Source organism: Desertibaculum subflavum, from assembly GCA_003576705.1.
In the GTDB taxonomy this organism is placed as follows: Bacteria; Pseudomonadota; Alphaproteobacteria; order Ferrovibrionales; family Ferrovibrionaceae; genus Desertibaculum; species Desertibaculum subflavum.
On sequence record QOZS01000049.1, the window covers coordinates 1 to 43,298 of the forward strand.

The window sequence follows — 43,298 nt, forward strand, 5'->3', positions numbered from 1 at the left end:
GCATCGCCGGCTGCGGCTGCGGCGCCGGATGCCGCGGCGCCTGCGCCACCGGCGGCAGAGCCCGCGGCTCCGCCGGCACCAGCACCTCCGCCAGCGCCTGCCCCACCGGCACCGCTCGCTCCACCGGCACCGCCAGCGCCCGCTCCACCGGCACCGCCGCCACCGCCACCGCCACCGCCACCGCGGATCTCAATCGCGAGCTGCGCCGGTTGGGCTTCCTTCAGTCCAAGAGAGAGGGCCTGTGCGGGGCTGTTGTCGGCATGCGCCATCGCCAAGAAAAGCAGGGCGCCCGCCAGGAGACAGGTCCGGTGGGCGTCGAGGTGGGGTGGGAGGGCGGTTTGCTGCATTGGAACCCCTTTCCTGGCCCCGTTCGGTTGCGCTGCCGCACGGGGCCGTCTGCCGAATGCGCGGGTAGGGCTCGGTGTTCCAGAACCCGCGGCACATCACTGGAATTTTTTTGGCGACCGGGGTCCGCCGCCGGCCGCCGATCCGTGTCGCGACGGAAGCGGGGCGCAAAGTCGGCTCCGTTGGGAACCAATTCCGAAAGAACCGTGTTACTTCGCCGTGACGTGCCTGGGAGGAGGCCCAGGTGCGCGCCAAGGAGGCGTCTATGGCGTTGTCCCGCACCCGGCTGGGCGTTGCCGTGACGATCAACGGATTTGCTTTCGCCTTTCTGGCCGCGACGCTGCTCGGCGATGGCGGCGACCTCCAGGCCACCGCGAGCCGGGTCTATCTCGTGCTGATGATGATTGCGCCGATGGCGCTTTGCGTGCTGTTGGCACTGCCGCCGCTGCATCGGGACACGGCGCTGAAAGGTGCCGCGGTCGTCACCTTTGCCGCCTTGCTGGCGGCCGGGTTCGATGTCGCCGGCGATTCCGGTGCCGTGCTTCCGGCAGCCAAACCGCCGCCGCAATCGAGCCAGGTCGCGGGTTATTGAGCCGCCGAATCGTCGTCGCCGCGCTCGCACCAAGCCAGCACGCGGTGGCGCAACGGCGGGATATCGAGTGCAATCAGCGCCAGGCCGGCAGGGATCATCCAGAAGCCCAGAACCGGCAGGAAGCCGACGAAGCCGCCGCCGACCAGCAGCAGACCGGCCACGGAGCGCAACCCGGCGGGAATGTGATACTCGCCCCACAGCACCACGCGCCGCGCCATGCGCAGGATTTTCTTCCAGAGCGATTTCACGGGTGCCGGCGAAGCCGCTCAGCCCTTTCCTGAATCCTCTTTCTTCTTTTTCTGCGGCCGTTCGGTGATCCAGCCGGGCGGGTCGCTGGCAGGAAAGGAATCGACCGAGGCGACTTCCACCGGATCGTCCAGGTCAACCGGCGGCGCCTTGGCCGGATCGCCGCGCGGTGCCTCATCCTTCTTGCGCTTGTCGGTCATATGCAACTCCTCCTGCCGACCAAACGCCGCTGGGACCAGCGCGGTTCCGGCGCGGGAACTTCCCTCCACGGCTTTCGTTTGCGGGGCAGCGGCAAATCGGACCGCGACGCGAGGTCGAACCATGCCAGAGATCCGAACCGACCGACAGCCGGTCACCCAGATCACCGTGGTGGAACACGAGCCGGGCAAGCAGGCCGAGGCGCTGGCCGTGATGCGGGAGCGAGCCCGTTTCATGGCGAGGCAGCCGGGCTTCCTGTCGATCAGCCTGCACAAGAGCCTGGATGGCCGGCGCATCGTCAACTACGTGCAATGGCAGGATCGGGAACAGCTGAAGGCGGCACATCACTCACCTGAATTCCGCAAGGAATGGGGGCATTTCGATTCGCTGACCGCCGAGATCGACCCGCATCTCTACGAAGTGACCGACGTGCTGGACGGACGCGGCTGAGCGCCGGTCACAGCGTTCTTTCCTTGGCCGGATCGCGCCGGCGCGCCGTGCCTTCGGCCCGCCGGCTGCCATAGGTGAAGGCATAGGCGCGGGTGAACTCCGCGCCGAGCAGGAAGACCTGGGTCGAGTAGTAGACCCAGACCAGCACGATCACCAACGCGCCGGCTGCGCCGTAGCTCGACGCGACATTGCTGAAGCCCAGATAGATCGAGATCAGATATTTGCCGATATGGAACAGGATTGCGGTGATGCCGGCGCCGATGCCGACATCGCGCCAGGAGATGCGCACGTCCGGCAGGATCTTGTAGATCGCGGCGAACAACGTGGCGGTGATCAGCAGCGACAGACCGAGATGGGCGGCCTCGAACAGCAGGCCGAGCTCCAGGATGCCGCTCCCGAGATGCCGGCTCAGCGCGGTGATCAAGGTGCTCACCGTCAGCGACACCAGCAGGATGAAGCCGAAGGCGATGATGAGGGAGAAACTGAGCAGGCGCGTGCGCAGCCAGGACCACAGGCCAGATCGCTTCGCCGGCGGCGCGTTCCACAAGTGGTTCAGCGCGTCCTGCAGCTCGGCGAATACGGTCGTTGCGCCGAGGACCAGCAGCCCGATGCTGACCGCCGTCGCAATCACGCCGGCATCGCGATCGGCCGCGCTTTCGATCATCGCCTCGACCGCCCGTGCGCCGGCCGGGCCGGTGAGCGCGCGCAACTGCTCCACCACCGCGCCCTGGGTGGCTTCCTGGCCCCAGACCAGCCCGGCGATCGAGATCACCAGGAGCAGGAGCGGGGCCAGCGAGAAGGTCGTGTAATAGGCGATGGCGGCGCCCCGGCTGGTGGCGCGGTCCTCGATCCAATCCGTAACCGCGGTCTTCGCCAATAAGTAGGCCGCGGCCAGTCCTGTCGGGCGCTCGAGCATCTGAATCCGGCTAGGCGCGCACCGCGTCCAGGGCATTCGCCGCGCGCTCGCCCCCGGTCTCGCCGCCCGATGCGACGGCACCGAAATCGCCGCGCAGAGCCTTCAGGGCGTAGCGCTCCTCCGCGATCTCGCCCGCGGTGCGGAAGCCGAGGCGCCGCAGCAGCGGCAGCGGCGGACACCAGCCCTGGCTCGCATGCTGAAGCAGAAATCCGGTGACCAGCACCGGCAGGACCAGCCAACGACGGCTAAGGCCCACGCCCAGCACGGTACCGGCGAGGGCGAGACCAGCCGCGTTCGCCTGCAGCGCGCGCTCTATGTCCCACTCGTGGTCCAGCTCCCGCAGCCGCAGGTCGATGTCCTCAGGGTGCTGGGCGTAATAGGCAATCGTGCGTTCCATCTCCCGGCGGATCCGGCGATTGATGGCGGGCGCCGTATGCAACGGCACCCGGTCCTCGGTTCCTGGCAGCATGGTCGCCCTATCTACATGGTTCTGCCAAGCAAACCGGACGGTCGCCGCTTGGTTCCAGTCGGCGCTCAGTCCGGGCGCGGCCATCCATAGGGGGCAAGCAAGGGATCGCGATGGCCGGTGAGCAGCTCCGCGGCGGCGAAGCGGCCGACGGCCGGTGCCAGGGTGATGCCGGAATGCATGACGGCGAGGTAGAGGCCGGGCGCGCTCGCCGGCACGCCCACGACGGGAAAGCGGTCGGCCGGCAGCGGCCGCCAGCCGACGGTGTGGAAATCAAGTGCAAGGCCGCTCGCGTCGCGCAGCAGCGAGGCGGCCTTGGCCAGCACCGCGGCGGCGACAGCGCCGGGATCGGGGCCCGGATCGCTACCGCCGAACTCGGCCGCAGCGATGACGCGACCCTCCGCCGTCTGGCGCATGTGCAGGCCCGGCGCCATGACGAGGCCGCGCAGGAGCCGCCGCCGGATCGGCCGGGAATGAGCGATCAGGCCGGGCGATGTGAGCAAAGGCAGATCAAGGCCGATGCCGGCGGCCAGCGCCGGGCTGCCGGTGCCGGCGGCGAGCACCACGTGATCGGCCGCTATCGTGTTGTCGGCCGTCGCGATGCCGGTGACCCGGCCGCCCACCGTCGCGATCCTCCGGACGGGCGCGCGGACGAGCAGCTTCGCTCCGCGCTGTACCGCATCTTCGAGCAGCGCCAGGGCTGTCGCGCGCGGCTCGGCCACGCCCTCCTCGGCGACATGCACCGCGGTATCCGGCGGTTCGGCAAGGGCGGGTTCGAGCCGGGCCGCCTCGGCGCGGTCGACCGCACGCACGCCATAGCCCCAGGCCAGATGCTGGCGCAGAAAGGCCGCGCGCTCGCTGGCCGCGAAGTCCCATTTCAATCCGCCGCACCAGGCGAGCGGTATGCCGGGCACGGCGTCGGCGAGCCGCCGCCACTCCGCCATCGACCGCAGGCGCAGGCGGAAATAGGGCTCCGGGTTGCCGAAGCTCGCATTGATCCAGGCGAAGGAGCAGGGCGTGGCCACGCCGCCCGGCTCGCCTGCCTCCACCACGGTGACGCGTGCCCCGGCGGCGGCGAGATGCCAGGCGATCGACGCGCCGACGATGCCGGCGCCGATGACGACGATGTGCTGTGGCTCCGCCATGCGCTCCGATCCTGTCCCGCCGATCGCTATGCGGCCCATGCAGCATAGCCGGCGCAACCCGGTCGGGCATCGTTGCTAGGAAGCAAGGCGACAGTTAGGGTTTTGCGCCGTTGTCGCTTCGGACGACGGCCAATGGCCGAGACGGGAGGGAGCGATGACGACCGAGGTCCTGCGCGCCGCGCGCGACTTCATGGTTGCTCAGCGCAGCGACTATGCCGCCGCCTATCGCGATTTCCGCTGGCCCAAGCTCGACAAGTTCAACTGGGCGCTGGACTGGTTCGACGCCGAGCTCGCCCGCGGCGACAACGCCGGGCGCACCGCGCTCTGGATCACCGGCGCGGGCGAGGCGAAGCTCAGCTTCGGCGAGCTCTCGGAACGGTCGAACCGGGTTGCCAACGGTCTCCGCAAGCTCGGCGCCAGGCGCGGCGACCGCATCCTGCTCATGCTCGGCAATGTCGCGCCGCTCTGGGAGGTCATGCTGGCGGCGATGAAGCTCGGCGCTGTCGTGGTGCCGGCGACAACGCTGCTGACGCCCGCCGACCTGGCCGAGCGCGTCGCCCGCGCCCGTGTGCGCTTCGTCGTCACGGCGGCCGAGGATGCGGCCCGTCTCACCATGCTCGACGCGAAGGTGCCTCGCATCGCCGTGGGCGGCGCGCCGGCCGGCACGATCGACTACGCCTCCTTCCTCGCCGAGCCGGCGAGTTTCACGCCCGACGGACCGACCGATGCGGACGATCCGCTGCTGCTCTACTTCACCTCGGGCACGACGTCGAAGCCGAAGCTCGTGCTGCACAGCCACAGATCCTATGCCACCGGACACCTGACGACGGTCTACTGGCTGGGCCTGATGCCGGGCGACGTGCATCTGAACATCTCCTCGCCGGGCTGGGCCAAGCATGCCTGGTCCTGCTTCTTCGCGCCGTGGATGGCGAGCGCGACGATCTTCATCGCCAACCAGCCGCGCTTCAACGCGCGCGCCCTGCTGGACAGCCTGGTGGCGCACAAGGTGACCTCGATCTGCGCGCCGCCGACGGTCTGGCGCATGGTGATCCAGGAGGACATGAAGTCGTTCCCCGTGGCTCTGCGCGAGATCTGCAGCGCGGGCGAGCCGCTCAACCCGGAAGTGATCGACCAGGTGAAGGCCGCCTGGGGCATCACCATCCGCGACGGCTATGGCCAGACCGAGACGACCCTGCAGGTCGCCAACCCGCCCGGGCAGAAGGTGAAGCCCGGCTCGATGGGGCGGCCGATGCCGGGCTATCGGGTCGTGCTGCTCGATACCTCCGGCAACGAGGCGGAGGAGGGCGAGATCTGCCTGCCACTCGCCGATCGCCCGGCGGGCCTGATGCGCGGCTATCAGCAGGACGACGGCACCATCCAGCCGATCGAAGGCCGGCACTATCGCACCGGCGATGTCGCCAGCCGAGACGCAGAGGGGTATCTCACCTATGTCGGCCGCGCCGACGACGTGTTCAAGGCGTCCGACTATCGCATCTCGCCCTTCGAGCTCGAAAGCGTGCTGATCGAGCATCCCGCCGTGGCCGAGGCCGCCGTGGTGCCGGCGCCGGACCCGATCCGTCTCGCCGTGCCGAAGGCCTATATCTCGCTTGCCGCCGGGGCGAACGGCTCGCCGGAGACAGCGCTCTCGATCTTCCAGCACTTGCGGGAGCGACTGGCACCCTACAAGCGCATCCGGCGGATCGAGTTCGGCGAACTGCCGAAGACGATCTCCGGCAAGATCCGGCGGGTCGAGCTGCGCGAGGCGGAGCAGAAGCGGCGGGAGCGCAGCGCCGGGGAGTATCGCGAGGACGATTTCCCGGAACTGGCGAAGGGTTAGCCGATACGCCCGCCGATCACAGATTCGGCATGACCGTTCGGCGCCGTCTCGGTTACAGTTTGCCGGGAGACAAAACAATCGACACGTCTGGGTTCGGGTGGAAGCGGTTTCGGAAGCCGGGTTGAGGCCTCAGACGGCATCGGCATGCCTGCTCGATGTCGCGGATCTGCACGTCCATTTCGAGACGTCGCGCGGCATCGTGCGCGCGGTCGAGGGGCTGAGCTTCCAGGTCCGTCGCGGCGAGGTGGTCGCCATCGTCGGCGAGAGCGGCTCCGGCAAGTCAGTCTCTGCGCTCGCCGTCATGCGGCTGCTGCCGCGGCTCACCGGCCGCACGCGGGGCCGCATCCTGTTCGACGGCAAGAGTCTGCTCGACCTCGACGACGAGGCGATGCGCCAGATCCGCGGCCGCGACATCTCGATGATCTTCCAGGAGCCGATGACCTCGCTCAACCCGCTGCTCACCGTCGGGTTGCAGATCACCGAGCCGCTGACCATCCATCTCGGCATGTCGGACGAGGCGGCGCGGGCGCGGGCGGTGGAGCTGCTGCAGCTGGTCGGCATTCCGGATGCCGAGAGCCGGCTGGACCAGTACCCGCACCAATTCTCCGGCGGCATGCGCCAGCGGGTGATGATCGCCATCGGGCTGGCCTGCAATCCCAAGCTGATCATCGCCGACGAGCCGACCACGGCGCTCGACGTCACCATCCAGGCGCAGATCCTGGAGCTGATGAAGGAGCTGTCGCGCAAGCTCGACATCGCGCTGATCGTCATCACCCACAATCTCGGCGTGGTGGCGCGCTATGCCGATCGCGTCATCGTCATGTATGCCGCACGCATGGTGGAGGAAGGCGCGGCGGAAGCGGTGTTCCACCGCCCGCGGCATCCCTATTCCATGGGCCTGCTGCACTCGGTGCCGAGGCTCGACCATCCTCGCGGCGCGCGGCTGGAGACCATCGAAGGCCTGGTGCCCAACCTCGCCAATGCGCCGCCGGGCTGCCGCTTCGGCCCACGCTGCCCGTTCCGCATCGAGGCCTGCGCCGAGGAGCCTGAGCTGCTGCCGACGGATACCGGCGCGCAGGCGCGCTGCCACCGCGTGGCGGAGATCGCCGAGGGCCGGATCACCTGGGCCGGCAGCGGCGTCGCGGGCACAGCGCAGACCGCGCGCGACGGTGGCGCGCTGCTCTCGGTGCGCCACCTCACCAAGCATTTTCCGGTCAGGGGCCGTTTCGGGTCCAGCGGCGGCCGCGTGGTGCGGGCGGTGGAGGATGTCAGCTTCGATATCGCGCCGGGCGAGACGCTCGGCCTGGTCGGCGAAAGCGGCTGCGGCAAGACCACGGTCGGGCGGCTGATCCTGCGCCTGGAACAGCCGACGGGCGGCGAGATCAGTTTCGCCGGCGCCGACATGCTGACCGCCTCGGCCGCCGAGCTGCAGGCGATCCGGCGCAAGATCCAGGTGATCTTCCAGGATCCCTATTCCTCGCTGAACCCGCGCATGACGGTGGGCCAGATCGTCGGCGAGCCGCTGCATGTCTACAAGCTCAGCCCCGATGCCAAAGCGGCGCAAGCGCGCGTCGCCGAACTGCTCAGCCAGGTTGGACTTCGGCCGGAGCTTGGCGAGCGCTATCCGCACCAGCTCTCCGGCGGCCAGCGCCAGCGCGTCGGCATCGCCCGGGCGCTGGCGCTGGAACCCTCCTTCATCGTCTGCGACGAGGCGGTCTCGGCGCTCGACGTGTCGATCCAGGGCCAGATCATCAACCTGCTGGAGGATCTGCAGCGCCGCCTCGGCCTGGCCTATCTCTTCATCGCGCACGACCTTGCCGTGGTGCGACACATCTCCATGCGCGTCGTCGTCATGTATTTCGGCCGCGTGATGGAGGTCGCGGACCGCGACGCGATCTACGCCGATGCGCTGCACCCCTATACCAAGGTCCTGCTGGACGCGGCGCCGGTGCCGGACCCTACGATCGAGAAGGCGCGCGCCCCGCGGCTTATCCAGGGCGAGCTGCCGAGCCATGCGGCGCCGCCCACGGGCTGTGTCTTCAACACGCGCTGCCCGATGGCGAGCGCGGAATGCCGGGCGACGGTGCCGCCGCTGGAAGAGAAGCGACCCGGACATTTCGCCGCGTGTATCAAGGTCTGATAACAGAGGAGGAGGCTGCAATGAGATCGACATGGATGGCCCTGACCCTGCTTGGGTCGGCGCTCGCCTTCGGGGCGGGCGGAGCGGTAGCTCAAACGCCGAAGAAGGGTGGCACGCTCAACTTCGCGATCAGCGCCGAGACGGCGCATTACGACTGCCACGCGAGCGACACCTACGCGACGCTCCACTTCTCGTCGCCGTTCTATTCGACCTTGCTCCGCTTCAATCTCGCGAAGTTCCCCGAGGTCGAGGGCGATCTGGCGAAATCCTGGACCGTGGCGCCGGACCTGATGAGCTATACCTTCAAGCTGCAGGAGGGCGTCAAGTTCCACGACGGCACGGCGCTCACCTCGGAGGACGTCAAGGCCACCTACGACCGCCTGCGCAACCCGCCGCAGGGCGTGGTCTCGACCCGCAAGGCGACCTTCGCCGATATCGGCACGATCGAGACGCCGGATCCGCTGACCGTCGTGTTCAAGATGAAGGCGGTGAACGCGGCGATGCTGGAGCATTTCGCCTCGCCCTGGAACTGCATCTACGCGGCGAAGGACCTGGCGGCCAATCCGGCGATACCGCGCACCAAGATCAACGGCACCGGGCCGTTCACCTTCGTCGAGCACGTGAAGGGCAGCCACGTCTCGGGCAAGCGCAACACGGGCTACTTCAAGAAGGGCCTGCCCTATCTCGACGACTACAAGGGCATTTTCACCCTGCAGGCGGCGGCGATGCTGAACGCGCTGCAGGGCGGGCAGGTGCTGGCCGAGTTCCGCGGCATCTCGCCGGCGGAGCGCGACCGGCTGGTCGCCGCCATGGGCGACAAGATCCGCATCGAGGAGCAGAGCTGGACGCTCAACCTCTTGATCGCCTTCAACACAGAGAAGAAGCCGTTCGACGACGTGCGCGTCCGCAAGGCGCTGCTGATGGCGATCGACCGCTGGGGCGGCAGCCAGGGCCTCTCGAAGATCTCGACGCTCCGCTCGGTCGGCGGCGTGATCCGGCCGGGCTCGCCGTTTGCGACGCCGGAAGCGGAACTGGTCAAGCTCCCCGGCTTCTCCAAGGACATCAAGAAGTCGCGCGAGGAGGCCAAGCGGCTGCTCAAGGAGGCCGGCGTGCCCGACCTCAAGTTCACCTTGTGGAACCGCAACCTCGCAATGCCGTACACGCCGGCCGGCGTGTTCCTGATCGACCAGTGGCGGCAGATCGGGGTGACGGTGGAGCACAAGCAATCCGATACCGGCACCTATCTCGCGACCATGAATGCCGGCAACCACGAGGTGGCGATCGATTTCTCCAACCTGTTCATGGACGATTCGAGCCTCGGCCTTGCCAAGTATCTCTCGGTCACGCGGGCGCCGGAGAACCGCTCGCGCTCCAAGGATGCGGAGCTCGACAAGCTCTATGACGACCACATGCGCGAGCGCGACCCGGCGAAGCGCAAGGCGCTGATCCGCGCCTTCGAGAAGCGGCTGTTCGAGCAGGCCTACCAGCAACCGCTGCTCTGGTGGCACCGCATCGTGCCGACCCACAAGGTCGTCATGGGATGGGAGATGTCGCCCAGCCACAATCTCGGCCAGGACCTGGCCGAGGTCTGGCTGAACCAGTAGGGAAAGGGCGACCGCCGCCGGACCTCGACCGGCGGCGGCCGCATCGCCGATGCTCCGCTACACCGTCAACCGCATCCTCCTGATGATCCCGACCTTGCTTGGGGTCGCGGTACTAATCTTCTTCATGCTGCGCGTGGTGCCGGGCGACATCGTCGAGGTGAAGCTCCGGGGCGATGGCGGCTCCGTCACCCAGGAGACGATCGAGGCGGAGCGCAAGCGCCTCGGACTCGACAAGCCCTGGCACGAGCAGTTCGTCGGCTGGATGGTCGGCGTGGCGACGCTCGATCTCGGCATCTCGATGTGGACCGAACGGCCGGTGGTGGAGGAGATGGCGCTCAGGCTCGAGCTGTCGCTCGAAGTCGCCATCCTCGCCACCATCTTCGCCGTGCTGATCGCGGTGCCGCTCGGCACGCTGGCGGCCTTGTTCCGCGATACCTGGATCGACTATCTGATGCGCATCATGACCATCGGGGGGATCTCGATCCCGTCCTTCTGGTTCGGCATGATCATCATGTTGAGCCTGCTGGCGCTGTTCAACTGGCTGCCGCCGATCACCTTCACCTCGATCTACGAAGATCCGATCGCCAACCTGACGCAGCTGATCTGGCCGGCGCTCGCCGTCGGCTACCGCTACTGCGCCGTGGCGGCGCGCATGATCCGCTCCTCGCTGCTGGAAGTGCTGAACGAGGACTATATCCGCACCGCCCGCGCCAAGGGCGTGTTCGAGCGCCTCGTCATCTCGCGCCACGCGCTGCGCAACGCGCTGCTGCCGGCGATCACCGTGATCGGCCTCGAGTTCACCTTCCTGATCGGCGGTTTGGTGGTGACCGAGCAGGTGTTCAACCTGAACGGCATCGGCCAGCTCTTCGTGCAGAGCGTGGCGCGCAACGACTTCACCCTGATCCAGGGCATGGTGATGCTGATCGCCGGCTTCTACGTGCTGGTCAATCTGGGGATCGACCTGCTCTATGCGGTGTTCGACCCGCGCATCCGCTACGAGTGAGGCGATGACGATCGCAGCCCCCGCCGAAGCCGCGCCGCGTGTTCCGAACGCCGCGATGGAATTCGCCCGTCGCCAGCCGCTCGGCGCCATCAGCTTCGTCATCATCTGCGTGATGATGACGGCCGGCATCTTCTGCGAATGGGTGGCGCCTTACGACCCGCTGGCGATCGATTTCGTGCAGCTGCTGGGGGCGCCGTCGCTGGAGCACTGGTGCGGCACCGATGCCTATGGCCGCGACATCTGCTCGCGGCTGATCTACGGCGCGCGCACGGCGCTGGTCATCGGCTTCACCTCGTCGTTCGTCGGCTCGACGCTCGGCGCCATCCTAGGTGTCGCGTCGGCCTATTTCGGCGGCCGCATCGACAACTGGATCCAGCGCGTGGTCGATATCCTGCTCGCCTTCCCGATCATCGTACTGGCGCTGGTGGTGGTGGCGGCATTCGGACGGTTCGCCGTGGCTGGGATCGACGTCAACCTGATCCTGGCGATCGCCATCCCGATCGTGCCCCGCGTCGCCCGCGTGGTGCGGGCCGCGGCGCTGTCGGTGCGCGTCATGCCCTATGTCGACGCCGCGCGGGCCGCGGGCTACAGCCATACGCGCATCATCTTCCGCCACATGGCGCCGAACGTGGTGGCGCCCTATCTGATCATGCTGACCGCATTCATCGCCCAGGCGATCCTGGCCGAGGCCTCGCTGTCCTTCCTCGGCCTCGGCGTGCAGGAGCCGACCGCGGCCTGGGGCCTGATGCTGTCCGGAAACGCAGCCGATTTCTACCGCCAGGCGCCATGGATGATCCTGTTTCCCGGGGTCGCCATCAGCCTCGCGGTCTTCGCCTTCAACCTGTTCGGCGACAGCCTGCGCGACTATCTCGACCCGCGCTTCAAGGTTTAGCGCTGCAGACGTCGTGGCCGGGCTTGACCCGGCCATTCACGCCAATGGGCAGTGCCGCGGAGAGCCGTGGATGCCGGGGTCAAGCCCGGGCAAGACGAATGCGAGGAAAACCTGCCTGCTTACCCTCGTGTCGCAAGGCTGCGGTTCTCCAGCCGGCTCAAGAGCCGCACCAGCGGCCAGAGCAGCAGAAAATAGACGATTGCCGCCAGCACGATCGGCGTCGGGTTGTAGGTCAGGCTTTGCGCCTGCCGGGCCTGGAACAGCAGCTCCGGCATGGCGACGACACTGCCGAGCGAGGTGAGCTTCACCACCTCCAGCGTATTCGACATCAGATCCGGCAGGACGTTCCGCACCGCCTGCGGCAGCACGATGTAGAGCTCGGTCTGCAGGCGCGAGAGCCCGGTCGAGCGCGCCGCCTCGCTCTGGCCGGCCGGCACGCTCTCGATGCCGGCGCGCAGGATCTCGCCGTAATAGGCGCCGGTATTGAGGAAGAAGGCGATGGCGACGCAGCCGAAGCCGCCGAGCTCGATCCCGGCGAACGGGAGGCCGGCATAGAGGAAGATCAGCAGCACGAGCGGCGGGAAGGCGCGGAAGAAGTCGACCCAGGCCATCAAGGGCCAGCGCACCAGCGGGTGGCGCACGCCGGCGAGCAGTGCCAGCACAGTGCCGCCGGCGAGGCCGAGCGGCACCACGACCAGCGACAGCAGGATGGTGTTCCACAGGCCGGCGAGCAGGATCGGCCAGGCGGCGGCGATGATCGCAGGATTGAGGAAGGTCTCGATCATCGGCGCCTCACCGCTTCCAGGCGAAGCGCGTCTCGACCCAGCGGCCGAGCACGACGACGGGCAGGAACATGATGATGTAGGCGGCGGCGCCGAGCATCAGCGGCGAGGGGTTGTAGCTGTTGGACACGGCCGAGGAGGCCTGACCCAGGATCTCGGTCACCGCGACGACCGAGCCCAGCGCCGTGCCCTTGGTGATGGCGATGGTGCGGTTGGTCAGCGGCGGGATGGTCAGGCGGATCGCCTGCGGCAGCACCACGTTGATCAGGGTCTGGCCGAAGGTCAGGCCGGTGGAGCGTGCCGCTTCCCACTGGCCCTTGGCGACCGCGGTGATGCCGGCCCAGAAGATCTCCTCCGAGAAGGCCATCAGCACGAAGGCCAGGGCGAGCCAGGTGGAGACGAAGCCCGAGGGCGAGACATCGATGCTGGGCAGGCCGAAATAGATCAGCACGATGATGACGAGCGGCGGCAGCGCGCGGAACAGGTCGACCACGAACACGATCGCCCAGTTCACCGGCCGGATGCCGACGCTGCGCAGCAGCGCGAGCGCGAGTCCGGCGCCGATGCCGGTGACCACGACGAGCAAGGCAAGCTCGATGGTGATGAGCGCGCCGTAGGCGATGTCCGGCCAGTACCGCGCCAGCACCTTGCCGTTGAAGAAGGTGTCGAGGAACCGCTCCCAGTTGGTCATGCGGAAACTTCTCCTTCTCCCGGGGGGAGAAGGTGCCCCGGAGGGGCGGATGAGGGGTGCCGCTTCGGCGTTGCGTCGGCTGCGGCAGCGTGCGCGCGGGCGGAGAGGGTGCCCCTCACCCGGCCGCTTCGCGGCCACCCTCTCCCCCAGGGAGAGGGCTTACGCGGTCCTGCTGCCGCTGCCCGCATCAATGTCGCTGGATCTGGCCGATGAAGGCGCGGGTTCGCTCCTCCTTCGGCGCCTCGAAGATCTCGGCCGGCGCGCCCTGCTCGACGATCTGGCCGTGATCCATGAAGACCACGCGATCCGCTGCGGCACGCGCGAAGCCCATCTCGTGGCTGACCACCACCATGGTCATGCCGCTTTCGCGCAAGCTGCGCATGACTTCCAGCACGCTGCCGACCAGTTCGGGGTCGAGCGCGCTGGTCGGCTCGTCGAACAGCATGACGCGCGGCTCCAGCGCGATCGCGCGGGCGATGGCGACGCGCTGCTGCTGGCCGCCCGAGAGCTGGCCGGGCGTATGCTCCGCGCGGTCGGCGAGGCCGACGCGGTCGAGCGCCGCGCGGCCGATCGCCTCCGCCTCGGTGCGCGACTTGCCCGCCACCTTGCGCAACGCCAGCGTGACATTGCCGAGCGCCGTCATGTGCGGATAGAGGTTGAACGACTGGAACACCATGCCGATGCGCTGGCGCGCATGGTTGATGTCGGTCTTCGGGTCCAGCATGTCGATCCCGTCCACCACGACGCTGCCGGAGGAGGGCGCCTCCAGCCGGTTGAGGCAGCGGAGCAGGGTCGACTTGCCGGAGCCCGAGGGACCGATGATGAAGACGAGCTCGCGCTCGGCCACCCGCAGATCGACGCCCTTCAACACGTGAACGGCGCCGAAATGCTTGTGGATGCCCCGCGCCTCGACGATCGGCTTCGAGGACATCACCCGCCGATCAGTTGCACTTCAGCTCGTGCGGGGTCGGGTCGTAGCCCGGCATGCCGGGCACGCCATAGCCCGGCGTGATGACGCGCTCCAGCCCATCCGCCGGCGGCGGCGCGCCGAACCACTTCTCCGACAACTTGGCGATGGTGCCGTCCTTCTTCATGCAGTCGAGCGCGTCCTGCAGCTGGTTGCGCAGCGCGACATTGTCCTTGCGCACCGGCGCCGCCCAATGGGCGCGCGTCTCGGTCAGCTCCTTGTCGGCGACGAATTGCGGGTTCTTGCTGGCGGCGTATTTGATCACCGTGTGGCCGCCGAGCGTGGCATAGGCGCGGCCCGACAGCACCGCCTGGATGGCGTCCGGCTGGGTGTCGTAGACCTGTACGGTGAAGCCGAGCTCCTCGCCCTTCTTCTTGGAGAGCTGCTCGTAGGGCGTGCCCTTGTTGACGGCAACCGCCTTCCCCTTGAGGTCCGCCCAATCCTTGATCGGCGCCGAGCCCTTCTTGATGCCGAACTGGAAGGCGGTCCAGATGTAGCCGGCGGTGAACAGCATGTTCTCCGCCCGCTCCTTGGTCACCGTGGTCGGGGCCGCGATGAAGTCGTAGCGGCCGGCCTGCATGCCGGGAATGAGGCCCGAGAAGCTGGTGCTGTCGATGGTGATCTCGCGCTTCATGCGGCGCGCCACCTCGGTGAACAGGTCGATCTGGAAGCCTTCCACGCCGCCGCCGAGCTTGGGCATCGCGTGCGGCGCGAAGGTGCCATCGACTCCGGTGCGGAGCGGCGGTTGCGATTGGGCCCAGGCCGGGCCGGCGAAAAGCAGTGCAGCGGCTGCCAGGGCCGCGAGACGACGCGTCATTGGATTGGCTCCCCTCGTGGAATGACCGGGACGCTCACGTTGCCGTCCCATCCGGTGCGCGGCAAGCATGCAAATCATCTGCCAGACCCAATTCAGGCCGTGAGGACGGACCCAGGCGGTAGGGGAGTTGCCGGGACGTGGGGCGGCTCAGCCACCATTGGCAGGCAAATGGCGAAGACCGAGCCGATGCCGGGCCTCGAGCGGGCGGTCAGCTCGATCCCGTGATCGGCAGAAAGCTCGCAGGCAATGCCGATGCCGAGTCCGTTGCCCCCGGGCGTTACGTCTCCTGGTTGTGCGCGACCGGTGAGCAGCCGGCGAAGACGATCCGGCTCGATGCCCGGGCCCTGATCGTGCACCTCGACCCTGATTCGGGTGCCGTTGCGGCGACATCCAATCAATACGCGCTCTTGTCGCGCGTACTTGACGGCGTTGGCGACGAAATTGCTGAGGATGCGCATCGCCACCATCGGCACGACAGCGACCTGAGCAGAGCACGGTACGGCGACCACGGTAACGCCTTTCGTCTGGGCCTCAGCCGCGAACATGTCTCTCACGCTGTCGATTACCAACGAGATCGGAATGCCTTCCTCGTGCGAGTTCCTCCATCCGTCTTGCCGCGCGAGCGGGGCGGACTTCCGGTCGGCGGTCTCCTCCAGATATTGACGCACAAGATCGTCGAGATAGCCGAGCGTCTGTCGAATACTCTGGGCGACGCTGGTCTGCTGGTCGGCGATCGAGCGCTGCAACTGCAACCGCAGCGACATCAATGGTTGCTTCAAGTCGTGGCTTGCGGCTGCGAGCCGCTGGCCGCGCGCATCGGCCAGTGCCAGCGCCTCGAACTGCATGCGCTCTGCCGCCAGCTTCCCTTCGTAGGCCCGCATCTCGCGGCGCATGGCGCCGTCGCGCTGGCGCCTGACCTGGTTGAGCTGGTCCATGATGGCGAGAGCGAGCATCGCTGCTTCGATCAAGATGCCGGCGCGCATCACGTCGAAGCTCGCATTGACGGCGATGGGGGCGACGAACCAATGGGCCCAATTTGCGAGCACCGCCGAGGAGACGATGCCGATCCAGCCGAGTACGAAAAAGCGCGAACCGGGGAGGCCCGTCCGCGCCGCCCCCACGGCGCAGCCGAGGAAGACCAGCGAGCAGAGCAGCGTGTAGGGAAACGCGTATTTCTTGAGCGGCACGGCCTCGTCGAGCGGCGATAGCGCAATCGCCGCAGCGGTCAACCCGATGACGGTGAGCAGCACCTTGTCCACCCCGGGATGCCGCGTCCGGGATTGCAAAAAGACGCGGGCAAAGATGGCGGCAAACAGATTCATCCCCAGCCCGAGGGGAAGGGAAGCAAGCGCGTTCCATTCCCCGTGCTCCGGCCACACATACTGAAAAGTGTAGCCGTCCATGTGCATGATGTAGAAGGTGACCCAACCGAAATAAACGGCGTAGGCGACATGCACCTGCCAGCGGTTCACGGTCGTGAAGACGAGGCTGAAGAAGATCATCAGCGCCGCCGCGGTGTAGAAGATCGTGTTCTTGATCGTCTCGTTCGCCCCCCGATCGAGCCAGCTGAGCTCGGTCTCGATGCTGAGCGGCAGTGCGGTAGCACCCCCGGAGGTATATCCGACCAGCAGGGTCACGGCCTCCCCGGGGCCGAGCCCGAACGGCGCCACGAGATGACGGTGGGGCACAGGCCGTGCCGCAAAGGATTCCTCTTCCCGGTTTGTCATCAGCGGCCGGACGCCGGATCCGTCGACCAGATAGGCCTCGACCGTCGTCATGAAACGGACGTTGAAGGCAAGCCGAAGGTCGGCCGCATCGGCCCCGCCGTTTACGAGACGGAAGCGCAACCAGATCTTGTCGTCGGTGAAGCCGAAATTCAGCCTCGGCAGATCGACCGGTTGAAACTGCGCCGCCTTGCCGCGGTCGACGATGTCACGCGCGGTGAGGCCCTGCGTCGCATCGCGCAGGACTTCGGCATGGCGCGCCAGATTTCGATAGGCGCGGCCCGGCTCGATAACGAGGGCCTCGCCTGCCAATGCCGCCGAAGACGCGGCGCAGAGAATGCCCAAGAGAAGAAGCATAGGGCCGCGCCAGCCTTTGATCGGGGACGGCCTTGCGCGCGTGTGCCGACCTGAAGGGGCGCTGATGTCGACGCGGGACGCCCGGGGCCTAACAGCGGTCATTGCCGACGACCATCAGATTGTCCGCAGCGGCCTTCGGGGGATTCTGGAGGGTGAGCTCGGCTTCCACGTGGTGGGCGAGGCTACGAACGGGCTTGAGGCGATCAGCGCCGCGCGCCGGCTGCGCCCGACCCTGCTGCTGCTCGACTATGCCATGCCGCTGGCCCAGGGATACGAAGTCTTCGTCGAAGTGCGTCGCTGGAGCCCGGCGACCAAAGTCATCGTGTTCACCGGCGTGACCGCCCAGGCCACAATGACAAGCCTGGTCTCGCATGGCGTCGACGGCCTGTTTCTGAAGCGCGGCGATGCTGCCGAGCTGGTATCGGCGGTCCCGCGCATCCTCGCCGGCGAGCAGGTGCTGTCGCCGGAAGTGGCTGCGGCGGTTGCGCAGGGCAACGGTGCCGAGCCGCCGACGCGCCGAGAGATGCAAGTCCTCGCCCTGGTCGCCCGCGGGATGACCAACGCGGAAATTGCGGTGCAGCTCGGAATCAGCGCCAAGACCGTCGACAACCATCGCACCAACCTCATGCGCAAACTGGCCGTCCACTCGACCGCGGAACTGCTCGCCTATGCGCTGCGCGAAGGCTATCTCGACACGTCGACCCAGATATGAAGCGGCGCCTCGGCTCGGTTCCCCGATCGCATTCTGCCGGAGAGCGCCGCATCCGCAATCAGGAACATTCCTCCTTCCGGCGTCGACCGCATGCCAGCAAGACCAGGCCGGCACAGAACAGAGACAGCGAAGCCGGTGCAGGCACGGCGACGACGATGGTCGGATCGGCGGAGATGATGAATGACCGTTCCAGCGTCTGATAGCCGGCGAGTGCGAAGGTCTGATCGTACAGGTTCCCGAAATCGGCACCGGTGAGGCGCTCCGTGTCGCTGAACACCGGTCCCAGGTTCAAATTCGCGAAGTTGAACGACTGGACGCCGAAGGGAAAGCCGAAATCGACGCTGCCGTCGAGCGACAGTCCGGCCGAGAGCGCGGCGAGGTCGATGAGGAAATCGAAGCCAAGGCTGGTCTGGTTGCGCAGCGTCGCGCTGATCGTATTGCGTGCGGTCACGCCGATGTCATGGCCCTCGTACAGGATCTGGACTTCGTCCAGGGCGGCGACGGGCAGCTCTGTCACTTCGATCAGGGTTCCGCCGCTCATGATCTTGACCGGTGCATCGAAATAGAGCGTCGTCTGGATGATGGAGGCGAGGTCGAAGGCCTGATTGATGTCGAAGACGGGCCCCATCTCGACATCGACAATGTTGTATCGAGCGGAGAGGCTAAGCTCGGCGGGGCCCGCGGTGATCTTGGCGACATCGAAGGAGTTTTCGAGGGGCGGGATGCTGCCACCGCTTGCCACCGTGGCAATGCCGTCGAGATCGGCCTGGAGGGCGAACAGATCGGTCGAGCCGGAGGAATGTGCACCGCCTGCGTTCGGAGCGGAAGTGGTGTCCAGGTCCGGAATCCAAATGGTAGCTGTCGCCACCTCGACGCCCGCCGCCTTGATCGACTGCTCCTCGCCGAACTGAAATCCGCCGGGCAGGCCGCCGGTGATTGCCGGCAGAATCTTGGCCTGGCCGTTGTCGTTGCGGTTGAACGAGGCAAGCTCGGTAGTCGATTTGAAGCTTGGCGCGACCAGGTTGACGGCGCCGTCGTATCTGACAACGCCGTCCTGTCTTGCTGTCGCCAGCAGGTCAAGATCGATGCCTGCATTCAGGATGGCGTCGGCATAGGCCTGCAGCTCCGGGAAGATCGTGCTGAAGCTGTCCGTCCCCTTGGTGGTCGTGGCTTTCAGCGTGAAGAGCTGCCCCACGGCCAATGCGCCCGCATCGGGGAATTCCAGCCGGGTGGTGACCGGCGTCTGGGCGTTCACCGATCCGCTGTCGAACTTGAACCCGACATCGACGCCGGCTTTGCCGGTGGCCCTGCCGCGGAGCGCAGCGGAAACCGAGACATTCGGCGGTCCAAAGATGCCGCCGCCCACGGAACTGGAGACTCGCGGCGTCGTCACCGTCTTGTCCCAGGTAACGCAGAGGCATTCGTGGAAATTCAGGATGGCCGCACTGCCGGTGCCCCACATGCTTTGGCCGGAGGTCGAGAAGACGTCGCTGAACTCAACGATCGACGCGTTCGCGATACCGCCCGCACAGAGGGTCGCCGCCACGACCACGGCCGGGCCGAAGAGGACCGGCCGACCTGTCTCCAGCCCCGCAAGCCGGGCTGCCATCGCCAGTGATTTCGGTTTGGACATGAAAATCTCCCCGCTTTCCGGCCGCATCTCCCGGGGTGAGCCGGGGAGCCGTGCTGCTTCATGATCCAAACCGGGGCTGAGGCCGCCATAGGGTTGACCCCTCATTTTTGTCCGGGCCCTGGGCGGCAAAGCGGCGCGGCGCCGCCCGATTGATCCACGGCCCTGACAAGCTTGACCGTAGGAACTCCACCCGCGGGAAGCCGTTTCTCCTTGGACTCAATGCAGCAAGGAGTGTCGCCGTGGCGGAAGCGGACCGCAGCGCGAATCGGCCGAAGCGGGGCTTCGCCGCAATGGATCGCGAGACGCAGAAGTCGATCGCCAGCAAGGGTGGCCGCAGCGTACCGGTCGAGAAGCGCAGTTTCTCGCGCAATCGCCAGCTGGCATCCGAGGCCGGCCGCAAGGGCGGCCAGCGCTGATCGGTCAGTAGCCGCCGATGATGGGGAGGATCTCGCCGGTTATGTAGCTCGAACAGCTCGGTGCGGCGAGGAAGACATAGGCCGGCGCGATTTCCTCAGGTTGCGCCGGTCTTTTCATGCGGGTTTGCGCGCCGAATTTGGCGACCGCTTCGGGCGGTCGGTCGGCGGGATTGAGCGGCGTCCAGACCGGGCCCGGGGCGACGGCGTTCACCCGGATGCCACGGGGTGCGAGATGGCCCGACAGCGCCCGTGTGAAGGCGTGGATGCCGCCCTTGGTCATCGAGTAGTCCAGCAGATGGTCGCTGCCCTCGATGCCGGCCACCGAGCCGGTGTTGATGATGGCGCCGCCCTGCGGCAGATGCGGCACCGACGCCCTCGCCATGTAGAAATAGCCGTACAGATTGGTCTTCATCGTCTGGTCGAAATGCTCGTCGGTCAGGTCTTCCAGGCGAGGGACGTGCAGCTGGAAGGCCGCGTTGTTGACCAGGATGTCGATACGGCCATAGGCGGCGAGGGTCTCTGCCACCGCATGCCGGCAGAAGGCCGGATCGCCGACATCGCCGGCCATCAGCAGGCATCGGCCGCCTTCGCGCTCCACGGCCTGCCGCGTCTCTGCCGCGTCCTTGTGTTCGCTCAGATAGGCAATGGCGATATCGGCGCCTTCGCGAGCGTAGAGCACGGCCACGGCGCGGCCGATGCCGGAATCTCCACCGGTGATGAGCGCGACCTTGCCCTGCAGCTTCTGGGAGCCCTTGTAGGCCGGCGCCTCGAACATGGGCTCCGGCTCGATCTCGCCTTCATGGCCGGGCTTCGCGTGGTGCTGCTCCGGCATCGGCGCCGTGGGATAGGTTCGCTGGCCGGTCTGCGGCGGTTCCTTGCCCTTGCCGTCCGTCCGCTGGTCGGCGGCATCGACCTGAGCCTGGATCTGCTGCTGCCGTTCGGCCACCTGCTCGGTCTGGTCGGCGAATTCCCGCTTCGGTCCGGACACCATGGCCAACTCCTCCGCTGTCGGATGTGCTTGCCGAACGCGCGATACCGTCTCGCCGTTCCCAAGTGGGCGAGGCGCTACTTCCCGGCGGCTTCCCGTTCCAGCTTGTCGAAATACGCCACGATGCGGTCGAGGTCGTCGGCGATGGCGTGCGGGGGCGCCTTTTCGCGCGGGCGCGTCGCCGCCGCCATCGCGCGCAGCTCCGGTCGGAAGTCGACGCCGGCGCGGCGCAGGCCGAAGGAGGCGGCCTTCACGCCGCTCGACAGCTCGAAGGCCTCTTCGTAGAGGCGGTCGCGGCTGTCTTCCGCCGCCGGATCGATCGCCTCGGCGATCCGCATCACCTCTGCCGCGCGGGCGCGCACCGCGTCGCCCAGTGCCGCCGGCGGCGGATGCATGGTGCCGACGAGATACATCGCGTCGCGGGCGACGACGGCGTCGCTCGACGCAATCCGCGCCGCCAGCGCGGCAGCAAAGTCCGGCCGGTGCGCCACCGTCTTCAGCGCGCCGTCGCGCACGGGTTCCGGCGCCTCGAGGGTCGTCAGCGCCAGCCATTCCTCGGTCGGCGCTTCCGCGGAAAGCGTGTCGTAGACCGCCTGCAGCCGCTCTGCCTCGGTCGGTGCACGGGGCGCCGGCGGCTCTCGCGGTGGCGGCGGGGGCCGCACGACCACCCGGTAGCGGATTGCGATGGCGGCCTCCGGGGCGGGTGGGGACAGGTTGCCGAGATAGGGCGCAGCGAGCCAATCGCTCCAGGCCTCGTCGATCGCTGCCGGGCGGGCGGGGATGGGCGTATCGAAGAACTGCGTATCCCGGTCGGCAAGCTTGACGCTGAGGACGCGCCGACCCTCCGAAACGTGGATGGGAATCTGCGCCGGCAGGATCCAGCGTCCGCCCTCCTCGCGCGCCTCGCCTGGGCGCAGGTAGTCGAGCCTGCTCTTGCTGCCGCTGCCCGACAGAAGGGCGGCGTAGTCTTTGCCGGAGGCCGTCCCTTCCGGCCGGCTGCTGCCGGCGGGCAAGCGCACCTCGACCGCGACGTCGATCGGTTGGCCGGCAACCAGCGGCTCGCGGTCGGCCGTCGCCCAGGCGAAGGCGCCGAGCGCGGTGATCACCAGGAGCACGGCTGCGAGGGCCGAGGCGAATCCCCGCAGCATGCCCGACCATCCGGGCCCGCCGGCCAGCGCACAAATAACGATTCCGGCGATCAGGCTGCCGCCGAAGGCGAGCAGGATCATGAACACCACGAAGTAGCCGGCACCGCCTTCGAAACTGGAGATCGCGAGCCAGTCGACGGCGAGATCGGCCATGAACCCGCCATAGACGGCGCCGGCCAGACCGGTCAGCAGACCGAAGCAGATGATGGCAAACCAGTGCATGCGGTATCGGCTCCTGCGACCTGCGCGTAACGGCTTGGCCCAGCGTGGAAACCCGCTCGCGCCGTCGGACGTTAGCGATTATAGAGGGGGCCAGGGGCGTGCGGGCATCGTGGTGATGCCGCCGGGCCGGCCGGGCCTGACCCGGCCGATATTCCTGCCGCGCCAGGGCTTTAGCCCGGCGGCGCAGAACGGAGCCTTCTCAATGACAGCAGCGCGTGCGGGCGATGTCGTCCGCGTTCACTATACCGGTACATTCGACGACGGCCGGACCTTTGACAGCTCGGCGGGGCGGGAACCGCTGGAATTCACCCTGGGCGAAGGCGAGGTGGTTTCCGGATTCGATGCCGCGGTGACCGGCATGTCGGTCGGCGAAAAGAAGACCGTGAAGCTGAACCCCGAGCAGGCCTATGGCCACCGCCGCGAGGACCAGGTGATGACGGTGGCGCGCAACATGCTGCCGGCCGAGCTGAAGCCGAAGCCGGGCATGCAGTTGCAGGCCAATGCGCCAAATGGCGGCCAGATCGTGCTGATCGTGGTCGAGGCCAACGACGATTCCGTGACCTTGGACGGCAATCACCCGCTGGCCGGCAAGCGGCTGACCTTCGAGATCGAGCTGATCGGGATCGCCGAGGCCGCCTGATCCGCTGCCGCGTCTCCAGACCGGCGAAGGCCGGGTCCCCCGGGGCGCGCGCACTGCTCACATCCGTGATGCGTGATTGACGCGGCTTGACGATGGCCGTCGCTTGTCCGCAGCCTCACGACATGCTGCCGCATTTCGAGGTGCATGGCCGCGGGCGCGGCCCCTTCCTGCTGCTGGTGCACGGCTTCCTGTCGAGCCGTGCGCAATGGCGGCTGAACCTCGACGCACTGGCGGAGGTGTGCCGGCCGGTGGTGGTCGAGCTGTTCGGGCATGGCCGATCGCCGGCGCCGGCCGATCCGGACGCCTATACGGTCGCCGCGTATCTGGCGGCCTTCGAGGCGATCCGCGCGCAGCTCGACGCCGAGTGCTGGTTCGCCTGCGGACAGTCGTTCGGCGGCGGGCTGGCGATCCGCTATGCGCTGGCGCATCCCGAGCGCCTGCGCGGCCTGATCTTCACCAACTCGGTTTCCGCATTGTCGCGGCTCGATCCGGCGGAGATGGAACGCCGGGCGACCTTGATCGAACAGGGCGGCCGCGCGGGCCTGGAGAGCATGCGAATCCACCCGCGCCATGCGCGGCGCCTACCGGCGGAAGTGAAGGCGGAGCTGGTGGCCGATGCGGCGCTGATCGCGCCGGAAGCCATCGCCCGTTCCATCCGCGTAACGCGCACCGATCTTTATGCCGGCGACGACCTGCATCGGCTTGCCATGCCGGTGCTGCTGGTGAACGGACGGAACGAGGCGGCGTTCCAGCCGCTGCGCGACCGGGCGGCAGCGGCGATTCCCGGCGCCAAGGTCGCCGACCTCGAAGGCGGCCACTCGGTCAATATCGACGCGGCCGAAGGCTTCAACCGGGCGGTGATCGGCTTTCTGGGCGAGGTGGGGGCATGAGCGACGAGATGATCCGGATGACCGCGACCGAGGCGGTTGCGTGCCTCCAGTCGCGCGAGATCTCGCCGCTCGACCTGATCGACGCAGCCGAACGGCGTATCGCCACAGTCGAGCCCGCGGTCAACGCGCTGCCGACGCTCTGCTTCGACCGCGCTCGCGAGCATGCCAGGCGTCTGATGGCCGGAGGGCGGCGCGATGCCGAGACGGAGCCCGGCTGGCTCGGCGGCTTGCCGGTCTCGATCAAGGATCTGATGGACGTGGCCGGGGTGCGCACCACCTATGGCTCGCCGATCCACAAGGACCATGTGCCGACGGCTTCGCATCCGCTGGTCGAGCGGATCGAGCGCAAGGGCGGCATCGTGGTCGCCAAGTCGAACACGCCGGAATTCGGCGCCGGCGGCTCGACCTTCAACGAGGTGTTCGGCAAGACGCGCAATCCGTGGAACACCGCGCTGACCTGCGGCGGCTCCACCGGCGGCGGCGCCGTCTCGGTTGCGACCGGCGAGGTGTGGCTTGCGCATGGCTCTGACCATGCGGGCTCGCTCCGGCGCCCGGCGACCTATTGCTCGGTCGTGGGCCTGCGGCCGTCGCCGGGGCGGGTCAGCCGTGGCACGCCGAACAACCTGTTCTCGCCGCTCTCGGTGGAAGGGCCGATGGCGCGCAACGTGGCCGATATCGCACTGTTCCTCGATACCCTGGCCGGGCTCTGCCCGCACGATCCGCTGACCTTCGAGGCGCCGGCTGTGTCGTTCGTCGAAGCGCTGCAGCGGCCGACGGCGCCGAAGCGCGTCGCCTTCACCGCCGATTACGGTGGCAAGATCACGGTCGAGCGCGAGACCCGTGAGATCTGCGCCGCGGCGGCGCGCCGCTTCGAGGCACTTGGCGCCGTGGTCGAGGAAGCATCACCGGATCTCGCCGAGCTCGAACGCGCCTTCATGATCCTGCGCGGCCAGCATTTCGTCGTCGCGCATGGCGAGCGGCTGAAGACCCATCGCGACCTGATCAAGCCCGATATCATCTGGAACACGGAAGCCGGGCTGAAGCAGAAGCCCGAGGATCTGGCCTGGGCCGAGCGCGAGCGCGCCGCCTTCTTCCGCCGCATGGCGACGTTCTTCCAGACCTACGACCTGCTCGTGACGCCGGGCGCGGCGACGCCGGCCTTCGATGTCGATCTGCGCCATCCGGCAACCATCGACGGCGAGCCGCTCACCAACTACATGGGGGCATCGATGGTCAACGCGGCGATCACGTTGTCGAGTCAGCCGGCGATTGCCGTACCCTGCGGCTTCGACCGCTTCGGCCGCCCGGTCGGCCTGCAGCTGGTGGGCCGGCCGCGCGGCGAAGCCGCGCTGCTGCAGGTGGCCTGGCTGTTCGAGCAGGCGACGCGGATCGACAAGCAGCTGCCGATCGATCCTCGTCCCGGGGCGGTGCCGCCCTCTTGACGCGCCGCCCGCGGGCCAGGCCGGCGGCAGGATCCGCATAGCCGAGCGGGACCCGCCTCCGGTCAGATTTGCGATTTCGCCACCTTCATGCCGGTATGAAGCCCGGCATGATGCGGTTTGTCCCGAAGCTGGCACTGGCAGTGGCGATCATCGGAATGGCGCCACCGGCGGCGCGTGCCGCCGGACAGCTGCCCGGTATTTATGGCCAGGACACGCGCGAGATCGTGGCGCCCGACAAATGGCCATGGACCGCCATCGGCAGGGTCAATCGCGCCGGATACCGCAACCGGGGTCTCTGTACTGGCACCCTGATCGCGCCGCGCCATGTGCTGACGGCGGCGCACTGCCTGTACGACGCCGGTGCGAAGCGCTGGTCCAAGCCCGACGAAGTGTTCTTCCTGCCCGGCTATCGCGGCGGCGAGGCCTTGGCCCAGACCAGGGTGGCGATGATCCACGTTGCACCGGGCTATCGCCCCGATCTCGGCAAGCCGGATTTCGTCAGCGACTGGGCCGTGCTGACCTTGAGCGAGGCGCTCTCGATCCGACCGGTGCCGCTGCGCGCCATGCCGAGCGCCGATCTGGCCGGCGCCGGGCGCTTCGCCGCGGCGGGCTTCGCGCAGGACCGGCCGCACGCGCTCTCGGTGGATTTCGCCTGCCGGCCGGAGCCGGCGCTGGCGCCCTCGCCCTTGATCGGCCACCGCTGCAATGCCACGCGCGGGCAATCGGGCGGCCCCTTGCTGCTGCTGTCCGGCGGCGAGGTGGCCATCGCCGGTATCGTCGTCGGCGGCAGATACCGGCGCGGGGGCGAGGAGATCGAGACGCTGGCCTCCATCTTCCTCGGCACCGCCGCCTTCCTCGACCCGGTCGCGCGCATCACCGGCCGGCGGAATTGAACGACGCTTTCTCTATCGTCTTCGATTGGTGTCGATCGCGCCGGCGATGCCTTGGGCCACTTCGGAACAGCTGGCCCAGCCAATGGCGAAGCTCGAGCCTCGGCTCTGGGCGCTGGCCATCTCCATCGTGCTCACGCGAGAAGGGTGTTCTGCGCCTCCTGTCGCGGCCTCCAGATCGAAAGCCCTTGCCGAAATCTGGGAGCCGAGATCCTTGGAAGTGGGCAAGTCGAGGCACAGCGCGCCGAAGCAAGTCGTGACGTCGCGGTACGCGCCGCCGAGCCGCCCTCCGCCGGCATGGACGATGTAGCGGATCCCGAGCTGCGCCGTGCGCTCGCGTATCACCGGATGATCGAGCAGGGCCGCGAGATCGGAGCTGAAATAGGGTTTCGTGCTCGGCTCCAGCCAAGGATAGAGCCGGTCCCGCAGGACAGACGTCTTGACCATCGGCATGCCATGCAGTGCGTCGCTGAGTGACTCCGCCACGCATTCGGCGATCCGGCCATCGACTTCCAAGCGTTCGGGCAATACGGCAAAAGCGGCGTCGCCGACGCGGCTCGGCGCGGCGTGCAGGGGTGAGGCCGGTTCCGACCCGAACTTCGCGAGCCGCACGAGCAGGCCGGCGGCCGCATCGCGCAGGGCCTGCGGAAACCAGTCCTCTTCCGTTGCGTGGCTCGGGCTTGCACCCGTCGCGCTGATCCGTTGGATCGATGCGCCATCGGGCGCACGTATGTCCAGCGCGTATTCGACTTCGGCGCCGTGCCCGTAGCCGATCCGATGCAGGTCGGGAACCACGACGAGGTCGATATCCGGGATCGCCACGGGGGCGACGGGCCGCGTGGGCAGTTCGACCACGCGTCGGAAGGCCGAGTTGATGACAAGCCGCAACGTTCTGAGATGTGCATCGCCGGCATCGACGTCGTAATTCACGCGCAGATAGTCGTTATCGCCGCGCCGCACCATCCATTCGCCCGTGCTGCGATGGTTCGCCAGATCGGGCGGGTACCAGACGGCGACCGTTTTCGGGAGGGGCTGGAACGCCGGTGCCGGCAAATCCGGCGATGTCGCTTTCAGTGTCGCGGTCCGATGACCGGTGCACCCGGCGAGCACGGTCAGCAGCGCAACCATGGCGACGCGAACGGGTCTGCGCATGCCTGGCGGTCCGGCCCCGTCAGCGCTGCTCGCCGGCGGCAAACGCCTTCGCAATGGCGTTGCCGACCTCCGAGCAGACGCGCGATCCGGTCGGTGCGATGAAGATGATCGGGACAATGCCGACCAGCAGGCCCGCACTGGTGCCGCGCGAGGTTGCATCCCGACCGCCAAGCGCAACACCTTCCCGGAGATCGAGCAAGGTCGCCGACAGTTGGGCACCGACGTTCTGAGAGGTGAAATCGACGCACCCGCCGATGCTGCAGCCTCCGTAGCTGCGCGCCGTCTGGTCGAGCCGACGTCCCCCGATATGCACGACATAGCGGATATCGAGGGATTTCAGGCGCTCCTGCAGCAGGGGCCGTTTCAACAGCGCGAGCAGGTCCTCCTCCATATACGGCTTCGTTCCCGGTTCCAGCCACGGAAACAGGCCGTCACGCAGCTTGTCGAAGGGGAGCTGCCGCGCCGTGGGCGCCGCCTGCGCGATGGCGCGGGCGATGCAATCGACGGCTTTGCCATCCTCTGCCACGTCGATCCGCTCCGGCAGCAAGGCGTAGCCTTCGGCGCCTGCGATTGCCGGGAGGCTGTCGGTCGCACGTTCGGCCGCCGTATTCCCGGAACTGGCCGGGCTGGCGACCACCGGGCCGGTGGCGCGAACCTGGGTTTCCGTCGGGGCAGGACAGCCGCCGAGCAGCAGGAGGACGGAGACAATTGCCGTGCGGCGCGCGCGGGTGGCCGGCATCATGAATTTCTCCGGCGATCGGGTGCCGCGGCCCTGTGGCGCTCAGCGAGCCATTTCTCGAGCTTCTCGTTCGTGGTGAGGCGCACCAGGATCTGCGCGGCGGCATCCCGCATGGCGACTTCCAGCCAGCGTTGCTCGGGCACGCTTTCCGAGGCCGAGCCAGAGACGAAGATATTGGTGAAGTGCTCCCCGTCGGGAAGAATCAGGCTGATTCGATAGCGCACCGTCGCGCCGGCGCCGTATTCGACCCAGGCGACAGTCGGCATCGCGATCAGATCGACGGTCGGATCGTCGATCGGCCCGCCGGGTTCGGACGATAGCGGCTTCACGTGGCGGAACGCCGCGGAGATCATCCTTCGAAGCACGGTCAAGTGAGCGTCGCCACTCTGGACGTCGTAGTGCGTGACGATCTGGTCGCCGTTGGGGCGGCCCTTGGATCTGGTGCCGGTGGCGCGATGCTCGCCAAGCTCCGGCGCGTACCAGACGGCAACCGTGATCGGAAGTGGATCGAACAGCGGCTCCGGCAGTGGCGGCGGCGCTGCTCTCACCGTTGCAGTTCGGGTGGTTGTACAAGCACAGAGCGCCAGGACGGCTGCGATGGCAAGAAGGCGGATGCAAGTCCGCATCGGCGATTGCTTTTTAGAGTTGAGCAGGCAGCACAAAGTGCCACTTCACCAAGGCGAGATCAATCGCAAGCAGGGCGATGCGCGCCGAAGCACCGCCGTGTCGGGACGTATCGTCGGCGGATCAGGCCGCCGGCCGGAACACGTCGAGATCGAGTTCGAGCTTGGCGCCGAGCCAGATGGCGCGGTCGCGGTGGTCGCCCAGGTCGTCGCCGGTATTGGGATGGATGAAGACCACGAGGTCGCCGCGGTTGAGGGCGAGCCAGGGCACGATGGCGGCGAAGATCTCGGGCTTGAACGCGACCTGATAGCTGAAGCGGGGATGCGGGCCGACCAGCTTTTCGTGGAAGCGGCCCATCTCCATCTCGAACCTGGCCTCGATCTCGCGGCGGAGCGCCAGCGCGGCGTCGCGGCTCGGCGCGTCGAAATAGACGTGGGCGTGCCAGTCCTGGATGCTGGCGATGTCTTTCGTTGTCATGGCTCGATCCTCCCTCGCGCCGCGCCGGCGCGCAAGCAGGGCGGGGGACGAGGTGGCCCAGGCGACCCGAGGGGGAGGCGAAGCGATGTTCTACGATGCCCGCGAGCGCAATCACGGCCTGCCGGCCGACCCGTTGAAGAGCCTGATCGTGCCGCGGCCGATCGGCTGGATCTCCACGATCGACCCGCAGGGCCGGGTCAACCTCGCGCCCTACAGCTTCTACAACGGCGTGTCGGAATTCCCGCCGATGGTCTATTTCGCCATCACCGGGAAATACGGCGACACGCCGACCAAGCATTCGCAGATGAACGCGGAGGCCACCGGCGAGTTCGTGGTCAACATGGTGACCGACGAGCTGAAGGAGGCGATGAACGTCACCACCACCATGGTCCCCTATGGCGTCGACGAGATGCGGCTCGCCGGCCTGACCCCGGCACCGAGCCGGCTGGTCAAGCCGCCGCGGGTGGCCGAGTCCCCGGTCGCGCTGGAATGCAAGTACTGGCGCACCCTGGAAATGCCGGTCGACCCGGGCCGCCCGGATATGCAGGCCTACGTCGTCTTCGGCCAGGTGGTCGGCATCCATATCGATGACCGGGTCATCAAGGACGGCCGGGTCGACGTCGCGGCATTCAAGCCGGTGGCGCGGCTCGGCTACAGTGAATACACGACAGTGAACGCGGTCTGGCGCATGCGACGACCGGACGACCCGCGTTAATATTGGCGCCGCTGCGTTAACTACATTTTCCGTCAATGCGCTTTACAATTGCGCCCGACCCGAGCCGCCCGGAAGGATGAACCCTTTGTGACTTCAGTCACTTCGGCAAATGTGACAATTGCGGTACATTTATTGCTTAGTAAGCTGGCGCCGTCAGGATCGCCAGCCGTCCTGCCGGCTGAGCGCCGGTCGGGCCATCGGAGGAGCGTAGGTTATGAGCGAGAGCGACCATCCGACGCCGGACGCGAAGGGCCCGCAGCCGAATCGGGGCCGTCGCGCGCTGCTGAAGGGCGCCGCCTGGTCCGCTCCGGCTGTCCTGACGCTCACCAGTGGCACTGCCTGGGCCGCCTCGCTCACCTGCTTCGAGCGCAATGGCGGCCACCAGGGCATGACCAAGAAGGAAAAGAAGAAGTTCATCAAGCAGTACAGCCTGAACTGCTACCTGTCGGGCGGTCCGGTCGGCGATTACGGCGGCGGCGACAAGGACGACGACTGACGGCGCGCCCGGCGCCGTCGCGGCGGGCCGATTTTCGCTTCACAACTCGGCGATGCGTCGCTGGCGCGTAACCGGCTGCCGGCCGGATCTCATTCGTCTGTGGGACGATCAATGCGTCCTGTTCAACCTCTCCTCGGGACAGACACATCAATTGAATGCCCTGGCGGAGGCTGCGTTGCGCATCATGATGCAGCGGCCGATGGCGCCGAGCGAGATTGCCGAGGCGCTCGCGATCGAGCTCGAGACCGAAGCTGATCCGGCTTGGGTTCAGCAATTCGATCAGCTGATCGCAGAGTTCGATCGCCTGGGCCTGATCGAGCCGGTGCCATGAAGCTCGGCGAATTGTCGACGGACGAGACCGCAGCCCAGCTCGCCGGTGCCGGCCTTGCCCTGGAAACCGGACCCTTCGCCGTCAATCTGCGTTGCGCCGCGCCCGGCGCCGCGGCCTTCATCCGTCTGCTGTATCCCGAGCACCGCGTGGCGACCGGCGAGGTGGTGCATACCGACGTCGCGGTGCGGCCGCATTTCAACCGCCGCCGGCCCTGGCGGCGCGAGGCGCAGCTGCATATCGACGACCGGCCGCTGATGCAGGCGCTGCCGCGCCGCTTCGCCGCGCCGATGCTGGAATGGGGTCTCAACTTCGCCATCGGCTCGCGCGCCCACCACCTGCTGATCCTGCATGCCGCAGTGGTGGAGAAGAACGGGCGTGCCGTGGTGATGGCGGCGGTCTCCGGCTCGGGCAAGAGCACGCTCTGCGCCGCCCTGGTGAGCGCAGGCTGGCGGCTCTTCTCCGACGAGTTCGGGCTGATCCGCCCGGCCGATGGCGCGCTGATGCCGGTGCCGCGGCCGGTCTCGCTGAAGAACGAGTCGATCGAGGTGGTGCGGCGGCTGATGCCGGCGGCGGTGATCTCGCCGCCCTATCACGATACCGCCAAGGGCACGCTCGCCTATCTCCGCCCGCCGGACGACGCCGTGCGGCGGCAGTTCGAGCCGGCCATGCCGGCCTGGATCGTGTTCCCGAAGTTCCGCGCCGGCGCGCCGCTGACGGCGACGCCGGTGCCGCGGGCGCAGGCCTTCGCCGACCTGCTGGCCAACAGCATGAACTACATTGCGCTGGCCGAGCGCGGCTTCGCGGCGATGGCGCGGCTGGTCGAGAGCTGCCCGGCCTTCGCGCTGGAATACAGCGACATTCCGGCCGCGATCGCGCATTTCGAGGGCCTGGCGGCGGGGGAGACTGCAGCGTGATGGCCGATCCGGCCGGCGCGGGCCTGCTGCGCGCCCTGCGCGAGCCTGCCGCCATGGCGGGGTTCGAGCCGGCGCTGTGGAACCTGGTGCTGCCGCGGGCGCGCAATGCGGGGCTGGTCGGCCGGCTCGGCGTGCGGGCCGAAGCCGCCGGCATCGCGGCCGCGCTGCCGGAGCGCGTGCGCGACATGCTGGTCGCGGCGGAGGCTGTGGCGGCGACGCATGACCGCATGATCCGCTTCGAGGTCGGCCGCATCCGGCGTGCGCTCGACGGCACCGGCATCGGCTTTACCCTGCTCAAGGGGGCGGCCTATGTGCTGGGCGGTCTGAAGGCGGCGCGCGGTCGACTGGTCAGCGATGTCGACATCCTGGTGGCGCGTGAGCGGATCGACGAGGTGGAACGGCGGCTGATCGAGCATGGCTGGCGGCAGGAGAAGACCAGCGCCTACGATCAGCGCTACTATCGCGATTGGATGCACGAGCTGCCGCCGCTCCGGCATCGCGGCCGTATGACCGTGGTCGATGTGCATCACAACATCCTGCCGCTAACCGGTCGGCTGCGCATCGACGCGGCCAAGCTGCTGGCGGCGGCGCGGCCGGTCGAAGGGCTCGACGGCGTCACCATTCTGGCGCCGGCCGACCTCGTGCTGCACAACGTGGTGCACCTGTTCCAGGACGGCGACGTGAATCACGGCCTGCGCGATCTCGCCGATCTGGACGACCTGCTGCGGCATTTCGGGCCCGAGCCCGGCTTCTGGTCAGCTCTCGCGGCGCGGACGGCGGAACTCGGGCTCGGCCGCCCGGTAAACTATGCGCTGCGCCATGCGGCCGCGCTGCTGGGCACGCCGATCGATCCGGCCTTGCGCGCGGCCGTCGGACGAACCGCCGCGCCACCGCCGATTGACCGGCTGATGCAGGCCCTGCTAGGCCGCGCACTGGCGCGCAGCGGCCAGCCGGCCCCCGATCTGCCGACACGGCTGGCGCGGGAGGCGCTCTATCTGCGCTCGCACTGGCTGCGCATGCCGCCGGTGATGCTGGCAGGGCATCTGGCGCGCAAGGGCGCGATGCAATTCCTGCCGGAGCGGCAGGGGGTTTGAGCAGGGTCAACGCCAGAGCGCCGGCGACGCCCTAGTCAGACCATCTGGAAGGAACACGCGGCGAGAAGCAGGCGGCCTGAATGCGCAAATGGCTTGTTCGAGGATCGATCCTTCTGCTCGTCGCGGTCATCGCGGCGGCGGCTGCGTGGTGGCAGTTCGGCCCGGTCCGGGTGCAGGCGGTCCGGCCGCAGCCCGGGCCCGCCGTCGAGGCGGTCTACGGCACGGGAACTGTCGAGCCCGTGGTGATGTTTCCGGTCGCGCCGAAGCTTGCCGGGCGGCTCCGGCAGCTGATGGTCGACGAGGGCAGCACGGTGCGCGAGGGCCAGGTGCTGGCCGAGCTCGACAACCGCGAGCTCTCCGCCTCGGTCCGGGAATGGGAGGCCCGGGTCAATTACAGCGAGAGCCAGTACCGCCGCGCCGAGGATCTGTACAAGAACCGTGTCGGCAGCGAGGCGGCGCGCGATCAGGCGCGCAACGAGCTGGCGACCGCGCGCGCCTCGCTCGAACGGGCAAGGAGCCTGGTCGCCGAGATGACGCTGGCCGCCCCGGTGGACGGCGTCATCATCCGGCGCGACGGCGAGATCGGCGAGCTGATCCAGGCGGCCGATCCGATCTTCTGGATGTCGTGTTGCGGCGCGCTCCGCATCACTGCCGAGATCGACGAGGAGGATATCCGCCGGGTGCGCGCCGGGCAGAAGGTGCTGGTCCGCGCCGATGCCTTTCCCGATCGCGTGTTCGAGGGCCGGGTGGCCGAGATCACTCCGAAGGGGGATGCGGTGGCGCGCAGCTTCCGGGTGCGGATCGCGCTGCCCAACGAGACGCCGCTGATGATCGGCATGACGGCCGACACCAATATCGTGGTGGCGGAGCGGGCGAATGCACTGCTGGTGCCGGCCACGGCCGTGAGCGACGGCAAGCTCTGGCTGGTGCGCGACGGCCGCGCCGTGCGGCAAGCGGTGACCGTCGGCGTCGCCGGCGATAGCCAGGTCGAGATTCGGAGCGGAATCGGCGCGGATGACCTGATCGTCGTGCAGCCGGGCGAACGGCTTCGCGAAGGGCGGCGGGTTTCTGCCGAGGTGGTGCCGTAGCCGTGCCGCTCGGCCTCCGTATTGCTTTGATCCACCTGACCCACCGGCGGCGGCAAACCGTGATGTCGCTGCTCGGCATCACGCTGGGCGTCGCCTTCTTCATGGCGGTCAGCGCGCTGATGCGCGGTTCGGAGGCGGATTTCATCGACCGGCTGATCGACGCCGCGCCGCATATCACGGTCAGCGACGAGTTCCGCACCCCGCCCGAGCAGCCGGTGGTGAAGAGCTATGCCGGCGGCGCCATACGACTGCACGGCCTCAAGCCGCAGACCGACACGCGCGGCATCCGCGGCTACAAGCAGAAGCTGCCGCTGCTCGATGCCATGCCGGGCGTGCGCGTCGCCCCGGTGCTCTCCGGCCAGGCGATCCTCACCTTCGCCGGCAAGGAGCAGGGCGTCACCCTGAACGGCGTGCTGCCGGAACTGATGGGCGGGGTCAGCGATATCGAGGAGAAGATCGTCGCCGGGTCGCTGCAGGCGCTTGCCGCCGATCCGAACGGCATCGTCTTCGGTCGGGCGCTGGCGGAGAAGCTGTTCCTCGACATGGGCGACAACATCACCGTCTCCTCGCCGGTCGGCCAGGTGCGGACGATGAAGATCGTCGGCCTGTTCGATACCGGCACCACGGCGATCGACGAGGGCCAGGCCTATGTGCTGCTCAAGCGCGCGCAGGTCCTGCTCGGCCGGCCCGACCGCGCCAACCGGCTGATCATGCAGCTCGACGATCCCTACGCCGCGCGCGAGGTGGCCGCGACCATCGAGGAGCGCATCGGCTACCGCGCGCAATCCTGGCAGGAAGCGCAGGAAAGCCTGATGTCGGTGCTGCTGATCCGCAACATCATCATGTACAGCGTGGTCAGCGCCATCCTGGTTGTCGCCTCCTTCGGCGTGTTCAACGTGATCTCCACCGTGGTGATGGAGAAGCGGCGCGACATCGCCATCTTGCGCTCGATGGGCTTCCACGCCCGCGACGTGCGGCGCATCTTCCTGGCCCAGGGCGTGATCATCGGGCTTGCCGGCAGCGCCATCGGCATTGCCGCCGGCTATGGCCTGATGGCGCTGCTCGCGGTGGTCAAGATCCAGCCGCCTGGCATCTCCGATGTCGTCAACCTGCCGATCTACTGGGGCGCGGATCAGACGGCGCTGGTGGTGCTGGTTGCCGTGGCCTCCGCGGCCGGCGCTGCCTATTTCCCCGCCCGCAAGGCAGGGCGCGTGCATCCGATCGACATCCTGCGCGGGGGCATGGCGTGAGCGAGGTGCTGCGCGCCGAGCATGTCACCCGCGTGCTGCCGGGCGAAGTGCCGGTCACCCTGGTGCGTGACGTCTCGCTCACCATCAATCGCGGCGAGTTCGTCAACATCCAGGGGCCGTCCGGCTCCGGCAAGTCGTCGCTGCTCTATCTGCTCGGCCTGCTCGACGTGCCGAGCGAGGGCCGGATCTGGCTCGACGGGGTCGATACATCGGGCTTCGTGGAGGACCAGCTCGCCGAGGTGCGGCTCGCCAAGCTCGGCTTCGTGTTCCAGTTCCACTTCCTGCTCGGCGAGTTCACCGTGCTGGACAATGTGATGCTGCCGATGGCGAAGCTCGGCCGGCTGGAGCCGGAGGCGCAGCGCGAGCGCGCGGCGGGTCTGCTCAAGGAGCTCGGCCTCGGGGAGCAGCTGCACAAGCGGCCCGACCAGCTTTCCGGCGGCCAGCGCCAGCGTGTCGCCATCGCCCGCGCCATGGCGAACGAGCCTTTGATCATCCTGGCCGACGAGCCGACCGGCAATCTCGACACCGCCTCCAGCCGCAACGTGCAGCAGATCCTGAGCGAGGTGGCGCATACGCGGAACAAGACCATCGTCGCCGTCACCCACGACCCCGAATTCGCCCGCGCCGGCGACCGCATCATCCGCATCGTCGACGGTCGCATCGAAAGCGATGGCTGAGCGGCCCGCTGTTACCTGCCGATCAGATCGCGCCGCAGCGCCAGGATCATGTTGACGGTGGTGCCGTCGTCGGAAAGCGGCAGGGCCAGCCGTTCGAACACGATGCGCCGGCCGCTGGTCGGGCTGACATAGTCGTGCAGCGCCCGGCCCGGGCGCGCCGAGGCGACCACGGCGCGGTACTCCGCCAGGAAGCGTACGAGAAGATCGGGCGCCGCGGGAATCTCGGACAGCATCCTGCCGGTGACATCGACACCGACGCCTTGAACCGCATCGGTCCCGAGCAGGCGGATCCGGAAGTCGCGGCCTCCCTCGATGACCTCGAGCAGCATGATCTGGGCGAGCCAGGGCCGCAGCTCGACCGGGCCGAGATCGCGGCGCGCCGGCATGGCCCGGCCCGCGCGCTTGGCGTTCCACAGGTCGAACAGCGGCCCCGCCTCGGCCGACAGCCCGGGCGGCGGCGAGATTTCCGTCGGCGCGTCTCCCGACCGGTCCCCTGCTTCGGAGGGATCTTTGTTCATGACTGTAAGCATAGCGCGGCGCCGTGCGGTTCCGCGAGGCGGGTGCCGCCCTCCCGGCGGATGGGCTAAGCTGCCGGCAATCGGGGAGGAACGGCCATGAAATTCGGGCTGCGCTATTGCAATACCGGCCCCTATGTCGATCCGGCCAAGGCGGTCGAACTGGCCCAGGCGGCGGAGGAAGCCGGCTTCGAATCTATGTGGACGGTGGAGCACACGGTGGTGCCGGCCGGCTACGGCTCCGCCTATCCCTATGCGCCGAGCGGCAAGATGGCGGGCGGCAATGATGCGATCCCACTGCCCGATCCGCTGATCTGGATGGCCTATGTCGCGGCGGCGACCAGGCGCATCAAGCTCGGCACCGCGATCCTGATCCTGCCGCAGCACAACCCGGTCGTGGTGGCGAAGCAGGTGGCGACGCTCGACCATCTCTCCGGTGGGCGCATCCTGCTCGGCATCGGCGCCGGCTGGCTGAAGGAGGAGTTCGAGGCGCTCGGCGTGCCGTTCGAGACCCGAGGCCGCCGCACCGACGAGTACATCAAGGTGCTGCGCGAACTGTGGGGCGCGGAGAAGCCCACCTTCCAGGGCGAGTTCGTCCGCTTCAAGGATACCTATTGCCGGCCGCAGCCGGTGAACAAGCACGTGCCGATCATCGTCGGTGGCCATTCCGAGGCGGCGGCGAAGCGGGCCGGGCGGCTCGGCGACGGCTTTTTCCCGGCGCGTGGCGCGCCGGCGGAACTTTTCGACCTCGCGCGGCGTAGTGCCGAGGAGGCCGGGCGCGACCCGAACGCGATCGAGATGACAGTGGGCCTACCGGACGACCTGGCGCAGATCCCGTCGCTGGTCCAGCTCGGCGTGCAGCGCATCCTGGTGCCGGTCTCGCCGATGGCCGGGCTGAACACGGTGATCGCCTCGCCGGCGGATTGCGCGCGCTGGAAGCCGATCATCGAGCAGTACGCCGACTGAGCAATCGCGCGGCAGGCTGCTCATATCTGAGGCAGCGGGTCTACCATCCAGCCTGAATCCGCTGTCGCGACCGTGGCATGGCGCTTGCTCCGCGCCGGCCGGTGATCTGGCGGAGTAAACCGCGATGGCGAAAGAAATTCTCTGTGCCTTCGGTGTCGATGTCGACGCAGTGGCCGGTTGGCTCGGTTCCTATGGCGGCGAGGATTCGCCGCTCGACATCTCGCGCGGCATGTTCTCGGGCGAGGTCGGCGCGCCCCGCCTGCTCAAGCTGTTCGAGCGCTGGGGCATCAAGACCACCTGGTTCATGCCCGGTCATTCGATCGAGACCTTCCCGGAACAGATGGCGGCGGTGGCCAAGGCCGGCCACGAGGTCGGCGCGCATGGCTACAGTCACGAGAACCCGATCGCCATGACGACCGAGCAGGAAGAGGCGGTGCTGATGAAGAGCATCGGCCTGATCGAGAAGCTGACCGGCAAGAAGCCGCGCGGCTATGTTGCGCCATGGTGGGAGCTCGGGCCTAACACGGCGGAGATCCTGCTGAAGAACGGCATCCTGTACGACCACTCGATGATGCATAACGACTTCCACCCCTATTACGTGCGGGTGGGGGACAGCTGGACCAAGATCGATTATTCGAAGCCCGCCGAGGCCTGGATGAAACCTCTGGTCCGAGGCTCGGAGACCAAGCTGATCGAGATTCCGGCGAGCTGGTATCTCGACGACCTGCCGCCGATGATGTTCGTGAAGAAGGCGCCGAACAGCCATGGCTTCGTCAACCCGCGGCACCTTGAGGAGATCTGGCGCGACCAGTTCGACTGGGTCTATCGCGAGCACGACTACGCCGTCATCACCTTCACCATCCATCCGGACGTGTCGGGCCGGCCGCAGGTGCTCTTGATGCTGGAGCGCCTCTACCAGCATGTGATCAGCCATCCGGGCGTGCGCTTCCTGACCTTCGAGGAGATCGCGAAGGATTACGCCAAGCGCCATCCGACATAGCCCATGTGCGGGCTCTGCGGGGTCTTCGAGGAGGGCCGGCGATGGATGGACGCCGCCGGCATCCTCGATCCCGCGGCGCAGCGGCGCGAGCGGCTGAAGCGGCTCGCGATCCTGAAGCGCGTGCTCGCGCCCTATCGGATCGGCATCGAGGATTATGACGGCCGGTTCATCCTGAGCGCGCCCACCGGCGGGGCGGAGATCGTCGACAATCTATTCGATCTATGGCGCCGGGCAGAGGCGATGGCGCGGCGCCCCATCGACCCGCTGGCGGCGGATTTCTGATGTCGCGCCTGCCGCTGCATGTGCTGACCGGCTTCCTCGGCAGCGGCAAGACGACCCTGCTGAATCGCCTGCTGCGCGATCCCGCCATGGCGGACAGCGCGGTGCTGATCAACGAGATCGGCGACGTGGCGATCGATCACCACCTGGTCGACCGGGTGCAGAGCGAGGACGGCGTCGAGACCATCGTACTGGCCGGCGGCTGCACCTGCTGCGTGGTGCGGGGCGACATGGTGGCGGCGCTGAAGGCGTTGCATGCGCGGCGGGCCGAAGGGCGGGTGCCGCCGTTCGCGCGCGTGGTGCTGGAGACGACCGGCCTCGCCGACCCGGCGCCGATCCTGTTCACCCTGGCCGCCGATCCGGTGCTGCGGCATCGCTTCGAGCGCGGCCTGGTCGTCACCGCCGTCGACGCGGTGCATGGCGCGGATCAGATGCGCCGCTTTCCGGAGGCGCGCAGGCAGGTCGCGCTCGCCGACCGCATCGTCGTGACCAAGCGCGACATCGCGGATGCGGCCACGCTGCAAGCGCGGCTGGCGGCGCTCAATCCGGCGGCCGATCTTGCCGGGCCGGCCGACGACTTGCTCGCCGCGCACGCGGCCTTCGTGGCGGATCCGCTGGCGCGTCTCGGTCGCGCCGGGCCGTTCCTGCCGGCGCTGCCCGTGCCGGCGGAGGCGGAACACACCGCCGACATCGCCGCGGTCGTGCTGACCCGGGCGACGCCGATCGACTGGGCCGCGTTCGGCGTGTGGCTGAGCCTGCTGCTGCATGCGCATGGCGAGCGCATCCTGCGTCTCAAGGCGCTGCTCGATGTCGAGGGCTGGCCGGCGCCGGTGGCGCTGCACGGCGTGCATCATCTCGTGCATCCGCCGCAGCATCTGGAACGCTGGCCGGCGGGCATCGCCGGCTCGCGCATCGTGCTGATCGGCGAGCGGCTCGACGGTGCGGCGATGCAAAGCTCGCTCGACCGGTTCCTCGCGGGTTAGAGCAGCACGGCGCCCGCGAGGATGAGGAGGCCGATGCCGGCCAGGCCTTGCAGCAGGCTGGCAAGGGAGAACAGGCGGAGCGTCGCGGCGACGCCGAGGCGGGTGTGGCCGTCGACCAGCCAGAAATAGGGATCGTTGACATGCGAGGCGGTGATCGAGCCGGCGCCGATCGCCGCGACCGCGAGCGCACGGCCCCAATCCGCCTCCAGGCCGAGCGGCGCGAGGAGGGGTTCCATCATGCCGGCGGCGGTGAGCACCGCGACGATGGAGGAGCCCTGCAGCATCTTCATCGTCGCGGCGGCAAGGAAAGGCACCAGGAGCGTCAGGGCGCCGCCGAGCGGCAGGTCGAGCAGGCGCTCCGCCATCAGCTCCGGCATGCCGGTGTTCTGCAGCACCTTGGCGAAGGCGCCGGCGGCGCCGGTGATCAGCAGCAGCGACGCCGCGCGCTCGGCGGCCTCGCCGACCCAGCCCTTCTCGGACACGATCTCGGGGCGCCAGCGCCGGGCGAGGAGCAGCGTCGCCGCGACGCTGGCGGCGAGCAGGAAGGCGGGCCGGCCGATGCCGATCAGGAACTCGCGGGTATGGCCGCCGCCCAGTGGCTCACTCGGGATCTGGCCGATGCTCTGGACGAAGAGAAAGACGAGCGGAAGGAGCAGCGGGACGATCACGAGCCACGGGCCGACCGTCGCGTCCGAACGCGGCGGCGGGGGGACATCCACGGCGCGGCGGGCGAGCGCGCCGCCGAGCAAAGCGAGCAGGATGGCGAGCGGCGCGCCGAGCGCGAAGACCGGCACCAGCGGCGCCTGCAGGATCGCGGCGGCGGCGACCGGCCCCGGCGCCGGCAGGATCAACGCATGGCCGGCGAGCAGGGCGAGCGCCAAGGTCGCCGCCTGGCGCGGCACCGGCGCGCCGGCCACCGCCCGCTGCATCGGCGCCAGCAGGGCGAAGGCGGCGCTGATGCTGGCGCAGAGTCCGGAGACGAGGCCGAGCGGCACCCAGATGCCGGCGCCCCGCGGCCAGCGGCGGGCGAAGGCGGCGGCCGCACCGGTGCGTTCGGCGAAGGTGGCGGCGATACTGGCGGCGACGATGACGAGGCCGAGCGCCTCGACCGTCTGGGTGAAGCCGATGGTGATCGACTGGCCGATGAAGGTGACGGCCATGTCGGCGCCGAGGCCATAAGCGACGGCGATCAGGATCAGCGCCAGAAAGGCGTGCAGGCCGACCCGCGCGGTGAGGAAGGCCAGGCCGGCGAGCGCGACGGCGAGCAGGACGGCTTGATAGATCGACATTCTGTTGCGGAAGGGCAGGCTGGCTGGCGCCAGCGGTATCGGCCGCACCCTTGGGCGTCAAGCGAAACGGCATGCTAAGGTCGCTTCCGCATCATACCTCGCATCCTGCCGTGCGCTTCCCGCTCCGACTGCTGTCGCTCATTCTCGCGCTGCTGACCTTTCCGGCCGCGGCCGACGACGGCTTCATTCGCATCGACGGCCGGCGGTTCGTGGCGCCGGACGGCAGCACCTTCCTCATCAAGGGCATCAATTTCGGCAACTGGCTGATGCCCGAAGGCTACATGTTCAAGTTCGAGAAGATGAAGTCGCCGCGCCAGATCGAGGCGGTGATGGAGCGACTGCTCGGCCCGGCGGAGGCGGCGGCGTTCTGGCGGCGCTTCCGCGACACCTATATCGCCGAGGCGGATATCCGGTTCATCAAGTCGGTCGGCTTCAACACCATCCGGATTCCGCTGCACTGGAAGCATTTCGTCGTGCCCGGCACGCCGCCTCGCTTCGAGGGCGAGGGCTACGCGCTGCTCGACCGGGTGATCGGCTGGGCCGGCCGCGCGGGCCTCCGCGTCATCATGGACATGCACGCCGCGCCGGGCGGGCAGACCGGCATCAACCACGATGACGGGCCGGGCTATCCGCTGATGTTCTATGTGCCGGCGCATCGCGCCCTCACCATCGCCCTCTGGCGGCACTTGGCGGCGCGTTACCGAGACGAGCGGGCGGTGCTCGGCTACGACATCCTGAACGAGCCGATCTCGCCCTATCACGACATGGCCTATCTCAACCCCCGGCTCGAGCCGTTCTACCTCGAGGCGACGGCGGCGATCCGCGGCGTGAACGCGAATCACGTCGTGTTCTGGGCCGGCGCGCAGTGGAGCACGAATTTCGAAGTGTTCGGCCGCCCGAGCCTCAGCCTCGCCGGCGCGCGCAACATCGCTTTCACCTATCACAAGTTCTGGTCGTCGACGGAGCGCGACGCTATCCAGTCCTATCTGAACTACGGCAATCGCTACGACGTGCCACTGCTGCTCGGCGAATCCGGCGAGCTGACCGACGAGTGGACCGAGGCGTTCCGGCGCCTGCACGAGCGGCACGGCGTCGGCTGGGCCTTCTGGACCTACAAGAATTTGGACTCAGGCTCGACCGTCGTCTCCATTCCGCGGCCGGCGGGATGGGAGGCTGTGACGGCGTTCGGCAACCGATTTCCGCGCGACTGGCCGAAGCAGGCTGACGACGCCGCGGCGCGTCAGGCGCTGGCCGGTTATCTCGACAGCGTCGTCCTGGCGCGGGGCAAGGTGAACTGGAGCTATCTCGCTGCGCTCGGCCTGCGCGGCTCGCCGCTCCCGGACGACGGGGAAGCGATCTCGACGCGGTGACCGCGGCGCCATCGTGCTGCGCGCGATCAGTCCGGCGGGCAGGGGCTCCCGGCCCGTATCCAGGCGATCGCCGCCGCGACGAAGGCCTCGCGGGCGAGCGGCGGCGGCGCACGCCCGGTGCCGGCGTTCCAGGCCCAGGCGACCAGCGGGTCCTCGACCAGATGGCGGCCCAGCGCCTCGGCGTCGCGGCCGCCATTCTGTGCCGGATCGGTGATCTGACGGCAGATGGCGGCCGCGCTGCGCCCGCTGAACATCATCGGCCGTTCCGGCGAGGGCATTTTCCAGTTCGGCGCGCCGGGCATCACCGGCGTGGCGGCCTCGCGATGGCAGTTGGCGCAGGTCGTCGCGCCGCTGCCGGCCCCTTCTGGCCCACGCTGCGCCGGCGGCAGATGCGGCCGGCCGTCACGCCGCAACGGGCCGTCCCCGGCGGCGTGACAATTGGTGCAACGCGGATGCGCGAACACGTCGTAGTGCGGGCGGAACGTACCGTCGGCCGCCGCGCCGCCCGGGGCCAGCATCAGCATCGCCGCCAGGATGGCCGCCCGCGCGATGGACGCTCCTCTCAGGGCCAGCCGCCGGTGAAGCCGATCACCTGGCCGGTGACGAAATCGGATTTGCCCGAAACCAGGAAGGCGACCAGCTGGCCGATCTCCTCCGGCCGGCCAAGTCGCTGCAGCGGCACCATGTCCTTCAGGCGCTGCACGTATTTCGGATCGTCCTGCCATTGCGCCTTGGGATAATAGGTCTCGCTGTAGAGGAAGTTCGGCGCCACCGCGTTGACCTGGATGTTGAACGGGCCGAGCTCCTTCGCCAGCGCCACGGCGAGGCCGCTCGCCCCGGCGCGACCGGAGGCATAGACGGTGAAGCCGGGATAGGGGCGGAACGGCGAGGCGGAGGTAAGCAGCACCATGCGCCCGCCGCCTTGTGCCTTCATCACCTTAGCGGCCGCGCCAGCGAGCCGGAACGGCGCCACCATCAGGCTGTCCAGCGCCTTGCGATAGTCGTCCGGATCGGTCTCGTCGATCTTGCTGCGCCGCGCCGGGAAAGCATCGTTGCTGACCACGGCATCTAGGTCGTGGACTCATAATCTCTGGCCCAGAGGCGTGCTGCGGCGATGGTGATGGCGGCAAGGTAGTTTCGGGCGAGCTTGTCGAAGCGTGTGGCGATGCGCCTGAAGTGCTTGAGC

The 43,298-nt window shown here is 68.1% G+C and carries 47 protein-coding genes and 2 pseudogenes; 26 read left to right on the forward strand and 23 right to left on the reverse strand.

Annotation, left to right across the window (positions count from 1 at the left end; translation table 11 throughout):
- A pseudogene (locus DT074_RS21430) lies at positions 1-193 on the reverse strand (hypothetical protein); the annotation flags it as partial.
- A gap of 396 nt (positions 194-589) precedes the next feature.
- Between DT074_RS21430 and DT074_RS21435 the strand changes: the two are divergent.
- Positions 590-937 (forward strand): hypothetical protein, encoded by a 348-nt coding sequence (locus DT074_RS21435; RefSeq protein WP_162915080.1) that lies wholly within the window; start codon positions 590-592, stop codon positions 935-937.
- On the opposite strand, the gene DT074_RS21440 is transcribed toward DT074_RS21435, so the two are convergent.
- Together DT074_RS21440 and DT074_RS28190 are read right to left on the reverse strand one after the other, a co-directional pair.
- The gene (locus DT074_RS21440) at positions 931-1,185 is read right to left on the reverse strand and encodes a hypothetical protein (RefSeq protein WP_162915081.1); all 255 of its coding nucleotides are present in this window, start codon (positions 1,183-1,185) and stop codon (positions 931-933) included. The genes DT074_RS21435 and DT074_RS21440 overlap by 7 nt on opposite strands.
- Before the next feature lie 18 nt (positions 1,186-1,203).
- The gene (locus DT074_RS28190) at positions 1,204-1,383 is read right to left on the reverse strand and encodes a hypothetical protein (RefSeq protein WP_162915082.1); all 180 of its coding nucleotides are present in this window, start codon (positions 1,381-1,383) and stop codon (positions 1,204-1,206) included.
- Positions 1,384-1,504: 121 nt separating this feature from the next.
- Here DT074_RS28190 and DT074_RS28195 point away from each other — a divergent pair, with 121 nt between their 5' ends.
- Positions 1,505-1,831, forward strand: coding sequence for an antibiotic biosynthesis monooxygenase family protein (locus DT074_RS28195; protein WP_162915083.1), 327 nt, complete (start codon positions 1,505-1,507; stop codon positions 1,829-1,831).
- Between the two features lie 7 nt (positions 1,832-1,838).
- Here DT074_RS28195 and DT074_RS21450 read toward each other — a convergent pair whose 3' ends face one another.
- The 3 genes from DT074_RS21450 to DT074_RS21460 all read right to left on the reverse strand — a co-directional run bounded on the left by DT074_RS21450 (position 1,839) and on the right by DT074_RS21460 (position 4,358).
- Positions 1,839-2,747: a YihY/virulence factor BrkB family protein gene (locus DT074_RS21450; protein WP_119421912.1), complete on the reverse strand. Its 909-nt coding sequence runs from the start codon at positions 2,745-2,747 to the stop codon at positions 1,839-1,841.
- Positions 2,748-2,757: 10 nt separating this feature from the next.
- Complete coding sequence (locus DT074_RS21455) at positions 2,758-3,216, reverse strand: DUF2892 domain-containing protein (RefSeq protein WP_119421952.1); 459 nt, start codon at positions 3,214-3,216, stop codon at positions 2,758-2,760.
- A 65-nt stretch (positions 3,217-3,281) separates the two neighbouring features.
- The gene (locus tag DT074_RS21460) at positions 3,282-4,358 is read right to left on the reverse strand and encodes an NAD(P)/FAD-dependent oxidoreductase (protein ID WP_119421913.1); all 1,077 of its coding nucleotides are present in this window, start codon (positions 4,356-4,358) and stop codon (positions 3,282-3,284) included.
- A 154-nt stretch (positions 4,359-4,512) separates the two neighbouring features.
- Here DT074_RS21460 and DT074_RS21465 point away from each other — a divergent pair, with 154 nt between their 5' ends.
- From DT074_RS21465 to DT074_RS21485, 5 genes are all read left to right on the forward strand, one after another.
- A complete protein-coding gene (locus DT074_RS21465; RefSeq protein WP_119421914.1) occupies positions 4,513-6,195 on the forward strand; it encodes an AMP-binding protein in 1,683 nt (560 codons plus the stop codon).
- A gap of 121 nt (positions 6,196-6,316) precedes the next feature.
- The gene (locus tag DT074_RS21470; RefSeq protein ID WP_368744833.1) at positions 6,317-8,335 is read left to right on the forward strand and encodes an ABC transporter ATP-binding protein; all 2,019 of its coding nucleotides are present in this window, start codon (positions 6,317-6,319) and stop codon (positions 8,333-8,335) included.
- Positions 8,336-8,355: 20 nt separating this feature from the next.
- Positions 8,356-9,939, forward strand: a complete 1,584-nt coding sequence (locus DT074_RS21475) for an ABC transporter substrate-binding protein (RefSeq protein WP_119421916.1) — start codon at positions 8,356-8,358, stop codon at positions 9,937-9,939.
- 49 nt (positions 9,940-9,988) lie between these two features.
- Positions 9,989-10,942, forward strand: coding sequence for an ABC transporter permease (locus DT074_RS21480; protein ID WP_119421917.1), 954 nt, complete (start codon positions 9,989-9,991; stop codon positions 10,940-10,942).
- 4 nt (positions 10,943-10,946) lie between these two features.
- Positions 10,947-11,834, forward strand: a complete 888-nt coding sequence (locus DT074_RS21485; RefSeq protein WP_119421918.1) for an ABC transporter permease — start codon at positions 10,947-10,949, stop codon at positions 11,832-11,834.
- Between the two features lie 119 nt (positions 11,835-11,953).
- Here the strand turns inward: DT074_RS21485 and DT074_RS21490 are convergent, their stop codons facing one another.
- The 5 genes from DT074_RS21490 to DT074_RS21510 all read right to left on the reverse strand — a co-directional run bounded on the left by DT074_RS21490 (position 11,954) and on the right by DT074_RS21510 (position 17,172).
- The gene (locus DT074_RS21490; RefSeq protein WP_119421919.1) at positions 11,954-12,619 is read right to left on the reverse strand and encodes an amino acid ABC transporter permease; all 666 of its coding nucleotides are present in this window, start codon (positions 12,617-12,619) and stop codon (positions 11,954-11,956) included.
- Positions 12,620-12,626: 7 nt separating this feature from the next.
- Positions 12,627-13,307: an amino acid ABC transporter permease gene (locus DT074_RS21495; RefSeq protein WP_119421920.1), complete on the reverse strand. Its 681-nt coding sequence runs from the start codon at positions 13,305-13,307 to the stop codon at positions 12,627-12,629.
- Between the two features lie 187 nt (positions 13,308-13,494).
- A complete protein-coding gene (locus DT074_RS21500) occupies positions 13,495-14,238 on the reverse strand; it encodes an amino acid ABC transporter ATP-binding protein (protein WP_119421921.1) in 744 nt (247 codons plus the stop codon).
- Positions 14,239-14,248: 10 nt separating this feature from the next.
- Positions 14,249-15,091 carry a transporter substrate-binding domain-containing protein gene (locus DT074_RS21505; protein ID WP_119421922.1) on the reverse strand — a complete coding sequence of 281 codons (843 nt, stop codon included), beginning with the start codon at positions 15,089-15,091 and terminating at the stop codon, positions 14,249-14,251.
- A gap of 92 nt (positions 15,092-15,183) precedes the next feature.
- On the reverse strand, positions 15,184-17,172 hold the full coding sequence (locus tag DT074_RS21510; protein ID WP_162915084.1) for a sensor histidine kinase: 1,989 nt from the start codon (positions 17,170-17,172) through the stop codon (positions 15,184-15,186).
- A gap of 64 nt (positions 17,173-17,236) precedes the next feature.
- On the opposite strand from DT074_RS21510, the gene DT074_RS21515 reads away from it, so the two are divergent.
- A complete protein-coding gene (locus tag DT074_RS21515) occupies positions 17,237-17,884 on the forward strand; it encodes a response regulator (RefSeq protein WP_119421924.1) in 648 nt (215 codons plus the stop codon).
- 58 nt (positions 17,885-17,942) lie between these two features.
- On the opposite strand, the gene DT074_RS21520 is transcribed toward DT074_RS21515, so the two are convergent.
- Positions 17,943-19,517 (reverse strand): hypothetical protein, encoded by a 1,575-nt coding sequence (locus DT074_RS21520; protein WP_162915085.1) that lies wholly within the window; start codon positions 19,515-19,517, stop codon positions 17,943-17,945.
- A 239-nt stretch (positions 19,518-19,756) separates the two neighbouring features.
- Here DT074_RS21520 and DT074_RS21525 point away from each other — a divergent pair, with 239 nt between their 5' ends.
- Positions 19,757-19,933 carry a con-10 family general stress protein gene (locus DT074_RS21525; protein ID WP_438503703.1) on the forward strand — a complete coding sequence of 59 codons (177 nt, stop codon included), beginning with the start codon at positions 19,757-19,759 and terminating at the stop codon, positions 19,931-19,933.
- 4 nt (positions 19,934-19,937) lie between these two features.
- Here DT074_RS21525 and DT074_RS21530 read toward each other — a convergent pair whose 3' ends face one another.
- Positions 19,938-20,924, reverse strand: coding sequence for an SDR family oxidoreductase (locus tag DT074_RS21530; RefSeq protein WP_119421926.1), 987 nt, complete (start codon positions 20,922-20,924; stop codon positions 19,938-19,940).
- A gap of 74 nt (positions 20,925-20,998) precedes the next feature.
- Positions 20,999-22,291 (reverse strand): hypothetical protein, encoded by a 1,293-nt coding sequence (locus DT074_RS21535; RefSeq protein ID WP_119421927.1) that lies wholly within the window; start codon positions 22,289-22,291, stop codon positions 20,999-21,001.
- Positions 22,292-22,493: 202 nt separating this feature from the next.
- On the opposite strand from DT074_RS21535, the gene DT074_RS21540 reads away from it, so the two are divergent.
- From DT074_RS21540 to DT074_RS21555, 4 genes are all read left to right on the forward strand, one after another.
- The gene (locus DT074_RS21540; protein ID WP_119421954.1) at positions 22,494-22,931 is read left to right on the forward strand and encodes an FKBP-type peptidyl-prolyl cis-trans isomerase; all 438 of its coding nucleotides are present in this window, start codon (positions 22,494-22,496) and stop codon (positions 22,929-22,931) included.
- A gap of 122 nt (positions 22,932-23,053) precedes the next feature.
- A complete protein-coding gene (locus DT074_RS21545) occupies positions 23,054-23,821 on the forward strand; it encodes an alpha/beta fold hydrolase (RefSeq protein ID WP_162915086.1) in 768 nt (255 codons plus the stop codon).
- Positions 23,818-25,263: an amidase gene (locus DT074_RS21550; RefSeq protein ID WP_119421929.1), complete on the forward strand. Its 1,446-nt coding sequence runs from the start codon at positions 23,818-23,820 to the stop codon at positions 25,261-25,263. Before DT074_RS21545 ends, DT074_RS21550 begins: the two co-directional genes overlap by 4 nt.
- A 107-nt stretch (positions 25,264-25,370) precedes the next feature.
- Positions 25,371-26,156 (forward strand): trypsin-like serine peptidase, encoded by a 786-nt coding sequence (locus tag DT074_RS21555; protein WP_162915087.1) that lies wholly within the window; start codon positions 25,371-25,373, stop codon positions 26,154-26,156.
- Positions 26,157-26,168: 12 nt separating this feature from the next.
- Here DT074_RS21555 and DT074_RS21560 read toward each other — a convergent pair whose 3' ends face one another.
- From DT074_RS21560 to DT074_RS21575, 4 genes are all read right to left on the reverse strand, one after another.
- Positions 26,169-27,281 carry a hypothetical protein gene (locus DT074_RS21560; RefSeq protein WP_119421931.1) on the reverse strand — a complete coding sequence of 371 codons (1,113 nt, stop codon included), beginning with the start codon at positions 27,279-27,281 and terminating at the stop codon, positions 26,169-26,171.
- A 43-nt stretch (positions 27,282-27,324) separates the two neighbouring features.
- Positions 27,325-28,047 carry a hypothetical protein gene (locus tag DT074_RS21565; RefSeq protein WP_119421932.1) on the reverse strand — a complete coding sequence of 241 codons (723 nt, stop codon included), beginning with the start codon at positions 28,045-28,047 and terminating at the stop codon, positions 27,325-27,327.
- Complete coding sequence (locus tag DT074_RS21570) at positions 28,044-28,592, reverse strand: hypothetical protein (protein WP_119421933.1); 549 nt, start codon at positions 28,590-28,592, stop codon at positions 28,044-28,046. The genes DT074_RS21565 and DT074_RS21570 overlap by 4 nt, the downstream gene beginning before the upstream one ends.
- A 199-nt stretch (positions 28,593-28,791) precedes the next feature.
- Positions 28,792-29,145: a DOPA 4,5-dioxygenase family protein gene (locus tag DT074_RS21575; protein ID WP_119421934.1), complete on the reverse strand. Its 354-nt coding sequence runs from the start codon at positions 29,143-29,145 to the stop codon at positions 28,792-28,794.
- 85 nt (positions 29,146-29,230) lie between these two features.
- Here DT074_RS21575 and DT074_RS21580 point away from each other — a divergent pair, with 85 nt between their 5' ends.
- From DT074_RS21580 to DT074_RS21615, 8 genes are all read left to right on the forward strand, one after another.
- A complete protein-coding gene (locus tag DT074_RS21580; protein WP_119421935.1) occupies positions 29,231-29,860 on the forward strand; it encodes a flavin reductase family protein in 630 nt (209 codons plus the stop codon).
- Between the two features lie 214 nt (positions 29,861-30,074).
- Positions 30,075-30,356, forward strand: a complete 282-nt coding sequence (locus DT074_RS21585) for a hypothetical protein (RefSeq protein ID WP_119421936.1) — start codon at positions 30,075-30,077, stop codon at positions 30,354-30,356.
- Positions 30,357-30,408: 52 nt separating this feature from the next.
- Entirely contained in the window at positions 30,409-30,687 is a 279-nt protein-coding gene (locus tag DT074_RS21590; RefSeq protein ID WP_119421937.1) for an HPr-rel-A system PqqD family peptide chaperone, read from the forward strand.
- A complete protein-coding gene (locus DT074_RS21595) occupies positions 30,684-31,601 on the forward strand; it encodes an HprK-related kinase A (RefSeq protein ID WP_119421938.1) in 918 nt (305 codons plus the stop codon). Before DT074_RS21590 ends, DT074_RS21595 begins: the two co-directional genes overlap by 4 nt.
- A complete protein-coding gene (locus DT074_RS21600; RefSeq protein ID WP_119421939.1) occupies positions 31,601-32,695 on the forward strand; it encodes a nucleotidyltransferase domain-containing protein in 1,095 nt (364 codons plus the stop codon). Before DT074_RS21595 ends, DT074_RS21600 begins: the two co-directional genes overlap by 1 nt.
- A gap of 80 nt (positions 32,696-32,775) precedes the next feature.
- On the forward strand, positions 32,776-33,783 hold the full coding sequence (locus tag DT074_RS21605) for an efflux RND transporter periplasmic adaptor subunit (protein WP_119421940.1): 1,008 nt from the start codon (positions 32,776-32,778) through the stop codon (positions 33,781-33,783).
- 2 nt (positions 33,784-33,785) lie between these two features.
- Positions 33,786-35,033 (forward strand): ABC transporter permease, encoded by a 1,248-nt coding sequence (locus tag DT074_RS21610; protein WP_119421941.1) that lies wholly within the window; start codon positions 33,786-33,788, stop codon positions 35,031-35,033.
- A complete protein-coding gene (locus DT074_RS21615) occupies positions 35,030-35,710 on the forward strand; it encodes an ABC transporter ATP-binding protein (protein WP_119421942.1) in 681 nt (226 codons plus the stop codon). Before DT074_RS21610 ends, DT074_RS21615 begins: the two co-directional genes overlap by 4 nt.
- 11 nt (positions 35,711-35,721) lie before the next feature.
- Here the strand turns inward: DT074_RS21615 and DT074_RS21620 are convergent, their stop codons facing one another.
- Positions 35,722-36,228, reverse strand: a complete 507-nt coding sequence (locus DT074_RS21620) for a PAS domain-containing protein (protein ID WP_162915088.1) — start codon at positions 36,226-36,228, stop codon at positions 35,722-35,724.
- A 96-nt stretch (positions 36,229-36,324) separates the two neighbouring features.
- Here DT074_RS21620 and DT074_RS21625 point away from each other — a divergent pair, with 96 nt between their 5' ends.
- From DT074_RS21625 to DT074_RS21640, 4 genes are all read left to right on the forward strand, one after another.
- Positions 36,325-37,191, forward strand: a complete 867-nt coding sequence (locus tag DT074_RS21625; RefSeq protein WP_119421944.1) for an LLM class F420-dependent oxidoreductase — start codon at positions 36,325-36,327, stop codon at positions 37,189-37,191.
- Positions 37,192-37,315: 124 nt separating this feature from the next.
- A complete protein-coding gene (locus DT074_RS21630; protein ID WP_119421945.1) occupies positions 37,316-38,191 on the forward strand; it encodes a polysaccharide deacetylase family protein in 876 nt (291 codons plus the stop codon).
- Positions 38,192-38,236: 45 nt separating this feature from the next.
- A complete protein-coding gene (locus DT074_RS21635; RefSeq protein WP_162915089.1) occupies positions 38,237-38,473 on the forward strand; it encodes a hypothetical protein in 237 nt (78 codons plus the stop codon).
- A complete protein-coding gene (locus DT074_RS21640) occupies positions 38,473-39,453 on the forward strand; it encodes a CobW family GTP-binding protein (protein WP_119421947.1) in 981 nt (326 codons plus the stop codon). Before DT074_RS21635 ends, DT074_RS21640 begins: the two co-directional genes overlap by 1 nt.
- Here the strand turns inward: DT074_RS21640 and DT074_RS21645 are convergent.
- Positions 39,450-40,742, reverse strand: coding sequence for a GntT/GntP/DsdX family permease (locus tag DT074_RS21645; protein ID WP_119421948.1), 1,293 nt, complete (start codon positions 40,740-40,742; stop codon positions 39,450-39,452). The genes DT074_RS21640 and DT074_RS21645 overlap by 4 nt on opposite strands.
- A gap of 110 nt (positions 40,743-40,852) precedes the next feature.
- Here DT074_RS21645 and DT074_RS21650 point away from each other — a divergent pair, with 110 nt between their 5' ends.
- Complete coding sequence (locus DT074_RS21650) at positions 40,853-42,112, forward strand: glycoside hydrolase family 5 protein (protein ID WP_162915090.1); 1,260 nt, start codon at positions 40,853-40,855, stop codon at positions 42,110-42,112.
- A 26-nt stretch (positions 42,113-42,138) separates the two neighbouring features.
- Here the strand turns inward: DT074_RS21650 and DT074_RS21655 are convergent, their stop codons facing one another.
- The 3 genes and pseudogenes from DT074_RS21655 to DT074_RS21665 form a co-directional block, all read right to left on the reverse strand.
- On the reverse strand, positions 42,139-42,636 hold the full coding sequence (locus DT074_RS21655; protein ID WP_119421950.1) for a hypothetical protein: 498 nt from the start codon (positions 42,634-42,636) through the stop codon (positions 42,139-42,141).
- Between the two features lie 38 nt (positions 42,637-42,674).
- Positions 42,675-43,175 (reverse strand): SDR family oxidoreductase, encoded by a 501-nt coding sequence (locus DT074_RS21660; RefSeq protein WP_119421951.1) that lies wholly within the window; start codon positions 43,173-43,175, stop codon positions 42,675-42,677.
- Positions 43,176-43,180: 5 nt separating this feature from the next.
- Positions 43,181-43,298, reverse strand: a pseudogene (locus DT074_RS21665) (IS5/IS1182 family transposase); the annotation flags it as partial.

Excerpts from the sequence above, each read along its gene's own strand:
- DT074_RS28190 (WP_162915082.1), bottom strand. The coding sequence starts at position 1,383 with ATGACCGACAAGCGCAAGAAGGATGAGGCACCGCGCGGCGATCCGGCC.
- DT074_RS28195 (WP_162915083.1), top strand. The coding sequence starts at position 1,505 with ATGCCAGAGATCCGAACCGACCGACAGCCGGTCACCCAGATCACCGTG.
- DT074_RS21450 (WP_119421912.1), bottom strand. The coding sequence starts at position 2,747 with ATGCTCGAGCGCCCGACAGGACTGGCCGCGGCCTACTTATTGGCGAAG.
- DT074_RS21455 (WP_119421952.1), bottom strand. The coding sequence starts at position 3,216 with ATGCTGCCAGGAACCGAGGACCGGGTGCCGTTGCATACGGCGCCCGCC.
- DT074_RS21460 (WP_119421913.1), bottom strand. The coding sequence starts at position 4,358 with ATGGCGGAGCCACAGCACATCGTCGTCATCGGCGCCGGCATCGTCGGC.
- DT074_RS21465 (WP_119421914.1), top strand. The coding sequence starts at position 4,513 with ATGACGACCGAGGTCCTGCGCGCCGCGCGCGACTTCATGGTTGCTCAG.
- DT074_RS21475 (WP_119421916.1), top strand. The coding sequence starts at position 8,356 with ATGAGATCGACATGGATGGCCCTGACCCTGCTTGGGTCGGCGCTCGCC.
- DT074_RS21480 (WP_119421917.1), top strand. The coding sequence starts at position 9,989 with ATGCTCCGCTACACCGTCAACCGCATCCTCCTGATGATCCCGACCTTG.
- DT074_RS21485 (WP_119421918.1), top strand. The coding sequence starts at position 10,947 with ATGACGATCGCAGCCCCCGCCGAAGCCGCGCCGCGTGTTCCGAACGCC.
- DT074_RS21490 (WP_119421919.1), bottom strand. The coding sequence starts at position 12,619 with ATGATCGAGACCTTCCTCAATCCTGCGATCATCGCCGCCGCCTGGCCG.
- DT074_RS21495 (WP_119421920.1), bottom strand. The coding sequence starts at position 13,307 with ATGACCAACTGGGAGCGGTTCCTCGACACCTTCTTCAACGGCAAGGTG.
- DT074_RS21500 (WP_119421921.1), bottom strand. The coding sequence starts at position 14,238 with ATGTCCTCGAAGCCGATCGTCGAGGCGCGGGGCATCCACAAGCATTTC.
- DT074_RS21505 (WP_119421922.1), bottom strand. The coding sequence starts at position 15,091 with ATGACGCGTCGTCTCGCGGCCCTGGCAGCCGCTGCACTGCTTTTCGCC.
- DT074_RS21510 (WP_162915084.1), bottom strand. The coding sequence starts at position 17,172 with ATGCTTCTTCTCTTGGGCATTCTCTGCGCCGCGTCTTCGGCGGCATTG.
- DT074_RS21515 (WP_119421924.1), top strand. The coding sequence starts at position 17,237 with ATGTCGACGCGGGACGCCCGGGGCCTAACAGCGGTCATTGCCGACGAC.
- DT074_RS21520 (WP_162915085.1), bottom strand. The coding sequence starts at position 19,517 with ATGTCCAAACCGAAATCACTGGCGATGGCAGCCCGGCTTGCGGGGCTG.
- DT074_RS21530 (WP_119421926.1), bottom strand. The coding sequence starts at position 20,924 with ATGGTGTCCGGACCGAAGCGGGAATTCGCCGACCAGACCGAGCAGGTG.
- DT074_RS21535 (WP_119421927.1), bottom strand. The coding sequence starts at position 22,291 with ATGCACTGGTTTGCCATCATCTGCTTCGGTCTGCTGACCGGTCTGGCC.
- DT074_RS21540 (WP_119421954.1), top strand. The coding sequence starts at position 22,494 with ATGACAGCAGCGCGTGCGGGCGATGTCGTCCGCGTTCACTATACCGGT.
- DT074_RS21545 (WP_162915086.1), top strand. The coding sequence starts at position 23,054 with ATGCTGCCGCATTTCGAGGTGCATGGCCGCGGGCGCGGCCCCTTCCTG.
- DT074_RS21550 (WP_119421929.1), top strand. The coding sequence starts at position 23,818 with ATGAGCGACGAGATGATCCGGATGACCGCGACCGAGGCGGTTGCGTGC.
- DT074_RS21555 (WP_162915087.1), top strand. The coding sequence starts at position 25,371 with ATGATGCGGTTTGTCCCGAAGCTGGCACTGGCAGTGGCGATCATCGGA.
- DT074_RS21560 (WP_119421931.1), bottom strand. The coding sequence starts at position 27,281 with ATGGTTGCGCTGCTGACCGTGCTCGCCGGGTGCACCGGTCATCGGACC.
- DT074_RS21565 (WP_119421932.1), bottom strand. The coding sequence starts at position 28,047 with ATGATGCCGGCCACCCGCGCGCGCCGCACGGCAATTGTCTCCGTCCTC.
- DT074_RS21575 (WP_119421934.1), bottom strand. The coding sequence starts at position 29,145 with ATGACAACGAAAGACATCGCCAGCATCCAGGACTGGCACGCCCACGTC.
- DT074_RS21580 (WP_119421935.1), top strand. The coding sequence starts at position 29,231 with ATGTTCTACGATGCCCGCGAGCGCAATCACGGCCTGCCGGCCGACCCG.
- DT074_RS21585 (WP_119421936.1), top strand. The coding sequence starts at position 30,075 with ATGAGCGAGAGCGACCATCCGACGCCGGACGCGAAGGGCCCGCAGCCG.
- DT074_RS21590 (WP_119421937.1), top strand. The coding sequence starts at position 30,409 with ATGCGTCGCTGGCGCGTAACCGGCTGCCGGCCGGATCTCATTCGTCTG.
- DT074_RS21595 (WP_119421938.1), top strand. The coding sequence starts at position 30,684 with ATGAAGCTCGGCGAATTGTCGACGGACGAGACCGCAGCCCAGCTCGCC.
- DT074_RS21600 (WP_119421939.1), top strand. The coding sequence starts at position 31,601 with ATGGCCGATCCGGCCGGCGCGGGCCTGCTGCGCGCCCTGCGCGAGCCT.
- DT074_RS21605 (WP_119421940.1), top strand. The coding sequence starts at position 32,776 with ATGCGCAAATGGCTTGTTCGAGGATCGATCCTTCTGCTCGTCGCGGTC.
- DT074_RS21620 (WP_162915088.1), bottom strand. The coding sequence starts at position 36,228 with ATGAACAAAGATCCCTCCGAAGCAGGGGACCGGTCGGGAGACGCGCCG.
- DT074_RS21625 (WP_119421944.1), top strand. The coding sequence starts at position 36,325 with ATGAAATTCGGGCTGCGCTATTGCAATACCGGCCCCTATGTCGATCCG.
- DT074_RS21630 (WP_119421945.1), top strand. The coding sequence starts at position 37,316 with ATGGCGAAAGAAATTCTCTGTGCCTTCGGTGTCGATGTCGACGCAGTG.
- DT074_RS21635 (WP_162915089.1), top strand. The coding sequence starts at position 38,237 with ATGGACGCCGCCGGCATCCTCGATCCCGCGGCGCAGCGGCGCGAGCGG.
- DT074_RS21640 (WP_119421947.1), top strand. The coding sequence starts at position 38,473 with ATGTCGCGCCTGCCGCTGCATGTGCTGACCGGCTTCCTCGGCAGCGGC.
- DT074_RS21645 (WP_119421948.1), bottom strand. The coding sequence starts at position 40,742 with ATGTCGATCTATCAAGCCGTCCTGCTCGCCGTCGCGCTCGCCGGCCTG.
- DT074_RS21655 (WP_119421950.1), bottom strand. The coding sequence starts at position 42,636 with ATGCTGATGCTGGCCCCGGGCGGCGCGGCGGCCGACGGTACGTTCCGC.